The sequence below is a fragment of the Sorangium sp. So ce281 genome (assembly GCF_051527395.1).
Taxonomy (GTDB): Bacteria; Myxococcota_A; Polyangia; order Polyangiales; family Polyangiaceae; genus Sorangium; species Sorangium cellulosum_B.
This window is the reverse complement of the sequence record NZ_CP150322.1, coordinates 8244122-8300116: the sequence shown is the minus strand read 5'-3', so window position 1 is coordinate 8300116 and position 55995 is coordinate 8244122. Positions and strand designations below refer to the sequence as shown.

At 70.3% G+C, this 55995-nt stretch carries 52 protein-coding genes and 1 tRNA gene (2 of these 53 only partly in view); 26 read left to right on the top strand and 27 right to left on the bottom strand.

What is annotated here, in order from left to right:
* Together hrpA and WMF27_RS31550 are read right to left on the bottom strand one after the other, a co-directional pair.
* A protein-coding gene (hrpA, locus tag WMF27_RS31555) for an ATP-dependent RNA helicase HrpA (RefSeq protein ID WP_437943220.1) crosses the window boundary here: on the bottom strand, positions 1-1436 show its beginning. 2344 nt of this gene lie to the left of the window's left edge; only the first 1436 of its 3780 coding nucleotides appear in the window; its start codon is at positions 1434-1436; the stop codon falls past the left edge of the window.
* Between the two features lie 161 nt (positions 1437-1597).
* Positions 1598-2548, bottom strand: a complete 951-nt coding sequence (locus WMF27_RS31550) for a LysR family transcriptional regulator (protein ID WP_437943219.1) — start codon at positions 2546-2548, stop codon at positions 1598-1600.
* Between the two features lie 85 nt (positions 2549-2633).
* Here WMF27_RS31550 and WMF27_RS31545 point away from each other — a divergent pair, with 85 nt between their 5' ends.
* The 6 genes from WMF27_RS31545 (at position 2634) to WMF27_RS31520 (ending at position 10394) form a co-directional block, all read left to right on the top strand.
* Positions 2634-3596: an NAD(P)H-binding protein gene (locus tag WMF27_RS31545; RefSeq protein WP_437765162.1), complete on the top strand. Its 963-nt coding sequence runs from the start codon at positions 2634-2636 to the stop codon at positions 3594-3596.
* A gap of 392 nt (positions 3597-3988) precedes the next feature.
* Complete coding sequence (locus tag WMF27_RS31540; RefSeq protein ID WP_437944548.1) at positions 3989-5122, top strand: DUF1566 domain-containing protein; 1134 nt, start codon at positions 3989-3991, stop codon at positions 5120-5122.
* A 900-nt stretch (positions 5123-6022) separates the two neighbouring features.
* Entirely contained in the window at positions 6023-7591 is a 1569-nt protein-coding gene (locus WMF27_RS31535; RefSeq protein ID WP_437943218.1) for a hypothetical protein, read from the top strand.
* A 174-nt stretch (positions 7592-7765) separates the two neighbouring features.
* On the top strand, positions 7766-8323 hold the full coding sequence (locus WMF27_RS31530) for a hypothetical protein (protein ID WP_437765165.1): 558 nt from the start codon (positions 7766-7768) through the stop codon (positions 8321-8323).
* A 461-nt stretch (positions 8324-8784) separates the two neighbouring features.
* Positions 8785-8964, top strand: a complete 180-nt coding sequence (locus tag WMF27_RS31525; RefSeq protein ID WP_437765166.1) for a hypothetical protein — start codon at positions 8785-8787, stop codon at positions 8962-8964.
* Between the two features lie 662 nt (positions 8965-9626).
* Positions 9627-10394, top strand: a complete 768-nt coding sequence (locus tag WMF27_RS31520; protein WP_437765167.1) for a hypothetical protein — start codon at positions 9627-9629, stop codon at positions 10392-10394.
* A 353-nt stretch (positions 10395-10747) separates the two neighbouring features.
* Here the strand turns inward: WMF27_RS31520 and WMF27_RS31515 are convergent, their stop codons facing one another.
* Entirely contained in the window at positions 10748-12949 is a 2202-nt protein-coding gene (locus tag WMF27_RS31515; RefSeq protein WP_437765168.1) for a hypothetical protein, read from the bottom strand.
* A gap of 177 nt (positions 12950-13126) precedes the next feature.
* On the bottom strand, positions 13127-13486 hold the full coding sequence (locus WMF27_RS31510; RefSeq protein WP_437765169.1) for a hypothetical protein: 360 nt from the start codon (positions 13484-13486) through the stop codon (positions 13127-13129).
* 296 nt (positions 13487-13782) lie between these two features.
* Between WMF27_RS31510 and WMF27_RS31505 the strand changes: the two genes are divergently transcribed.
* The 4 genes from WMF27_RS31505 to WMF27_RS31490 all read left to right on the top strand — a co-directional run bounded on the left by WMF27_RS31505 (position 13783) and on the right by WMF27_RS31490 (position 16163).
* On the top strand, positions 13783-14355 hold the full coding sequence (locus WMF27_RS31505; RefSeq protein WP_437765170.1) for a CAP domain-containing protein: 573 nt from the start codon (positions 13783-13785) through the stop codon (positions 14353-14355).
* Positions 14356-14788: 433 nt separating this feature from the next.
* Positions 14789-15388, top strand: a complete 600-nt coding sequence (locus WMF27_RS31500) for a hypothetical protein (protein WP_437765171.1) — start codon at positions 14789-14791, stop codon at positions 15386-15388.
* A 90-nt stretch (positions 15389-15478) separates the two neighbouring features.
* Positions 15479-15802: a hypothetical protein gene (locus WMF27_RS31495; protein ID WP_437765172.1), complete on the top strand. Its 324-nt coding sequence runs from the start codon at positions 15479-15481 to the stop codon at positions 15800-15802.
* An 82-nt stretch (positions 15803-15884) separates the two neighbouring features.
* Complete coding sequence (locus tag WMF27_RS31490; protein ID WP_437765173.1) at positions 15885-16163, top strand: hypothetical protein; 279 nt, start codon at positions 15885-15887, stop codon at positions 16161-16163.
* A 57-nt stretch (positions 16164-16220) separates the two neighbouring features.
* On the opposite strand, the gene WMF27_RS31485 is transcribed toward WMF27_RS31490, so the two are convergent.
* The 5 genes from WMF27_RS31485 to WMF27_RS31465 form a co-directional block, all read right to left on the bottom strand.
* Entirely contained in the window at positions 16221-16859 is a 639-nt protein-coding gene (locus tag WMF27_RS31485) for a hypothetical protein (RefSeq protein ID WP_437765174.1), read from the bottom strand.
* Entirely contained in the window at positions 16856-17506 is a 651-nt protein-coding gene (locus WMF27_RS31480) for a hypothetical protein (protein WP_437765175.1), read from the bottom strand. Before WMF27_RS31480 ends, WMF27_RS31485 begins: the two co-directional genes overlap by 4 nt.
* Positions 17507-17901: 395 nt before the next feature.
* On the bottom strand, positions 17902-19479 hold the full coding sequence (locus tag WMF27_RS31475; RefSeq protein ID WP_437765176.1) for a hypothetical protein: 1578 nt from the start codon (positions 19477-19479) through the stop codon (positions 17902-17904).
* A 36-nt stretch (positions 19480-19515) separates the two neighbouring features.
* Positions 19516-21099 (bottom strand): hypothetical protein, encoded by a 1584-nt coding sequence (locus WMF27_RS31470; protein ID WP_437765177.1) that lies wholly within the window; start codon positions 21097-21099, stop codon positions 19516-19518.
* A 67-nt stretch (positions 21100-21166) separates the two neighbouring features.
* Entirely contained in the window at positions 21167-22309 is a 1143-nt protein-coding gene (locus tag WMF27_RS31465) for a PEGA domain-containing protein (protein WP_437765178.1), read from the bottom strand.
* A 215-nt stretch (positions 22310-22524) separates the two neighbouring features.
* On the opposite strand from WMF27_RS31465, the gene WMF27_RS31460 reads away from it, so the two are divergent.
* From WMF27_RS31460 to WMF27_RS31440, 5 genes are all read left to right on the top strand, one after another.
* Entirely contained in the window at positions 22525-23637 is a 1113-nt protein-coding gene (locus WMF27_RS31460; protein ID WP_437765179.1) for an RNA polymerase sigma factor, read from the top strand.
* 273 nt (positions 23638-23910) lie between these two features.
* Entirely contained in the window at positions 23911-24249 is a 339-nt protein-coding gene (locus tag WMF27_RS31455; RefSeq protein ID WP_272096141.1) for a helix-turn-helix domain-containing protein, read from the top strand.
* On the top strand, positions 24246-24809 hold the full coding sequence (locus WMF27_RS31450; protein ID WP_437765180.1) for a sigma-70 family RNA polymerase sigma factor: 564 nt from the start codon (positions 24246-24248) through the stop codon (positions 24807-24809). The genes WMF27_RS31455 and WMF27_RS31450 overlap by 4 nt, the downstream gene beginning before the upstream one ends.
* A gap of 385 nt (positions 24810-25194) precedes the next feature.
* The gene (locus WMF27_RS31445; protein WP_437765181.1) at positions 25195-25998 is read left to right on the top strand and encodes a hypothetical protein; all 804 of its coding nucleotides are present in this window, start codon (positions 25195-25197) and stop codon (positions 25996-25998) included.
* Positions 25995-26432 (top strand): type II toxin-antitoxin system death-on-curing family toxin, encoded by a 438-nt coding sequence (locus tag WMF27_RS31440; protein WP_437765182.1) that lies wholly within the window; start codon positions 25995-25997, stop codon positions 26430-26432. Before WMF27_RS31445 ends, WMF27_RS31440 begins: the two co-directional genes overlap by 4 nt.
* A gap of 541 nt (positions 26433-26973) precedes the next feature.
* Here the strand turns inward: WMF27_RS31440 and WMF27_RS31435 are convergent.
* Positions 26974-27372 carry a hypothetical protein gene (locus tag WMF27_RS31435; RefSeq protein ID WP_437765183.1) on the bottom strand — a complete coding sequence of 133 codons (399 nt, stop codon included), beginning with the start codon at positions 27370-27372 and terminating at the stop codon, positions 26974-26976.
* An 893-nt stretch (positions 27373-28265) separates the two neighbouring features.
* Here WMF27_RS31435 and WMF27_RS31430 point away from each other — a divergent pair.
* Complete coding sequence (locus WMF27_RS31430; protein ID WP_437765184.1) at positions 28266-29210, top strand: hypothetical protein; 945 nt, start codon at positions 28266-28268, stop codon at positions 29208-29210.
* Between the two features lie 124 nt (positions 29211-29334).
* Here WMF27_RS31430 and WMF27_RS31425 read toward each other — a convergent pair whose 3' ends face one another.
* From WMF27_RS31425 to WMF27_RS31415, 3 genes are read right to left on the bottom strand one after another with little or no spacing between them, the layout of a single operon-like run.
* A complete protein-coding gene (locus tag WMF27_RS31425; RefSeq protein WP_437765185.1) occupies positions 29335-30006 on the bottom strand; it encodes a hypothetical protein in 672 nt (223 codons plus the stop codon).
* Positions 30003-30938: a PEGA domain-containing protein gene (locus tag WMF27_RS31420; protein ID WP_437765186.1), complete on the bottom strand. Its 936-nt coding sequence runs from the start codon at positions 30936-30938 to the stop codon at positions 30003-30005. The genes WMF27_RS31425 and WMF27_RS31420 overlap by 4 nt, the downstream gene beginning before the upstream one ends.
* 15 nt (positions 30939-30953) lie before the next feature.
* The gene (locus WMF27_RS31415) at positions 30954-32393 is read right to left on the bottom strand and encodes a serine/threonine-protein kinase (RefSeq protein WP_437765187.1); all 1440 of its coding nucleotides are present in this window, start codon (positions 32391-32393) and stop codon (positions 30954-30956) included.
* A 465-nt stretch (positions 32394-32858) separates the two neighbouring features.
* On the opposite strand from WMF27_RS31415, the gene WMF27_RS31410 reads away from it, so the two are divergent.
* The 4 genes from WMF27_RS31410 (at position 32859) to WMF27_RS31395 (ending at position 37375) form a co-directional block, all read left to right on the top strand.
* Positions 32859-33509, top strand: a complete 651-nt coding sequence (locus tag WMF27_RS31410; protein WP_437943217.1) for an Isoquinoline 1-oxidoreductase subunit — start codon at positions 32859-32861, stop codon at positions 33507-33509.
* Positions 33506-33964 carry a (2Fe-2S)-binding protein gene (locus WMF27_RS31405; RefSeq protein ID WP_437765188.1) on the top strand — a complete coding sequence of 153 codons (459 nt, stop codon included), beginning with the start codon at positions 33506-33508 and terminating at the stop codon, positions 33962-33964. The genes WMF27_RS31410 and WMF27_RS31405 overlap by 4 nt, the downstream gene beginning before the upstream one ends.
* 2 nt (positions 33965-33966) lie before the next feature.
* Positions 33967-36237, top strand: coding sequence for a molybdopterin cofactor-binding domain-containing protein (locus tag WMF27_RS31400; RefSeq protein WP_437765189.1), 2271 nt, complete (start codon positions 33967-33969; stop codon positions 36235-36237).
* Between the two features lie 118 nt (positions 36238-36355).
* On the top strand, positions 36356-37375 hold the full coding sequence (locus tag WMF27_RS31395) for a DUF2891 domain-containing protein (protein WP_437765190.1): 1020 nt from the start codon (positions 36356-36358) through the stop codon (positions 37373-37375).
* Between the two features lie 59 nt (positions 37376-37434).
* On the opposite strand, the gene WMF27_RS31390 is transcribed toward WMF27_RS31395, so the two are convergent.
* Together WMF27_RS31390 and WMF27_RS31385 are read right to left on the bottom strand one after the other, a co-directional pair.
* A tRNA-Gly gene (locus WMF27_RS31390) sits at positions 37435-37509 on the bottom strand.
* Positions 37510-37760: 251 nt separating this feature from the next.
* The gene (locus WMF27_RS31385; RefSeq protein ID WP_437765191.1) at positions 37761-39398 is read right to left on the bottom strand and encodes a sigma 54-interacting transcriptional regulator; all 1638 of its coding nucleotides are present in this window, start codon (positions 39396-39398) and stop codon (positions 37761-37763) included.
* Between the two features lie 150 nt (positions 39399-39548).
* Here WMF27_RS31385 and WMF27_RS31380 point away from each other — a divergent pair, with 150 nt between their 5' ends.
* The 3 genes from WMF27_RS31380 to WMF27_RS31370 all read left to right on the top strand — a co-directional run bounded on the left by WMF27_RS31380 (position 39549) and on the right by WMF27_RS31370 (position 43543).
* A complete protein-coding gene (locus WMF27_RS31380) occupies positions 39549-40721 on the top strand; it encodes a cytochrome P450 (protein ID WP_437765192.1) in 1173 nt (390 codons plus the stop codon).
* Between the two features lie 215 nt (positions 40722-40936).
* Positions 40937-42187 carry a hypothetical protein gene (locus tag WMF27_RS31375; RefSeq protein WP_437765193.1) on the top strand — a complete coding sequence of 417 codons (1251 nt, stop codon included), beginning with the start codon at positions 40937-40939 and terminating at the stop codon, positions 42185-42187.
* A gap of 372 nt (positions 42188-42559) precedes the next feature.
* Positions 42560-43543 carry an STAS domain-containing protein gene (locus WMF27_RS31370; RefSeq protein ID WP_437765194.1) on the top strand — a complete coding sequence of 328 codons (984 nt, stop codon included), beginning with the start codon at positions 42560-42562 and terminating at the stop codon, positions 43541-43543.
* Positions 43544-43672: 129 nt separating this feature from the next.
* Here the strand turns inward: WMF27_RS31370 and WMF27_RS31365 are convergent, their stop codons facing one another.
* The 10 genes from WMF27_RS31365 to WMF27_RS31320 all read right to left on the bottom strand — a co-directional run bounded on the left by WMF27_RS31365 (position 43673) and on the right by WMF27_RS31320 (position 51355).
* Positions 43673-44725 (bottom strand): peptidase dimerization domain-containing protein, encoded by a 1053-nt coding sequence (locus WMF27_RS31365; RefSeq protein ID WP_437765195.1) that lies wholly within the window; start codon positions 44723-44725, stop codon positions 43673-43675.
* A gap of 89 nt (positions 44726-44814) precedes the next feature.
* The gene (locus tag WMF27_RS31360; RefSeq protein WP_437765196.1) at positions 44815-45204 is read right to left on the bottom strand and encodes a hypothetical protein; all 390 of its coding nucleotides are present in this window, start codon (positions 45202-45204) and stop codon (positions 44815-44817) included.
* 346 nt (positions 45205-45550) lie between these two features.
* Positions 45551-46195: a hypothetical protein gene (locus WMF27_RS31355; RefSeq protein ID WP_437765197.1), complete on the bottom strand. Its 645-nt coding sequence runs from the start codon at positions 46193-46195 to the stop codon at positions 45551-45553.
* Between the two features lie 3 nt (positions 46196-46198).
* On the bottom strand, positions 46199-46681 hold the full coding sequence (locus WMF27_RS31350; protein ID WP_437765198.1) for a hypothetical protein: 483 nt from the start codon (positions 46679-46681) through the stop codon (positions 46199-46201).
* Positions 46682-46728: 47 nt separating this feature from the next.
* Positions 46729-49146: an ATP-binding cassette domain-containing protein gene (locus WMF27_RS31345; protein ID WP_437765199.1), complete on the bottom strand. Its 2418-nt coding sequence runs from the start codon at positions 49144-49146 to the stop codon at positions 46729-46731.
* Positions 49147-49154: 8 nt separating this feature from the next.
* Positions 49155-49574 carry a DoxX family protein gene (locus WMF27_RS31340; RefSeq protein WP_437765200.1) on the bottom strand — a complete coding sequence of 140 codons (420 nt, stop codon included), beginning with the start codon at positions 49572-49574 and terminating at the stop codon, positions 49155-49157.
* On the bottom strand, positions 49571-50011 hold the full coding sequence (locus tag WMF27_RS31335; RefSeq protein ID WP_437765201.1) for an SRPBCC family protein: 441 nt from the start codon (positions 50009-50011) through the stop codon (positions 49571-49573). The genes WMF27_RS31340 and WMF27_RS31335 overlap by 4 nt, the downstream gene beginning before the upstream one ends.
* Positions 50008-50337: an ArsR/SmtB family transcription factor gene (locus WMF27_RS31330; protein ID WP_437765202.1), complete on the bottom strand. Its 330-nt coding sequence runs from the start codon at positions 50335-50337 to the stop codon at positions 50008-50010. The genes WMF27_RS31335 and WMF27_RS31330 overlap by 4 nt, the downstream gene beginning before the upstream one ends.
* 166 nt (positions 50338-50503) lie before the next feature.
* Positions 50504-50905 carry a VOC family protein gene (locus tag WMF27_RS31325; protein WP_437765203.1) on the bottom strand — a complete coding sequence of 134 codons (402 nt, stop codon included), beginning with the start codon at positions 50903-50905 and terminating at the stop codon, positions 50504-50506.
* Between the two features lie 288 nt (positions 50906-51193).
* Entirely contained in the window at positions 51194-51355 is a 162-nt protein-coding gene (locus tag WMF27_RS31320) for a hypothetical protein (protein WP_437765204.1), read from the bottom strand.
* Between the two features lie 281 nt (positions 51356-51636).
* On the opposite strand from WMF27_RS31320, the gene WMF27_RS31315 reads away from it, so the two are divergent.
* A complete protein-coding gene (locus WMF27_RS31315) occupies positions 51637-52041 on the top strand; it encodes a RidA family protein (RefSeq protein WP_437765205.1) in 405 nt (134 codons plus the stop codon).
* A gap of 456 nt (positions 52042-52497) precedes the next feature.
* Here WMF27_RS31315 and WMF27_RS31310 read toward each other — a convergent pair whose 3' ends face one another.
* Together WMF27_RS31310 and WMF27_RS31305 are read right to left on the bottom strand one after the other, a co-directional pair.
* The gene (locus tag WMF27_RS31310) at positions 52498-53313 is read right to left on the bottom strand and encodes an SDR family NAD(P)-dependent oxidoreductase (protein WP_437765206.1); all 816 of its coding nucleotides are present in this window, start codon (positions 53311-53313) and stop codon (positions 52498-52500) included.
* Between the two features lies 1 nt (position 53314).
* Positions 53315-53968 (bottom strand): NAD(P)-dependent oxidoreductase, encoded by a 654-nt coding sequence (locus WMF27_RS31305; protein WP_437765207.1) that lies wholly within the window; start codon positions 53966-53968, stop codon positions 53315-53317.
* Positions 53969-54222: 254 nt separating this feature from the next.
* On the opposite strand from WMF27_RS31305, the gene WMF27_RS31300 reads away from it, so the two are divergent.
* Positions 54223-55197 (top strand): GlxA family transcriptional regulator, encoded by a 975-nt coding sequence (locus tag WMF27_RS31300; protein ID WP_437765208.1) that lies wholly within the window; start codon positions 54223-54225, stop codon positions 55195-55197.
* 560 nt (positions 55198-55757) lie between these two features.
* A protein-coding gene (locus WMF27_RS31295) for a TetR/AcrR family transcriptional regulator (protein ID WP_437765209.1) crosses the window boundary here: on the top strand, positions 55758-55995 show its 5' portion. It continues 365 nt past the right edge of the window; the window shows 238 of its 603 coding nt (coding positions 1-238); it begins with the start codon at positions 55758-55760; its stop codon lies off the right edge, out of view.

Here is a 55995-nt window from a genome sequence, read left to right as displayed (position 1 = left end):
TGCACGCCGAGCGCCGCGGCGATGATCAGCACCTCGGCGAGCGCCCCCTCGCTCTCGCCGCCCAGGACCATCCGGCCGAGCCGCGGGTCGAGCGGCAGCCGCGCGAGCTTCCTGCCGGTGTCCGTGAGCTCACCCGCGCCGTCGAGCGCGCCGAGCTCCTCGAGGACCCGGTAGCCCTCGTCCACGGCGCGCTTCGACGGCGCGTCGAGGAAGGGGAAATCCTCGATGGCGCCGAGCCCGAGCGCCTTCATCTGGAGGATGACGCCCGAGAGGCCGACGCGCAGGATCTCCGGATCGGTGTACGCGGGCCGCCCCCTGTCGTCCTGCTCGTCGTAGAGCCGGAAGCACACGCCGCTCTGCACGCGGCCCGCGCGCCCCTTGCGCTGATCGGCGCTCGCGCGCGAGATGGGCTCGATCTGGAGCTGGGTGACGCCCGTGCGCGGGCTGTAGCGGTTGACGCGGGCGAGCCCGGAGTCGATGACGTACACGATGCCCGGGATGGTGAGCGACGTCTCCGCGACGTTGGTCGCGAGCACGATCCGCCGCCCCGGCAGGGACTGGAACACGCGCTGCTGGTCGCCCTGGGGGAGCCGCCCGTAGAGCGGCAGCAGCGTGGTGTGCGGCAGGCCGTGGCGCGTGAGCTCGGCCATGGTGTCGTGGATCTCGCGCTCTCCGGGGAGGAAGACGAGGATGTCCCCGCGCGGATCGATCGAGGTGATCTCCTCGACCGTGGCGGCGACGGCGTCGGCGACCTCGGCCTCTCCGCTCTCCGGGCGGCGGTGGATGACCTCCACGGGGTACGTGCGGCCGGAGACCTCGATCACCGGGGCGCCGTCGAAGTAGGCCGCGAACCGGTCGGTCTCGAGCGTCGCGGAGCTGACGATGACGCGGAGATCCGGGCGCCTCGGCAGGAGGCGCTTGAGGTAGCCGAGCAGGAAATCGATGTTGAGGCTGCGCTCGTGGGCCTCGTCGATGATGAGCGTGTCGTAGCCCGAGAGCCGCGGATCGCCCTGGATCTCGGCGAGGACGATGCCGTCGGTCATGTACTTGACGTAGGTGGCCGCGCTCGTCCTGTCCGAGAAGCGGATCTTGTAGCCGACCTCCTTGCCGAGCTCGACGCCGAGCTCCTTGGCGACGCGGGCCGCGACGCTGGCGGCGGCGATGCGGCGCGGCTGCGTGACGCCGATCCGGGCGGAGAGGCCGCGGCCCATGGCCAGGCAGATCTTGGGGAGCTGCGTGGTCTTGCCCGAGCCGGTCTCGCCCGCGACGATCACGACCTGGTGCGCCTCGATGGCCCGGGCGATGTCGCGCACCCGCGCCGAGATGGGCAGCTCCTCGGGAAAGCGGATCGGGCCCCCCGACGCGGGCGGGGACGAGGTCCGGCCGCCGGGGGCGGGCGGAGCGGGGGGCTGCTCTTGCGGAACGCGGGGACTCACGGTGCGCGAGGGGGTAGCACCTCCCGCCGCGGGATGCCGTCCGAAGCGGCGCGCCCGCCACCCCGCGCCCTGTCGAGGGCCCCCTGCGGACGACGAGGGATGGATGTGCGCAGTACGACAGCGCGACGCACGAGCGCGCGGCGCGGAATCGTCGGCATCCTCTATCCGACCGCGGGCACGGTGGCCGGCTCGCTGCGCCGCGCGCGCCCGGGAAAGCCGCGGCCGAGCTCGCGCACCACCTCGCTCACCAGCTCGCGCAGCCAGCGGTGACGCGCGTCCTGGTTGAAGCGCCGGGCCCAGGCCACGCATATGGGCAGCTCGGGCGTGCTCACGGGACAGGCCTGACGGTGCAGACCGGGAGCGAGCACGCGCACGATGTCGTCGGGCAGCGTGGCGACCAGATCCAACTCACGCACGAGCGTGATGGCTGCCTGAAAGCTCGGCACCGTCACCGCCACGCGCCGGCGCTTGCCCAGGGCGCGCAGCGCGTCGTCGACGTAGCCGCCCTCTTCGCCGCCTGGCGACACCAGCGCGTGCTCGGCCGCGAGGAACGCTTCGAGTGTGAGCTTCTTGCGCTTGCGTGTGACCGTGACGAAGCGGCGCGTGTACTGCACGCTCATCACCAGCTCGTCGAGCATGGGAATGCGAACCTGCCCCCGCAGGTCGGGCAGCACCGCCAGATCGACCACGCCGCGCACGGCCTCGTGCGCGCTCTCGAGCACCAGCGGACGCACGCGGATGTCGAGCCCGGGCGCCGCCGCGCGCATGCGCTCGAGCAAATGGCTCGTCAAGACGGCCTGCATGTCGTCGCCGAACGCGAGCGTGACCAAGCCTCGGGCCGTGCGCGGAACGAACGCGCTGGGTGGACCGAGCACGCGCTGGGCGCCTGCCAGGAGCGAACGCACCTCGGGCAAGATCTCGTTGGCCCGCTGGGTGCGCACGAGCTTTCTGCCCGTGCGCACGAGCAGCTCGTCGCCCGTGGCCTGGCGCAGCTTTTCGAGCGTGCGACTCATGGCGGGCTGGCCCACGCGCATGCGGCGAGCGGCCAGCGTGACGCTCTCGGTCTCGAGCAGGGCGAGCAGGGCAGGCAAGAGGTCGACGGGTGCATCCATGCTTTGTAAGCATACATGATAGTCCGAGAATCGATTTTCGGCATGGTCGAGAGCGGGGCATGTTGAGGACCGAGGAGAGGTTCCCATGTCGAAGCGCAGCGAAACGGAGAGCCCCAAGCACATCGTGGTCGTCGGCGCTGGCCAGATCGGCACGCCCCTGGTGGAGCAACTGGCCGCAGACGGCCACCGGGTCACGTGGTGCAGCCGCACGAAGCCCGCTTCGATGCCCATGGGCGTGGAGCACCGTTCGGTCGACGCTCGCGACGGCGAGGCGCTCGCGGAGATCGCGCGTGGTGCGCACGCCATGATCGCCGCGGTCAATCCCGCCACCTACGACGCCAACGTCTGGGCCGAGACCTTGCCTCCGCTCCATCGTGGCCTGATCGAGGGTGCAAGCCGTGCCGGTGTGCGCCTGGTGCTGCTCGACGCGCTCTACCTGTACACCTTGCGCGAGGGCCCGCTCTCGCCCGACACGCGCCATGCGGCCGAGACCGAGAAAGGTAAGATCCGCATGCAGATCGCCGACCTGTACACGGCAGCGCAGCGCGCGGGCATCTTGCGTGCGGTGATCTTCCGCGCCAGCGACTTCTGGGGGCCCGATCTCACCAGCGCCCTGCTCACGCGCGATGGCCTGCGCGGGCTCAAGAACGGGAAGCGCCCGATGCTGATCGGCAACCCCGACGCACCGCACGCCTTCACGCACCGCGACGACGTGGTGAACGGTCTCATCGAGCTGGCGTTCGCGGGCGACGACGTGGAGGGCGGGGTGTTTCATGCGCCGGTCATCCACGTGAGCCAGCGCGAGCTCGTGCAAGCGGTGGCCCATGCCATGCACGTGGCGGTGCGCCCGATCGTGGCCAAACGCTGGCTCTTGCGCGTGGCAGGCCTGTTCTCCAAGTCGGCGGGCGGCGTCGTGGAGATGCTGCCACAATGGGAACAACCTTACCTTGTGGACGACTCGAGTTACACCGGACGCTTCGGCACGCGGGCGATCACGCTCCAGGAGGGCGTTGCACAGCTGGCCAAGCTCACCCCGGCCCTGAGCTGACCCACGCGACCCCAGCCGAGGTGGCTGGACTCAGCGAACCGAGAAGAGCTCGAAGTCAGCCCACGCTCCGCCTGTGATCTTCAGCTCTCTGTGCTTCAGCGGATGGTTGTCTCGCGACAGGAGGCGCTCGCCCACCGTACACGCCAATCGATTGGAAATTGCCTCCTGCTCGTCGGACGTCAATTCTTCGAAAATCCGATCGAAGCGCAGCCATCACTCGTTTCTACCAGCCGCGCGCAATTTCGTCGATGAGCTCGTACAGTCGTACTGCACGAGTCAGGGACGGCTCCGGGAGTCTTGACTTTGCGGAACGCGTTTGCTCTTGCTATCCGCCAGAGAAATCGGCGTCGATTTCTACTTGAATGCGCCTTGCAATGGTTCAATCTACCTTGATGCCATCCGTTGATGAGAAGAAGAGAAGGCGAGGGCAGGGGCGGTTAATTTCCGCCCCTTTCCTTTTCTTGGGGTTCACACTCCTGGGCTGTGACAACTCGTTGGAGGCGAGTTCACCGAAAACCTGCGGGGAGAGTTGCAGTACCGATCAGGAACCGACCTCACCCGAGAGCCCTGACGGCACCGAGAACGACGGCACCGAGAACGACGGCACCGAGAACGACGGCACCGAGAACGACGGCACCGAGAACGACGGCACCGAGAACGACGGCACCGAGAACTGCTCCTCCTCCGATCCTGCTCTCTTCCAAATGGCGCGGTGGCCGATGCCCGGCTCGACCGGGGAAGACCATTCCGTTCAATATCGGGTGGACGAGGAGGTCACCCACGACCAGATCACCGGACTCGACTGGCAGCGGCAACTAGCGTCGGTTTCACTCACAGATGAGGATGCGGCGGAATATTGCGCTGAACTCAGCCTGGGCGGGCACTGTGATTGGCGACTGCCCACCCGAGTTGAAGGGGTCAGTTTGCTCGATCTACAGAGAAAGCCTCCTTCCTTCGACCCAGGGGCCTTTCCGGATATAGACGGTGAACTTGTACTTTGGTCGGGAAACCCTGAGCGGCTCTTTCGCCTTGGCAGTGATGGAAGCCTTCGTGTGCGATCGCCCACCATCGCGGGCCCGGACAGGGTGCGGTGCGTTCGCGGGGGAGGGGTCCCCGACAGCGACGGCAGTCGCTACGAGCTCACACCTGACTTGGCGCGGGACTTGGGCACCGGCCTCACTTGGACGCGAGCAACGAGCAAGCAAACTTACGCTGATGCCGCTTCGATGTGTGCAGGGTTGCAATTGGATGGGGGTGGTTTTCGAGTTCCCAGTTTGAAGGAGCTGCATACTCTCATCTTCGACTCAAAGCCAAATGGTCCATGGATCGACCAAAGCGCCTTTCCCAGCTTTCCAGCAGCGGTATCCGGGCATATCATTTTCTGGACCTCGTCGCTCGAGGCCACCGACTCGAATTCGGCTTGGATGCTCGACTTTGCCACCGGTACCGTCGAGGCGACCGCGGCCACGGCAAATTTTACCCTGAAGAGCACGCTGCACGTCCTCTGCGTCCGCTCGCGGCCGTAGCGCATAACGCAGGCGGCGACCCCGTGGTTGGGGCAACCTGACCCTGGTTCGCCTGTGGAAGGTAGATGAAACGATGGACCCGCTCGCGCGTGAGCTGAAACTCCGTCTCAGGGCAACAGACAGCTGTGACGCTGCATGGGAAGTCATTGCGGGAGCGTCTGATCCTGGGCAGCAAGGAGAAGCGATGGGCAGCCTTCTGCCCGACAACCAGCGTCTTGCTCTGGCTGCTGGATGCAGCCGTAGAGCAAGACGTGGATCTGATCGTGGGCTTGTTATCGGCCGCCGATCGGCAGGTGGTCAAGGCGCTGGCAGGCGCTCACCTCAAGAGCTGCGCCACCTGCGCCTTCGAGGCCGCCGCGGGAGGTAGAACCTGCTCACCGGGACGCGGCGAGGGCAGAGAGGGGTGTGCGCTGCTCGGACGTCGGCTCGAGCCGAGCCACGAGCGCGGTGGTCTCCAGCGCGCCGGGTCGCCTCCGGCGCCCTGCGCCCCGAACCCCAGTACGGCGGCCGCCGCGTCGGCGCTGGGTGAGCGGCCTGGAACGTCACCTGGCTCGTCGTCTGCCGGAAACCCTCGCCCTGGCGCCCTCCGCTCATGGCAGCGGCGGCAAAGCGTCCGGCGCCGCCAGGTTCAACCTGTCTGTCGCTCCCGGGCTGTTCCTGGTACAGGGTCATCCGCGGGTGAGGGAGGGTCCTGTGGTAGAACACGTCGGCCAGCCGAAATCTGTGCTCCGCAGGCCAACGGCACGTAGTATTCGCCTCGAATGAAGGCTTTCATGTCCACGTGCGCCCGAACCCCGCGCGCGGTTCCATCTTCCGCCTGCCGCGCGTGGATCGGTGTGCCCGATCGCGAGGGGCGTCCGGCGGGATCCGGCGCGATGCGCCGTGTCCTGGCGAAGGGCCATGCTCCCCGCTGAGCCGCTCGACGAGGCGCCCCTCACCGCCGGCGAGGCTCCCATCGGACAGCGGTCGACGCTGTTCCTCATCGTCTCCTACCGGCACCCCGACAGCGAGCAGGGCGCCTTCGATCTCGAGGCGTTCGAGCGCCGACTCCTCGCAGAAGGCAACTTTCGCCCGAAGCGCATCGACGATCCCACGCTGCTCCCGCACCTGAACGTCCAGGTGCAGGCCGGTCGCCTCCTCCGCGCTTACGAGCCCACGGCCACGCTCGGCAACCTGTTCGACCCGCGCGCGCGCTGGGTCTTCGAGCGCCCGCCGAAGCCGCAGCGGGCCGCCGCGCCTGCCTCGGCGGACGAAGCGGACGGGGACGAATCGAGGGCTCCGGTCCAGAAGAAGCCGTCCGAGAGGGGCAGAGATCCGGGCATGCCGTTCAAGGTCGTGGTCCCACCGCGGCTCTACGTGATCGAGACAGGCCACGTCTTCGTGGTGCTCGGCGTGCGCCCGACGACGCTCACGCTGGGCGCGTTCCAGGACTTCTACACGGCGGTCGTGCGGCGGGGGTACAACCACCTCTTGCCGGAGCGCATGCCCCGGCGGAAGGCGGGGCGAGACGGCGAGACGCGGCCGCACCCGCTCGTCGCCATGGCGGAGAAGGCCGCGATCAAGGGCACGACGCTGCGGGACTGGCTCACGCTGCTCGTGCCAGGCCTGCCCGTCGAGGCGCCGATCGGCAGCTGGCCAAACCCCATGGCGGTGAACGTCCTCTTCACGGAGGCGATGCCGGGCCCGGCGGATCGCTACCGCCTGCGGCTCTCGCACGGCAGCGATCAGCCGATCGAGCCCTCGCAGGAGGACTGCCGCATCGAGGGGCACAAGGCGATGTGGGAGCCCTCCGCGCGGGAGCTCTGCCTGTTCTCGCCCATCGGGGTGACATGGCTGCTCTGGCCGCTCGACCCGCCGGGACAGCTCGGGCAGTTCGACATGGCCGTGCTCGAACGGTATGTGTACAAATGGATCCTGGTCGAGCACGAGCGGCTCTTCCTCTTGAACCTGTCGAGCCAGTGCGCCCGCCTCTCGAGCCGTCCCGACGCGCGCGTCTTCGGTCGGATGCGGCTGTCGCTGCTCCAGTACACCGCGAGGTTCAGCGTCGGCCACATCAGCTCGGAGGAGCGGCACGATCGGTTCTACTGCGGCCTGCGCGCGGCGCTCGACATCGGGGGTCTCTTCGACGAGGTGAAGGCGGAGATCACCGAGATCGACGAGTACCTCTCGGACCGGCGGGCGGATCTCCTGAACCAGGTGCTCGCGTTCTTGACGCTGGTCCTCACGCCGGTCGGCCTGGTGATCGGGATCTTTCAGCGGGAGACGCTGCCCGCCTTCGATTTCGAGCTCGCGCGGCTCGCGATGCCGGGGGCATGGCCACTCTGGAGAGCGTGCCTCTTCCATGGGCCGCTGTGGCTCCTCGTCCTCTCGGCGGTGGCCGGGACGCTCGGCTTCGTCCGCCTCCTCGGGATAGGGACGCTGCGATCGCTCGTCGCCCGCGTGCTGCGCGGCAGGGGCGCGGACGACTGAGCGTCGCGCCGCCGGCGCATGGCTGGAATCGGGGACGAAACGAGAAAGTAGGATCTACCCATGGTTGAACGAGATGGTAATGGGCAGCTCTCAGAGGCGCTCGACAGCTCCGCTCAGGCTCAGGCGCTGGCGCGTGAGGTCCACGAGGATCGGCAGCTCACCATCGAGCCCTCCGTGCAGGCGCCGCTGCAGCGGCTCGAAGGCTCTGGCCCGCCGGGGATCGAGCCGCAGGACGATCCGATCGAGGCCGCGTTTCGTCGGGAGGTCGCTGAGCTGACTACGAAGTGTACGGGACAGACGTACTGGGACAGCGTGTTTGGCTTGCGCAGCGTGGAGGAGCTCTGGGCTCGTCATCTGGTGGGCATCGATGCTGGCGCCGACGACTTGACGCGGGAGGTGCAGCGCCGCGTACGGCAGGGGATCGAGCGGGCGCGCCTCGAGCAGGCCATCATCCATCTGGGTCGGGCCGAGGAGTGGCAATGGCAGCTCGGGTCCTGCGCGACGGGGAGCGGCGAGGGGCTCGCGTCGATGGCGCAGGTCAGGATGCTGCAGGCCAGTCGCGCGTGGCTGCACGGCGGCATCGCCCATCACCTCGGGCCAGGGGCTGAGGCGGCGAGCGCGGAGGCCCGGCGCCTCATCAGCGAGGTTCGGGCCGATCGAAACCAGATGGGGCGCCGGGAAGAACAGGCATTGCGCGACCTGGAAGCGTTCCTCGCCCGATCGGCGAAGTGAGACACGACGTCGCGGCGGCCACCTCGACTGCGCTGCTGGGATCGATTGACGGGGTTCGTTCATGGGGAATGAATAACTTACACGTAAAGTGCTCCATGCCCGGATGCGCAGCCGCACCCGGAGCTTGTCGAGGGGGGCCTTCATCTCGGCGTCCCGGTCGCTGCCGACCCCGATGCACCCGGTTTGCCAGATGCTGGAGAGTCCGTACATCGAAGAGGGCTGGCCCCGGCCCCGGACGGCCCGTGCGACCAATTGGCCGAGGGTTGGAAGGAGAATTCAATCTTGTTCGTGGTAGGTTCACGCATTGCGCGAGATCGCCCCTACGGGCACGACGGTCCTTCGGCGTGCCCATGGATGGGTCGAAACAGCGAGCCCCGTGCGGCGCAGAGCGCGCCATGGGGCGCATCGGGGTGCCGGAGGCACGCCACGGCGGCGGTCACCGCTGCTCGCGAAAGAACTCGATGCTTTGCCTCATCGCCTCCGGGACGGAGGTGAAATCCTGCGACATGGAGGCGATCGGGTTGCACATGGGGCAGCTTGGCCAGGGCGTCGGCGGCGGCGAGCACGTCGTCGACCTCGTGCGGTGGGCCCGCGAGCTCCTGGGGCAGCGCGCGGCACCTCCCGGCAGGCGAGCGCCGTGAGCGCCGTGAGCGCCGTGATGGGTCGAAGCCGAGGGCGCGTGATGAAGGGACATGTCCAAGCCATGATCTATATCAACCATGGTAGTTCGTGGCAGCCCCTCAGATGGGGCGCCATGTGGCGCACTTGTGCCCACATGCGCGGCGCCGTCCCGGGCGCTCGAAGGCCTCGTGATGGCGCATAGGAGATGAATGCGTCAATCGGGACAGCCGCAGGAACCACGAGGATAGCGTAACAGAAAGGAGCCAGGCGGACGGGCGGAGCGGGCTTTCATCAAAGCCTTTCCTTGTCATCCAGATGCTGGCGAGTCTGTACATCGAAGAGGGTTGGCGCCGAGGTGCAAGGCTTGCCCTCCGGTATCCGTCCTGTACGAGGACCAGCTGCATCCACGCCGGTCGAATGGCATGGAGCGCTGGAGACGCCATTGCGTCGTCCCAGACCGAACGCCTCGACGAGGCGCCCGTCCCCGCCGGCCCTGGCGTGCCAGTGCGACCAATTTGCGGAGGGGGGAAGGAGAATCCAATCCTGTTTGTGGTAGGTTCACGCATTGCGCGCCTGCCCGATCGACGATGCAGCTCCGCTCGCATCCTTCGGCGGAGCCGTCCTCGAGCGCCGCGTGGACACGCAGGTGAACATTCTCGTTGATGGGGGCCCGATGATACGGATGAAGATTTTTGGATTGTTGATGGCCGGCCTCTCGCTCTCGCTCGTGGCATGCGGCGATGGCGAGGGGAGCAATGGGGGCAAAGCCGACGACAACACCGGCGGCGGAAGCGACAGCGGCGGCGGAAGTGACACCGGCGGCCGGACCGATACCGGCGGCGGAAGCGACAGCGGCGGCGGAAGCGACACCGGTGGCGGGACCGATACCGGCGGCGGAAGCGACAGCGGCGGCGGAAGCGACAGCGGCGGCGGAAGCGATACCGGCGGCGGAAGCGACAGCGGCGGCGGAAGCGACAGCGGCGGCGGAAGCGATACCGGCGGCGGAAGCGATACCGGCGGTGGAAGCGACACCGGGGGCGGGACCGACACCGGCGGCGGGGATGCTCTCGACGGGGAGCAGCTCGGCGAGTTGACAGCCGCAGAGGCCCAGCAGGTGTGCGACGACGTCGCCGGGTCACTCGAGCTCTCGAAGGAGGACCTGTGCGACCTCGCCGGGGTGCTCGCCAGCGTCGTGGATGGAACGGACTGCGAGACCGCCAGGGCGGATTGCATCAGCGCTCCGGAGGCGCCCGAGTCGGCCGGTTCGTGTGACACGGCCGGCTTCGCGGGGTGCACCGCCACGGTCGCGGAGCTCAAGGCCTGCATGATCGCCACGGGCGACGCCTTCGAGGCGATCACGTGTGCGTCGTCCATCGACGACTTCTCGCCGCAACCCGCGGCGTGTGCGGCCGTCAACGTGAAATGCCCGGGGCTCCTCGTAGGCGCCTGAGCGCTCGTGAGATCGCCCCTGCGGGGACGGCGGTCCTTCGGCGTGCCCATGGACGCGCTGACCGGTCGCGTGATCTCGGCGCGCGATCTGCTTCCCAGGGAGCACGCGCAAGGACGGTGCTCTTCAACGCTCGGGGCTCCGGGTCGCCTGCGGCGCCCTGCGCCCCGAACCCCCAGGTCGGCGGCCGCCGCGTCGGCGCTGGGTGAGCGGCCTGGAACGTCGGTCCGCGGCGGTCCTGCCGGCGCGCGCGTCCGGGATCTACGCCGCGGCGATGCTGGGTTCGCTGGCGACCGCGATCCTGCCGTGGCGGCGCGAGTCCGCGCCCCGCGCCGCCCAGGCGTCTCACGATCGCGTCAAAGGGTCGTGATCGTCACGTCGTCGAAGCGCACGTCGCTCATCGCCCACGAGAACAGGGCGACCGAACCCCACGCGTACGTCACCTCGCTCGGCACCGCCAGCACCACCTGATCATTGACCTTGATCCGGTGCGTCGTCCCCTCGCGCTCGACCCGCACCGTCATCCATGCGTTCTGCGGCGGCACATAGCTCGTGTTGACCGCGAGCTCGGTGAAGACGCCGTTGTCCACCCGGACCAGGCGCGCGACGCTCAAGCTCGCGTCGAACATCACCCGATAATAACTCGAGCCGGTGTCGTTGATGGCGTACATGAGGCCGAAGCCGTCGGGGTCGCCCGCGTAGATCTTCGCCGAGAGCGCTCCCTGCCCGAAGGCCGTGTGGGGCGCGACGAGGTAGGTCCCGCGCATGTCGACAGCTCCGTCGGCCGCGGTCTGGGGGTAATCGAACGCGCTGCCCGTCTCGGTCGCCGCTCCGCCTGCCCCCCTCCAGCTCGGCGAGCTGTCGGTGATGCCCTCGTTGATCACGGTCCAGACGCTCGGCGCGACGCCTTGATCGAACGTCTCTCTGAAGGGGATGGTGCCCAGCTTGGCCACGTTGACCGAGCTCAGGTCCACGGTGACGACGGAGGCGGCCGCCTTCCCGCATGAGGTGGTCTTGATCTCCTCCCAGAGGACGTAATCGTGGGAGACCCAGGTGTGCCGCACCGACTGCAGGTTGACGTTCTCCACCGGGTAAAGCGACTGATCCTGGAGGTCCGCCGCGTAGATACCCTCGTATTCCTCCGTGAGCGTGCTCTTGGCGAGGTTGGGCAGGCCGTAGAGGCCGCCCCACGTGTCGTTGTGGAGGTCCTCCCATTTCTTGTAAGAATGCCCGCTCACCGAGGCCAGCTTGTATTGCCAGCCGAAGATCGACCCCGAGGAGAAATCGATCACGTCGAAGTCGTTCAAGGACTGAGAGGCCTGCTCGCTCACATCGAATCTGAAGCTCGTGGACGGCCCCTCGACGCCCACGCCCGCGCCGACCGAGAACCCGTTCGACGTGGTGAACGTCGAGGACTCGTTGGCCGAGTGGGGCCTGTGGGCGTAGGGCGAGAGCCCCCCCGACAGGGGACGAATCGAGTGCTGGAGGGTCTCCTGGAAGTAGCCGCGGTTGTTCCCCGAGTTCCACTTGAGCCCGCCGGGGTTGTACTGGGTGCCATTGCCCGCGAAGACGACGTATTTGCCCTCCGGCGCGTTGGAGGCGAGGAGCGTCACCGTGAAGTTGCGGTCGATGACGGAGCGCTGGCCGTCGTCGCCGCACTCCCAGTGGATGGAGGTGGGCGTCACGTTGTACGAGCGGTAGGTGCCCTCGGGCAGAGGCTCGGTCACGACCTGGGCGAGCGCGTAGGCCTTGTGGTCCGCGAGCAGGCCCTTGATCTCGGCGAGGAGCTCGCCCCGGGCAGGTAACGCCGTCTGCGCGACCTCGGACCTCGAGGCGAGCCGGGGCTTTGCGTCGATGGTGATGGGCTCGGCCTCGGGCGCCGTGTCGAACAGCGCGTCGAGCTCGGCCTCGCTCCTTTCGAGCTTCTTTCCGAGCTCGGCCCGCTCGTCCGCGGTCATCCGGGCGTACCTCGCCTTCGCGGAGGCCGGCAAGCGCACCGAGCTGTGCTCCTCGGTCTCCTCGCCGGTGACGTCGCCGAAGACGCGCACGTCGAAGCGCTGGCCGCCCGGGCTGGGCGCCGCGTAGACGACTTGCGCGGACATCCCGATGCCCAGCGCCAGCGCGACCTTCTCGGCGTCGCGCGCGTTCTCGAGGATCACAGGCACCCCCGCGAGGCGCGCTGCCCGGAGCACGGACGCGTAGGAGCGGATGTCGTCGGCGCTCGCGGCCTCGGCGTCGATGAGCACGGCGGACGCCTCTGCGAGGCGGCTCGCGGGGCTCGGATCCGCGATGAGGTCCGCCCGGAACCTCGACGGGGCGCCGTCCATGAGCTCCGCGAGCAGAGGGGCCTTTTCGCGTTGAATGGACGTGAGAGCGACGACAGGGCCCGTCGTGCCAGCGGCGGGCTTCGCGGCCGGGTCGCTCGGCTCCTCGGCGCCCGGCTCAGGGTCAAGGAAAGGATCCGCCTGGGTCTCTGGGGCAAGGCCCCCGCAGCCCGCGACGGCGAGGAGGGTGAGGGCCAGGGGAGAGAGGCGAGCCAGAAAGGTGAATCGTCGCATGGGGGTCCTCCCAGAACATTCGTTGCAGGGTGAGGTCGGACGCGCGGGCGGTGGGGGCGCCGATGCCCCTCGCTCCACGCGCCTCAAACCTTTTCCGTAAACGGAGAGGAAGACCCGACACGGGCTCCGTCGATTTCTGGATCGACCGAGCCCGCGCTCTCCGAGCCCCGCGGCGCGCTACGGAGGCTCGATCGCGATGGCATCCTGGGTGATGACATCCCGGACGCCGGCGTCCTGGTGGTGCGAGTTCTCCTGGAGGTTCGGAGGGCAGACTCCGTTCGAGCACGCGCAGACGGTCGGCGACGAGGCGCCGTCCGCGCTCGGGTCGAACCCGGCGGCCTCCTCGACGCCCGGCTCATCCTCGGGCGGGTCATGCGCGTAGGTGAAAGAAGCCGGATCGCTGCGCGAAGAAGTGTGGCGCGGCGAACCGAAGTGGCGGGACCGCGCGCGTCGCGACGCCTCGTTCCTGGGTCGAAAGAGCGGGCCCCGCGCGGCGCAGAGCGCGCCAAGGGGCGCATCGGGGTGCCGCAGGCACACGTCACCCTCCGGGCGTTGGTCTGGCCCGGGATGTTCTGGCGGCGATGGGGCGTCCCCGAGCGCCTTTCGGCGCAGCCGTGTGAAACCGCGGCGGGGTGGTGGGGGCATTTGCCCAGAGAGATGTCACATGAAGGCGGGAAGTCGGGAAAATCATTGATGATTTTCTTCCCGCCTTCCCGCCTTCATGTTCAAATGACCCCACCATCCGCGGCGGCGGGACGCTGGCCGCGAGCCGACACAGGAGCGAGAGCGGGTCCATGTTGCGGCGCGCGGCCGAGCTGTAGGACAATCGTTCCGTGAATGCGCTCGGCTCACGTCTCCACGGGTTCGCGCTGTTCTCCCTGATGCTCGCCCTCGCTGCCGGGTGCGGCAGCTCGCCCGACGACGCCGACGCCCCGGCGAGCGGCCCGGGCGACGACGAGCCGCCCCGGATGGTCGGGATGACGGCGGCCCACAACGCGGCGCGCGCCGCGGTCGACCCGCCCGCCGATCCGCCGCTGCCCCCGCTCTCGTGGTCGTCCGAGCTCGCCGCGGTGGCTCAGGCCCATGCCGATAAGTGTGTGTTCCGCCACAGCGCGAACGGCTACGGAGAGAACCTCTTCGCGACGTCGAGCGGCGCCTCACCCGCCCCCGAGAATGTCGTCGGCTCGTGGATCAGCGAGGCGGTCAGCTACGACCTCGCGAGCAACGCCTGCGGCGGCGCGACGTGCGGCCATTACACCCAGGTGGTCTGGGCCGACTCCCTGCGGCTCGGCTGCGGGATCGCCAGCTGTGAGGACGGCTCACCGTTCGAAGGGGTCAGCGCCTGGCAGTTCTGGGTGTGCACTTACGATCCTCCCGGCAACTTCGTCGGCCAGCGCCCCTACTGACCCGAGCGCGCAGCGCGCCCTGAGCCGCCCGCGTCGCGCCCGCGCGTAAGGTGTTCTATGTCAACCAGCGCGTGAGCATGGCTTGCCAATGAAGAGTCGCGGCATCTTCTTCGCGCCGATCGCGACAGGCGCGAACCGCCCATGGGTGAGCTCCGGGTCACGGGGAACGTGAACGGGCCCAAGGAGATTCCGGGTGATCAACGGAAATCCATGGAGCTCCGGAATCAACATATAGAAGAGGCAGTGACGGCGGCGGGCGCCGAGGGCATGGTCATCACGCCCTTCGGCGGAGCGGGGCGCTTGCGTATCGACGGTCATCCGATCGCTGGTTGATCACCCGAAGCGCGCCCCCTTGACCTGGCGTGCGCCGCCGCGTAACCATCGCCTCCGGTGGCTCCCGAGTGGAGCGTGGGTTCTCTAGGAGAAGATGGTTATGCAGATGTATTACTTGCTCCCACTCGTGTTGATGGCGGCCGCTTTCGCGTACTCGATGCACGTCCGCAAGAAGGCCATGGCCGAGGCCGCCAACATGACCCCGGAGCAGATCGAGCAAAAATTCAGCGACTTCTACGCCCCGTATTACGAGCTCCAGCCCGGCGAGCGCATCATCGGCAACTGGAGCGGCGTCGAGTACCAGGCGCCCGCCGGCACGGCCCGCCGCATCGCCGGCGGAGTCCTCAACGCCGCATCTGCCGCCGTGATCGGCGTCTCCAGCTACGTTCCCAACGTTCACGTCGGCCTCACCAACAGCGGCCGCGTCCTCGTCTCTCGCGAGTACAGCGACTTCGGCAAACGCGGCAACTACAAGCACCTCGTCGCCTTCGAACAGGGCACCCGCGCCTTCAACCAGGACGCGACGTATCCCGGCCAAGACATCGGCCCCCGCCCCGGCAACCCTTTCAACCCTCTCGTGAGCCTCGAGTTCATCCAGCTCCGTTCGCCGAGCGGCGAGACATACGAAGCGTGGCTGTCCCCGCAGGGCAGCCGCCACGGCCAGCACGGATTCAGCTCGATCTTGCAGTCGCTCGGTTGAGCGCAGCGAGCGGGGCGACGCTGACCAAACCACTCATCCCTGCCAGTTTGCCGCCTCATGGGGCCACCTGACGGCCTTTTTTGCAGGGTCATGGGGCCACCCCAAACGCAGGAGGATGGGGCCACCCGCGCGGGGGCGCTGCGGCGGCTCGTGCGGCCGGGCGGCGAGCTCATCGCGCTCCTCAACCAGAGCGTCTTCGACGACCGGCCGTATGCGGCGCGGCTCGAGCTCCCCGAGCTGTCGGACGCGCGGAGCGAGGACGCGCTGCGCCCGGCCTACCACGCCGCGGGGGTCGAGCTCCGGGAGAGCGCGCTCGTGGAGGGGGACATGCCGCACCGGACGAGCTGGGGCCAGCACCTCACGCTCGCGTCGGGCCGGCGGACCCGCCTGCTCACGGCCGAGGCGATCGGCTGAGGGGAGCATTCCTCTGCACGCCGGGGGCATCTTCTGGTACGGCGACCTGCTCTACGTCGCCGACACCAACAACGGCTTTCGCGTGTTCCGCCTCGACGACATCATGCAGGTCTCGACGGCGGCCGCGTGCGCCGCGACCGCCTCGGCCGCCTTCCTCGGGGGGCCCGCCGTCGCCGCCCTGCCCGGCCTCGGATGTCTCGATCTCGCTATCGCGCACGGTCAGCTTGGCATGAAGCGCGATGATGCCGATCGACGGATAGCCGTTCTCGCCACCTCGGCCGCCTCGATCGGATCGCCTCCGCCGCCGAGCCCCCCAGCGCCGGTTTCTCCGGAGGTCCAGGTAGCGCTCTCCGTGAGGTGAACGCTGCTGTTCACGCGCGCGACGGCGACGCCTGCGCGCGACACCTGGCCCTTAGAGTCAGTTTCCGGCCGGCTCATCAACATTTCCGCCGAGCATGCGCGTCACCCAGGGCGGAGGAGGCTTTCCACGCACTGAGATCTTTCCATCTGGCTCAAGCTCGATGGAGGTCCCCCGGAAGATTGGGGGAAGGGGTTGCCCGAATGCGGCAGCGTCCGAACGCGGCCCGGCAACTGGTCTGGAGTACCATCCGATCTGTCGATCAGGAAACTTTCGCCCGATAATCAGTCCGTCGCCGTCGGCCGGCCATTCGTCGGGTTCATAGATGCCGATCGTTCCATCCGTGCGCCGGACGATCACGGCCTCGGCATCGCTCTCCAACAGCTCACGATTGCGTCTGACCTCTGGAGACTCAAATTCTTGAGGATTGGGGGTAGACGCGTCAGGGACGTCATCCGGCGCGGGCGCGGGAGCCCGCATGCTGGTGGCCATGCAGATAGCCAGTTGCACCTTCGTGGAGGCAAGCTCAGTGCGTTCAGCGTTGCAGTCATGGACGGCGGGCGCCGTGTCAGGCGCGGGTGATGCGCTCGCGACCGTTTGGGCTCTAGGTGCATTGCGCGGCACTGCGCGTCCGATGAAGGCGCCGGCGATGCCGGCAATAAGTGCGAGCGCAAGGGCGATGTGGCGAGGAATCGTCATGGTGCATCTCCCCGCTTCGGCTTCACCCTTCCGCCAACCATGCGCTGCACGACAGGATCAGCAGGCTCGCCATTGACCATGACCGTTCCGTCAGGCGCAGTCTCGATGATGGGCTCGATGAAATCGGACGACGCGGAGAAGGTGTGGAATGCGGCAGGATCCGAGCGTGGTCCGGCATCGGGCCCAGAATACCATCCGATGTCTCCGCTTGGTGACTTTCTCGCGACGATTATTCCGTCACCGTCGATAGGCCACTCGTCGGCTCGATAGACACCGGTCCTCCCGTCATGATGTTGCACGATCACGGCCTCGGGATAGGTCTTCAAGAGCTTGCGATTTCGCTGGATCTCGTCGGCTCTCGACCTGCGTTGCGGGTCTGTGGGTTCGGACGGCTCGGGAACGCCGGACGGTTCAGTCTCGGAAAAGCGCGTGTCGAATGCCATGCAGATAGCCAGTTGCGCTTTGGTCGACACGAGCTCGGCGCGTTCGGCCTTGCAGTTATGGCCGGCAGGCGTCGCGACCGAAGGCGCGGATGACGTGCTCGGCGCCGCTTGGGCGTCGGGCGCATCGTGCGGCATGGCGCGTCCGATGAAGGCGCCGACAACGCCGGCAATGAGTATGAGTGCAACCGAGCTGCGAATTGTCATGGCGCATCTCACGGCTACATCGGACAGCCTGGGGGCACAGGCTGGCAAGCTTCATGGTCCTGATTTGGCCACTCCTGGGGAATGATGCCAATCTGGCACGGCGTCAAGAACGTGAATGGATCGGCTTGTGCATTCCGAACTTGGCTATGGTTTTCTCGCTGAAGCGCGGCGTCAATGGTGATCTGGGGCACGCAAATGTCCTTGCGTTGCCTTCCCGCCCCGTGCCCGTGCTCCCAAGGTAGGTTTGCGCTCCTGGGCGGAGTACGCGCGGCGCGCGCTCGACGGAGTGCGTCGACGTCACCAGGGCCGCGGCGTCCGCGCTGGCGGTCGTCTGGACGGATCTCGGCGTCGCTGTCGAGGTGGCGGCGGCAGCGCGCCTGGACGCAGGTGGATCGCTATGGCGAGAAGCGCATTGTCTCGGCGGAGAAGCCGTCGCTGCCTCGGTTCGCCTTGTCGCGCGTCTCGTCGAACACATCCGCGATGCCGCCCGGCCCCCCATCGCCGATCTCGAACGTGACGCGATCCAGGGCGAGCTGCTCGTCGTCGGCATAGGCGATGCCGATCGAGGGCCCGCCGGAGCCCCCGCCGCCGTAGCCGCCCGTGCCGCCCCGGCCGCCGTAGCCGCCTCGGCAGGCGTGTTCGCCGAGCATGGGCGGACCCAGCCCCGGCGGGCCTCCTTGCACGCCTTGCCCGCCCCTCTGCCCTTCGCCCCCCCGGCCTCCGGCGCCGCCCCGGCCCGTGATGACGCGCGTTTCCCGCAGGGTCAGCTTGCTGCCCGCGTGGACGAAGATCGCGATGCTCGCGCCGCCCGCGCCGCCGCCGCGGCCGCCCGTGCCGCCGCAGCCGCCGCCGCCGCCCGAGCCGCCCGACGCGCCGCCCAGCGCCGCGCTGCCGCAGGCGCTCCGGCCACCCGGCGCGCCGCCGCCGCCGCCGCCCCCCTGGCCGGGCGCTCCCGTGCCGCCCTGGCGGCCGGGCACACCTTCCCACCCGGCCTCGGTGAGGCGTCCACCCTGGCCGGCTGCGCCGGGCTCGCCCGGCGCGCCGTCTCCTCCACGGCGGCCGTCCGCGCACGGGGTGCTGTCCTTCGCGCCCGCGCCGCCCAGGCCCGCGTCGCTGGGGTTCGGGGCCGTCAGCGGCTTGCCGTCCTGGGCATCGCCGCCGCGGTCAGGGAAGCCGTCGCCCCCTTTGCCGCCCGTCGAGACCAGATCGCCGCAAACGGTCCTCACTGCGGGCGCGCCGGCCACCGTGGCGGCCGAGCACGCGTCCCTGCCGATCGCTCCGATCTCGCCGTACGATCCCGCTGGGGCGAAGTACACCGCGTCCTCGCCGTCTTCGCCTTGCTGCGCGCCGGTCGCCTGGATCACGCTCCGAAGCACCTCCACGACCGCGCCCGGCTGGAGCCTCATCGCGACGGCAGAGAGGGCCGGCGCCCGCTCCAATCCGAGCGTGCCCGCCACAAGCACGTCCGCGATCGTGGATACGCCGTCGGTGGCCACTTCGCCGTCGCCCTGCGCTGCCACCACGGTGAGCGGGGCGGCCTCGGCCAACTGTGGCCGGATCGATGCTATCAACTGGGGGCTCAACGTGTTCAAGGTGTGCTTCCATCCCGCCCAGCAATCGAAGCCACCCCACAAATCGATGCCGGAGGGCAACGTGACGGCATCGAGGAAAGGCTCGGTGCAGGCGAACACCCGCCCCCGTGCACGCGGCGCGAGCGCGATCGCGCGGGCGAGCGTCTTCACCGGCTTCTCCATCGTGCCGGGATTGCCGTCGTCCCCTTGTGTCGTGCTCGCGAACACCCCGCAGCCGTCTTCCACGCGCAGCGCGGCGAGGCCCTCGAGACACGCCTCCTCCGAGGGCTCGGCGCCGCAGGTACCCCCCTCCGCGCACGGTGGGGCGGACGTCTCCGCACCGCACCCCAGGGCGGCCGGAGAGGACAGCAGAAGAACCCATGCGGCGGCTGTGATCTTCATGATCCTCTCTCCCTGGTCATCCCCGTGCGAAATCCGTCATCGGGGTGGCACGACCAGCTCGGGAAAATCCCAGAGGCGGGCAAACATGCCGCTTTCCCCCCTGGCTTCTTGCCCGCTCGGATCGCCTCCGAAGCCACCGGCACCGGGCGCTCCGAAGCCCCACGTAGCACTTTCCGTGAAGTGAATGCTGCTGTTCACGCGTCCAACAGCGACGGAAACGCCTCCGAGCCCTCCGCCGCCATGGCCGCCTTTACCTCCGGCGCCACCCCGACCCCCTTCGCATGCATAGTAGGCTTCGGGTGCGATAGCGCCACGGGGGCCCTCAGGCCCACCCTTGCCACCGTCTTGCCCCGTCCCTCCGTTGCCGCCGCGACCCCCATCGCCCGTGACGATGTCGGTCTTGTCCACCATGACGTGCGCATGCAGCGCGATGATCCCGAAGCTGCCACCCCCGTAGCCACCGCCTCGGCCGCCGCGCCCCCCGCAGCCGCCGCCCCCGCCCGAGCCGCCGGACGGTCCGCCCTGCGGATCCATGGCGCGGCACTTCCCGTTCGGTCCGACGCCGCCCCCGCCGCCGCCCCCCTGGCCGATCTCCCCGTTCTTGCCGTCCCGCCCCGAGAAGCCCTGCCAGCCGTGGGCGCTGATACTTCCGTACTTGAGCGGCTCGTCCACGCCCGTCCCTCCTCCGACCCCGTGCGCGCCGGACGCCCCAGCGCCGCCGTTCTCGCCGGGCGTGCAGGTCACCGGTCCGCCCTTTCCCCCTTCGCCGTTGTCGACTGAGTCAGGCTCCGGCGCCGGTCCGCCCTGCTCGCCGTCGCCGCCCGCAGCGACGTCGCCGTCGCCGCCTTCGCCGCCGATGGACGTCGTCCCGTCCTCGCACACGGTCATCGCCAGCGGAGCGCCCTCGGTCCGGTCCGCCAAGCACCCGCCCGCGCCTGGATGGCCATGCGCCCCATCCGGCGCCCGCCATGCTTGGGGCGCGCTCTCCCCGTCCGCCCCATCCGCGCCGTTCCCCGCCAGGATCTCGCTCGACACCACCTCCACCGCGGCGCCCTCGCGCACGATCATCCCGATGGCCGACCCGCTCGGCCGCACCGCGTCCGCCGCCACGAGCCGCACGCCGAACACAGCCGACGTCATGCTCGCCTCGCGCGCCTCCACGACGAGCGGCACCCGCTCCGGCGCCGGCGCGATCCCGGTGAAGCGGCCCTTGCCGCCCCAGGCCCACGCCGCCGTGGCGCAGTCCCGGCCACCCCAGAGCTCGACGCCCGACGGCAGCGTGACCGCCTCCGCGAAGTCCTCCGCGCACGCGTACACCCGCCGCGTCCCCCCGGGCACCGACGCCTTCTCCACCGCGCGCTGCAGCGTCCTGACGGGCGCTCCCCTCGTCCCGTCGCTCGCGTCGTTTCCACCCCGCGAGACGAACACCCCGCACCCGTTCTTCGCCGGGCTCGTCGCGGGATCGCCGTCGCATGGCGAGGCCGGGGACGACGGCTCCGGGGGCGGCGGCTCATCGCACGTCTGCTCTTCCCAGCAATGGTCCCCCCCGTACATGCTGCACCCCGCGACGGCGCTGGCGCCGCACGCGCACAGCGCGGCGACCGCGAGCGAAACCGACACCCTCCGCGCCGCCCGAGCCCACCTCATCGCCGCCTCCAAGCCCTCCATCCGGCCCCCGCAAGCCCTTTCACCACGCCCCGAACGCCACCACGCCGACCTGCTGCGCCGTCGTCACCGGGACGAGACGCAGCCCGCTCCGCGCCGGCGTCGATCGCAGGAACGAGAGGTCCACGAAGAAGGACGCGGCGGTCACGGCGCCGACCACGGCCCCCGTCGCGACCAGGGCGGTCCCGACGACGCCGGACCGATCGCGCTGCTCGCGCATCCAGCGTAGCTCCGGGCACGCCGAGGGCTGCGGCGCTTCGCGGCACGCGCCCGAGGTCCACGCCGGATCGCGGTGGAGGCCGTCGATGCGCTCGCGGAGATCCCCGTCGAGGCGGTTCGCCCGGAGCATGAAGACCGCCCCCGCCGACACGGCGGCCGTCGTGACCGCGATGCCCGTGATCCGCAGCGTCCCCGGCCATGACGCCCAGGGCCCCGGCGCCGCCTCAGGGGCGGCCGAGGCCGCCGCCGGCGTGATCGGCTCGCTCCGCGCCGCGCCCGGATCCGGCGCGCGCGCGGGCGCGTCGGCCGCGCGCGCGGGCGCGTCGGCCGCGCGCGCGGGCGCGTCGGCCGCGCGCACGAGCTGCAGCGCTGCGCTGACCGTCTCCCCCGCATCGACCTCGACCCGCTGCGAGCCCTCCCCGTGCCCGGACAGCCGGGCCCGGAGCGTGTACGTCCCCGGCGCGACGAACAGCTCGTGGACCGTGGCGCCCGTGCCGACGGGCTCCCCGTCGAGGAGGATCTCGGCGTCGGGCGGGGAGGCCGCCACGTAGATCCTGCCGACGTGCTCGATCGCCCTGTTGAACGCACGCGTGAACCTGTCGAGGAGCGCGCGACTCAGCGCGGCGTCCTGCTCGAGGCTCTTCCCCAGGTGCTCGGCGGCCTCCCGGTGCTTGCCCTGCTCCAGCTCGCAAAGCCCGAGATAGCCGAGCACCTCGGCCCGCTGCACCGCGGTCATTCCGGCGTCGGGCGCCGCCAGGACGGCTTCGAAGCTCGCTTCCGCCTCGGTCCACTTCCGTGCGCCGAAGGCAATCCGGGCCTTCTGGCGCGCCTTCATCGCTGCCGCGCTCTCGGTCGCCAGCGCAGGTGCAGCGCGCGCGAGCCCGATGCCGCTGCCCAGCACGCCGAGAAGGCAAATCCCGGACAGGGCCGAGCGCAAGAGCGTCACGCGGCCCACGTTATCAACGAGCCTGTCAGCCCAGCAAGCGCGCTTGGATACCGAGCGCGGCTTTTTTGCATGATAAATCAGACGTCGCCTGCGCAATGATTCCACGGAGCCGTGGCCTTCTCGTTATCCCTCTGCGAACGCACCTTCGCGCACCGTTCTTCGTCGCACCGGTCGATTGGGTCACCTCTTTTCGCGCCTGAAGCATCTGGACGTGCATGGATGTGAGCACCTCGGCGAGCCCGGCCGTCGCAGCCCCTGGCCCGCTTGCTTCCGACCGCTTCCGCCGGCTCGCGCGCGCCATGCGCGTGCCGGCTCAGGACGTCGACGACGTACTCCAGGACGCGTGGCTTCGCATCCTGGAGAACCGCGCGCGCATCGGCCTGGTGAGGGACGCCGCGGCGTATGTGGACCAGCTCGTCAGAAACGTGGTGCGCAGCAGCCGGCGGCGATCGCGCCGCCGGCACGAGGTGATCGCACCCCTCCAGGACGAGGATCCTTCGGACGAGCGGCCGGGCCCGGAAGCCTCCTTGATCGCCCGCCAGCGGGCTTCCGTCCTCTGGCGCTTCATCGACAAGCTCGACGACGCACGTCGCACGGTCTTCATCGAGCACGAGCTCCTGGGCCGGACGCTCGCCGAGATCGCCGGGGCGCACGCGCTCCCCGAGAACACCGTCAAGTCACGGCTCGCTGCCGCCTGGGACAGGATCGAGCAGGAGGTAGGGCGCTGGCAGGCGGCGCAGCACCGGCGCAGGCAGCCTGCGGTGCCGTGCTTCGTGCCCTTCTTCTCCGGTGCCTGGCTTCACGACGCCTTGCGCGGGCTTCGCCGGTTCAGGCTGCATGGGACGGCGGCAGCGGGGCTCGTGCTCGGGGCGGGCGCTGCCTGGCCCGGCCCAGCGGCTGGCTTCGCCGAAGCGTCGCTGCTCGCGGCCTCGGGGCGCGCGCAGCCCGCGCTCGAGATGCCGGCGGCGCCTGCTGACCAGCGCGGCGTGGGGCCGGGCCGACCCGAGAGCGCGATCCGGCGAGAGGCCGTCACGGCCTCCGCCGTGTCCGCCCATCAGGGCAGCACCACGACGGCTCGCGTGGTCTCCGCCGCGGGCAAGGTGTCGCCCCGGGCGCACTCCGGCGCGGCGCATGCTCGGATCGATCCGATGCTCGCGCGCGCGCGAGCGATGCTCGAGCTCGGGACCACCGAGGGACAGCTCTCGGCGTGCCGTCTCCTGCACGAGCACCGCGAGCGTCGTGGTCGCGGAGAGCACGCCGCGGACCGCGACGCGCTCCTCCGGCGGGTTCGCTGCGAGCGCCACGGGTCGATCGGGGCGCAGAGGTGATCGCGTCGCGCGTGTCTCGAGATCGAAGAGCTGGGCAAGCCGATCGCCGGCCGCTTCAAGAGCCTGTCGATTGGCGGATCGGTCGAGTCTGAGGGGAGGCTGCTGGGCAGCCCTGCCGGCAACGGAAACGGGTGGTGCCCTAATTGGGCTTCCGCTGCCCTAGTTTGACTCCGGACCTCGCATGAGCGGCTAAGTTCTGCCGGAAGTAGTGCAGCCCGCGGTGATTGGCGTCGCCCGGGCAGCGTGGCCGAACCCCGATCCACGAGGTCCGACATGCTGACCGTAGTCCGTTCGCCTTCGGGCGAGCAAGAAGGCGAAGGTGCGCCCAAGCGCCGCCGCCTCTGCGTCACCCGTTCCCTCTCCGACGTCGAGCGCATGCGGCTCCGCGCCGCCCTCCGCAACCTGCGCGGCCTGTACGGCACCTGGGCCTGCTTGGCCGAGGTCATGGGCATGCAGCCCCGCACGCTTCGCGCGATCGCCTCGGGCAAGTACGCCGGGTCGCCCGGCACCGCCATGCGTGCCGCACGTGCGGCTGGAACCACCATCGAGCGGCTCTTGGGCCGCCCCGTGGCCGCCGATCGCTGCCCGAACTGCGGCCGAGGTGCCCCATGACCTGGCGGGGCCCGCACGTTGGCCCCGCTCGCGTCCTGAACATCGCCGAGATCGCCGCGCAGGAGCCGTTCATCCGGAGCGTCCTGCGCGGCCTCGGTGTGCCCGCCGTCGACGTTGGCGACGTGCTCCAGGACGTGATGCTCGGTGCATGGGCGAGCTCCCAGGCCGGGCGCTACAGACCGGACCCTGTGCGCGAGCCCCTGGACGCGCTCAAGCGCTGGCTCTTCGGCGTGTGCAGGTTCCACTGCACCCACTACCACGAGCGGGCGTTCCGACGTCGGGAGGTACCGGTCGCCGACCCGTGGGCGGCCACGGGCGAGGAGCGCGTCGACCCCTGGCACGTCGGCGAACGCATCGACGCTGCCGAGGCGCTCATGGCGATCGCTGCGATGCCGCTCTGGGCCCGCGAAGAGCTCGTCTTGGCCGCGCTCGGCCACGGCGGCACCGAGATCGCGGACATACTGGGCATCCCGCTCGGGACGGCGGGCAGTCGCCTGCGGCTCGCACGGGCCCGCCTCGCTCGCAAGCTCCGAAGGCGCCGAGGAACAAGCCCGCCCTGACCAAAGCGGATCTGACCCACGTCTCGGAGAAGCTGCGCATCTTCGATGCCTGCCGCGGTGGGTGCCCGTGGAACCGCGACCGGCTTTGGGCCGCCGCGCTCGACGCCCAGATGAGCGCGAGAACACGAGCCGAACGCGAGGCCGTTGCAGAGCCCCGCGGCGCCTTGCAGATCCTCGACGCCATCAAGCGGCGCTTCGTCAGCAAGTAGCTGCCGTCCCCGGGCCTCGACGGCCACGGGAAACCATCCAGGCCACGACGAAGATCCCCCGGGCGAAGCATCGCGTAAGATCGCCGCGCAGGCTCAGCAAGAGGACCGCGGGCGCGTCGCTGCGCTCAAAGGCCCCCGGCTTGACGCCGGGTGCCTGCTCGGCCAGCGTGCACCCCATGGGCGTCAAGCTGAAAGTCACCTTCGACGGGGACGAGCCTGGGCTGGCGCAGCACCGCCTGAGCCTCTCGTCCTTCGGGGAGTCCCTCAAGCTCCTGCTGTCCGCGCTTCAGCGGACGGCATCGGGGATCCTTGCGTCCGCGCTGGATGATACGGAATACGGCACCAAAGGGGGCCGGCTAGCCGCCGAGACCAAGCTGCTGGACCTCGAGCTCGCTTCCATCGAGCAAGGATCCGCCGCGCCGACCTTCGTGTGCGTGGCCAGGCCAGGATCTCAGCTGCACCTACAGAGCTTCGACACGTTCGGCGAGCAGACTGTCCAGCGTCTGATCCAGGATCTAGACGCCGAGCGCCAGGGTAGGCCGGCCAACGTCTCCGTGCGTCGATACCTTCGGTCGCTGCCGGCAGGCGTACGCGCTCAGCGCTACACGGCCTGGACCAATGGAACGGTGCTCGCTGATGTACAATTCGGTGAGCTATCGTTGTTAGAGGTTCCAGCCCAAGGCGCTCGTCTGGTCAAACTTCTTGGCCGGATCTTGAGCGTCGGGTTCGACCCTGGCGCAAGCTACATTACCCTGAAGACGAGCAGCCGCACTGTGCGGTGCTCGGCGTCGTCGGAGCAGGTAGAGCGCGCACTTCCGCTGCGTCACAAGGACGTGGCTGCCGCTGTCCTCGACGGGCAGAAGCCATCTCTGGTCTGGATTCTAGATGCGGCAACCCCACCACCCCGCGTACCGATCGAGAGCACGATAGAGCACCTGCGCACAAATTGGGCGGAGACAATGAGGATCCTTGCCCAATGAACGATGATTTGAGCTGGGCCTTCGTGGAGGTCGAAGACGTGCTTCACTTGCACGCGGCCGCTATCCGCCACTATGGCGGGGATCAATCCATTGCACCAAAGGCTGGGTGCGTTGAAGGAAGCATCGGGAGCGCTGTCACCGCTTCGATGTACGTGGCGGAGGACGGAGAGCCCGATCTGCTCGTCGCTGTCGCCTATCTGCTCGTGTACCTCGCCAAGAACCACTGTTTCGTGGACGGGAACAAGCGCGTCGCCTGGAGTGCCCTATTACGTGTCCTAGATGCAAACGGCATCCAGATTATAGCGAAACAGGATGAAGCAGCGGTGTTGGTCAACGACGTGGCAAGCGGCGTCATTGATGCGCATGGTGTTTTGAACTGGCTCTCGTCGCCGAACCGGATTGGAGCCGCCCCTGGATGGGCAGATACCACCTGAATCTCCGTCAGTTGACCATTGCTCTGCTGCTAGAACATCCCGGCAGCGGTTTCCGGCCGAGAAACCGAAACATCACTCGGATTCGCTGAACAAGCTCAGCTGTACCATCCTGCGCGGCCCTGGCGCTGGCGGCGGCTCGGACGGCGGCGGTGGCTCCGGCTCCGGATGGGCCGCCGTGCGCGCCGCGGGTGGCGGCTGCGGTGTGGACGGCGTCGACGGGGTACCACCGCCCGAGACGAGCCGGAGCCACCCTGCCCCCGTCTTGAGCTGCCGGACCCGCCCTGTCTGCGCCGGCAGGGTGAGCGCCTGCGGGACGGGCGGCGCGGCGGCAGGTTCCGCCAGCGCGGCCCGGATCAGATCCTCGACCGACCAGAGCTCCGAGACGACTGCAAGGTAGCACGGAAAGCCTATGTTTCTCGGCGTTTCTACGCAGCTAGGACAGCATCCGTCATAGCCGACGCGCGCGATTACAACCTGTTTAACGGCTCTTTCGCGTCATGGCGCGCGAGCGCTGACGGGCTACGCAACGCGCGTAGCGGCGTCAGCACTGGCCCGTGGCGGTTCGGAGGTCCGCCTCGATCACGGCGTTGTCGCCATCCCGATCCGTGATGCGCACGCGGAGGCAGCTCGCCTTCAGCGCTCGATCGATCCAAGCGTCGAGACTTTCGCCGTCGAGCTTCTCCCCGTCGTACGGTTCGAGGCTGACCGGGCCGATGTAGACCCACCCGAGGAACCTATTCCCGTGCTCGTCCAGAAGCCAGCGGCCGACGAGCTTCGCTTGCATCGTCGGCACGACGGGTGGGCGTGCCGTCCGGTCGATGCGAACGCTGCTGTTGAGTTGGAGGGGGAACTCCTCGCCTTCTCGCGTCGGCGGTCGATGGACTTCCGTCTTGAGAGCTTCGTCGAGCAAGTCGGGATCAGGTGTATCGATGGGTTCCATGGCGCAGGTCTCCGTCGTAGCGCCATGCCGCAGGGGCATGGCGGGGTAGAGCGCTCGCGAGTCAGGGTGGAAGCGCGTCTTCCACCTTGGGCGTAAAGGCGCAGCCGTGCCCTCCAAGAAGCGCGTCGCGAACACGGCGCGTGATCGGGTGCCCCGCGGTGCGAGAACCTCCGGCGCGCCGGGCTCTGGGGAATCATGGATCGCCGCGGATGAAGGTCAAGATCGCGGCCGACAAAAATCAAACGATTTCAGGTAGATACAACTACGATCGTAGAGCTCCGGCAATCCGATGCGTGCAAATGGCCGTCGAATGTGCGTGCAAGCGCTCGAAGCGCCGGCACGCGCGGGCAACGGTGGTGTGGGCGGGGGGGGCGATGGCGCGCGGGCCATGGAGCAGCCGGATCCCCCGCGCTTTCGGCGAGGTGGTCGCAGTTGGATCGGGGTGGTCGCGTTTCAGGCAAACGTGACCACTACCCGGAAACGGTCTTGGGGAGGCTGCCGGCAGCCCTCCCGGCAACGGAAACGGTCGGCCGCGAACCGCCACACGTGGATGGCACGGTGCGTGCCGACATGCGTGCTGACAGCTACCAGACGCCGTGACGAGAGCAGCACACTCCACGCCACCCCGCCGCGCGCCGGGCACATGACACCTTCAGGCGACTTCTCGCGAGTTTCGCGGGGCCCAGTCCATGACGCAAGATCACGACGAGAGGCGGCACGCCGTCGGAAAATCAGCCGGCATGTCGATTGACGGGTGCGCGGGGGTGGTTATCCCTGCCCGGAACGTCCGGCGTGCGCCTGACGTTCTCAACACGTCCAGCGCGCAGGGGTGGAGCGCGTCGTACCTGTTCTCCGCTGCTCCGCGACGACGAACAACGAGAGGTCATCCCCTCATGACGAAGCCTTCTCCGCTCAAGAAGAAGCCCGCTCCCAAGAAGCCCGCGGCCCCGCCCCAGGCGGCGGCGGCGTTCGACAAGATCCTGCCCGAGATCGAGGCGCTGAGCCCGGATCGGCTGATCGCCATCAACCTCGATATTCCCCGGGTCGTCTCCCAGGTGCTGGGCGTGCTGCCCGGCGTCCTCGCGCTGCGCTCCGCCATCGCGGAGCACGTGCCGACGCACGATGTCGCGTTGCTCGACCGGCTCGAGACCTACGCGCTGGCCGCGTGGTACGCGCACCTCGCGTGGCTGTCGAGCGGAGGCGCCGAGAACGCGCTGAAGCCGCTGCTCGCGGAGGCGGCCCCGCTGCGCGAGAACCTGCTGAGCGACGCCGAGGCGCTGGCCCGGCGCGGCCTGCTCGACGCGGACACGGTCGCGGAGATCCGCGCGGGGCTGGGGCACATCGACACGGCGAACGACCTGGTCGCGCTCTCGGCGCTGTTCACCGCGAGCTGGGCGGAGGTCGCCAGCAAGACGGCGGCGACCGAGGAGGAGGTGCGGCGCGCCGGGGAGATCGGGCCGCAGCTGCTCGCGGCCCTCGGCGTGCGGGAGCACGGCAAAGGCCCCGGGCCGACCGAGGCCGCGGACAGGAGGGCGCGGGCGTTCTCGCTGCTCGTCCACGCCTACGACCAGACCCGCCGCGCCGTCGCGTACCTGCGCTGGGACGAGGAGGACGCCGATACGATCGCCCCCTCTCTCTACAAGGGCCGCACCGGCCGCGCGACGGCGCACAGCGACACCGTCGCCGCCCCGGGCGACGAGGCGCCGGCTGAACCGGCGGCGCCCGTCGCTGCGACCCCCGCAGCGCCGAACGGCACGGCGGCGCCTGCTGCGCTGAATGGCGCGGCGGCGCCCGCGGTGCCCGGCGCCGCGTCGAACGGCACGGCGCCTACCGGCTAGACATCGCCGCCCGCCTCCGCGGCGAGCGCTGCCCGCTCCCAAGGATCGGCTGCCCAGGCGAACGCACCGGCGGAGAGCAGGCAGACTCCCCCGCTTGCGGCGCCGTTCGCGAGGCGGGATCGAGCTAGTCGCCGCCCGCGCACGCCGGCTTGGGGCAGCGGCCTTCCAGGATGTCGCGGCACACCTTGTCGCGCGCCTTCTTGTCGACCGCGCCGAGCGCTATGTAGATCTGCTGCGTGCTGCACCCGAGCGAGCCCTCGGCCGCGAGCGGGCCGCACGCGTCGAACACCTGCGGCGCCGGCAAGGCCGCGCAGAGGGCCTCGCAGGCCGCGATGTCCGCGAGCTCGAGCGGGCACACGGCCGCGTAGAGCGTGCACATCGCCTCGCACCGCCCGACGCACTCTGCGTCGCCCTCCGGGCCGAGCGGCCCAGCCGCGGTGCAGCCGGCGGGATCGCCGGTCTCCGCCGCGCGGCACCCGGCATACCCCTCGGGCGACGGCATCGCCTCGCAGACGGTGCAGCACGCCTCGACCGACGGGTACTGGGGCGTGAGCTCGCAGAGATCCATCGACCGGTCGCAGTGCGCCGAGCACGCGGCGATCTCGCACGGGCCGGCCTCCTGCGCGGGCGGAGCCCAGCTCTCCGGGCTCCCGTCGCCGGCGTCGCCCGCGCCGCTGTCGATGCCGTCGCCCTCGGCCGAGGTGGCGCCGTCCTCGCCGTCGGGCAGCGGGGCGACGAGCTGACACCCGGCGAGCCACGCGGCGAACGCGCAGGCGGCAGCGCGGCGCGCCCTCACAGCGTCCCTCGCATGCTGATGTAGCCCGGACCGACCGCCCAGGTGACGCTCGAGGCCGGGGCCTTCGAGCGCTCCAGGCCGAGGGTGATGCCGCCGACGGCCGCGCCGGCGATGGCGAGGCCGAACCCCACGTTCGAGACCCAACCCAGGGCGTTCGCGTCGCCTCGCGCATCGGCGGAGCAACCCGAGGCGCCCTGCCGGCACGCCTCGGCGAGGTCGCTCCTCGCGCTCAGGTAGGCCGCGCCTACGCCGAGCCCCACCGCCAGCCCGGCGCCCGAGGCCACGAACCCGCCGATGGCCCACGGCGAGACGCCGTCCGGGCGGGGCGCCGGGGTGAGGGTGACGTCGAGCGCCGTGATCTCCCGCTCCGGGACGTAGACCCGCTGCCGGGCGCCGGCGTAGCCGTCGGCCTCGACCTCGACCCAGTGGTTGCCGGGATCGATCAAGGTCCCCTCCGAGGAGACCTTCACCTCCTGGCCGTCGATCCTGAGCCTGGCCCCGGCGGGGCTCGGCACGAGCCGCACCTTCAGCCGGGGGATGCGGTCGTCGAGCTCGTCGCGCAGGGCGCCGGCGCGGCGCCGCGCCTGCATGAACGGCCAGGGCTCCCCGGGGAGCGCGCGCGACGAGGCGATCGTGGACGCGAGCTCGCGCGCCTCGCTGAGCCGGCCGATCGCGGCGAGCGCCTTCGCCACCTCGATGGACGTCGAGGGCACGCGGACGAGCTGCTCGGCGCGCTGGTAGGCGCGGAGCGCCTCCGCGTACCTCCTCAGGATGAACAGCTCGTCGCCCAGGTACACGAGCTCCCGGGCGTCGCGCCGCGCCTTCTCGTCCGCGGCGCCGCCGGCGGTGTCCGCCGTGTCGCCGGCGAGCGCCGGCGGCGACGCGAGGATCAGGCTGGTGATCATCAGCAGCGTGCTGGGCCGGGGGCGCATGGGTCTCCTCTCCTGTCAGAAGCCGAGATCGCGGCGCCAGCGCGTGCGCGTCGCGACCGTCTTGACCGGCGTCGCGGCCGGCGCGGCGAGCGCCGCCGGCAGGGCGCTCGGGGCGCCAGACACGGCCGGCACCCTGGCGTCGGCGGCCGCCCGGGTCGCAGGCCGCGCCGTGGCCGCAGCCTGCGCCGTGGCCGCGGCCCGCGCCTCGGCCTGGCGCGGCCCGGCGTCGTCCTGCGCCGTGGCCGCCGCCTGCGCCTCGACCTGCGGCGCCGTGGCCACGGCCCGCGCCTCGGACAGCGGCCCGCTCGTCGCGCACTGGGCCGCGGGCTCGACGGCGGGGGCGGCGCGCCCGGGCGCTCCGCCGGCGACCATCGCGAGCGATGCGGTCTGCGCTGCCGGCGCGGTCCGGGTGACGCCGGAGGCCCCTGCCCATGCCAGGGTGCTGAGGCCCAGGACGGCGCCCGCGGCCAGGGCCCAGGTGCGCGCCCGCGCCCGCTGCCGGGGCGAGCTCGCGCCCAGCGTGCCGAACGGCAGGAGCGTGGTCACGAGGGACGAGAAGCCCTCGCCCGAGCCGAGGGCCTCGCGCGGGGGCATGAGCTCGGTCTGGGCGGGCCGCGCGGCGCGCGGGGCGGCGACGGCGGCGTCCAGCGCCTCGAGGACGGCGCGCGCGCTCCGGGCGCGGCGCGCCGGGTCGGGCTCGAGCAGCGAGAGGACCCAGGCGTCGATCGCGGGCGGCACACCCGGGGCGAGCCGGGACGGCGGCGGGGGCGGCCCGCGGTCGATCGCCACGGCCACCGCGGCGACGGTGGCGCCGCCGAAGGGGATCTGCCCGGTCAAGCAGAAGTAGGCCACGACGCCGAGGGCCCAGAGATCGCTGTGCGGTCCGACCCGCGCGCCGCCCGCCATCTGCTCGGGCGACATGAAGTGCGGCGTCCCCAGGATGGCGCCCGTGACGGTGAGCCGCTCGGCCTCGTCGGCGGTGTTCTTGGCGATGCCGAAGTCGAGCACCTTCACGAAGGGCTCCCCCTCGCCGTCCACGAGGAAGATGTTCTCGGGCTTGATGTCGCGGTGAACGATCCCCGCCTCGTGCGCCCTGGCCAGCGCGGCGCAGAGCTGGCGGAGGATGGACACGGTCTCCTCGAGCGAGAGCCGCCGGCGGCGCTCGACCCGATCTTGCAGCGTCTGCCCTTCCAGGTGCTCCATCACGATGTACGGGACCCCCTGGTCGGTGAAGCTCACATCGAACACGCGCACCACGTGCGGGCTCTGGATGCGGGCCGCGGCCTCGGCCTCCCGGTGGAGGCGCACGACGGCCAGCGGGTGGTCCATGTACATGTCGCGGAGGAACTTCACCGCGACATGGGTCCTGAGCGCGACGTGCTCGGCGAGCCAGACGCTCCCCATCCCTCCCTGGCCGAGCGCGCGGATCAGCCGGAGCTGGGAGCCCACGTGCATCCCCGGCAGCGGCCCGCGCTCCGAGCTCGACGCGGTGTGGCAGCCTGCCTCAGCTGGGGCGATCAGGCAGGGCGATGGCTGGGTGGCCTCGCCTATTCCTAACGTCTTGCTCATGCCGGAGCTGGCTTGCACGCCGCGAGCCATCGCTCCGGCGGAGAGGTTGCGGGGACATGCGCCGGCGTCGGGGTGTCCCGTCGTGGCGTGGAGCCGCGCTGCGCAGCGCCCTCGTGACAGTTCGCTACAGGCGCGGTCGCGGCTGCGGCGCGCGCTGTCGACACCGGCTCACGGACGGTTCACGGCCTCCGTCAGCGCGCGCTCCACGCGGCGCCCTGTCGCCGGAAACCGTGACGTAACACGAACTGCGCTGTCAGTGGACGTCAGTGGACGCGGCGGGGGACGCGCCGAGGGCGCAGGTCGAATCAGGGCTTGTCGTCCGCGCGCCGAGTCACCAGGGTAGGCCCGGCGATGCAGCCTCTCCTCCTCTGTTCCCTGCTGGCTGGCGTCGGCCTCCTCGCCGCGGCGTGCGACTCGCGTCCCGCGGAGGCGCCCAGGCCGGTCATTCTTCCGCCCGTCGCCCCGGGCGAGCTCCGCAGTCCGGAGGCGTTCGCGGCGATCCGGGACGACGACGCGCGCGCGGCCTCGCTCTTCCTCGAGGCGAGCAAGGTGCTGCTCCACCCGCGCTGCGTGAACTGCCACCCTCACGACGGCGTCCCGCGCCAGGGCGACGCCGGCGAGCGCCACAGCCCGCCGGCCGAGCGCGGTCCGAGCGATCGCGGGGTGGCGGCGATGGAGTGCACGTCGTGCCATCAGGCGCAGAACCTCGAGCTCGCCCGCGTCCCCGGGGCGCCGGGCTGGCACCTCGCGCCGGCGGAGATGGCGTGGCTCGGGCGGTCGCCCGCGGCGATCTGCGCGCAGATCAAGGATCCGGCGCGCAACGGCAAGAAGACGCTCGCGCAGATCGTCGAGCACTCCAACCGCGACGAGCTCGTGGCGTGGGGGTGGGCGCCCGGCCACGGCCGCACGAAGGCGCCCGGCTCGCAGGCGGCCTTCGGCGCGCTCGTCGACGCGTGGGTGAAGGCGGGCGCGGCGTGCCCGCCCGAGGAGTCCCGACCATGATCATCCTGAAGGTGAACGGCGCGGAGCAGAAGCTCGACGTGGATCCGGACATGCCGCTCCTCTGGGTGCTGCGCGACGTGCTCGGCCTCACGGGGACGAAGTACGGTTGCGGCCAGGCGCTCTGCGGGGCGTGCGTGGTGCACCTCGACGGCGAGACGGTGCGCGCCTGCGTGACGCCGGTGAAGCGCGCCGCGGGCGGCTCGGTGACGACGATCGAGGGGCTCAGCCCCGCCGGCGATCACCCGCTCCAGCGCGCGTGGGTGGAGCTCGGCGTCCCGCAGTGCGGCTTCTGCCAGGCGGGGCAGATCATGAGCGCGGCCGCGCTCCTGCGGAAGAACCCGCGGCCCTCGAACGACGACATCGACCGATCGCTCGCCGGCAACATCTGCCGGTGCGGCACGTACACGCGCATCCGCGCGGCGGTCCGCAAGGCCGCCGGCCTTCCCACGGAGTGAAGATGGAACAGCAACGGGTCGTCCTCCTCCGCCGCTCCTTCCTCGCGGGGCTCGGGCTCGCGGTGGGCGGGCTCGCGCTCGGGGTCGCCGAGGCCGCGCCGCCCGCGCCGGCTGTGCCGCCTACGCCCAGCGGCGCGCAGGCGCAGCCGGGGCTCCGGACCGGGGTGTTCCTCCACATCGCGCCCGACGGGACGGTGTCGATCGTCTGCCACCGGTCGGAGATGGGGCAGGGGATCCGCAGCTCGCTGCCGGTCCTCGTCGCCGACGAGCTCGGCGCGGACATGGCGCGGGTCAAGATCGTGCAAGCCGACGGCGACAAGGTTTACGGCGATCAGAACACCGACGGCTCGCGCAGCGTGCGCGGCGGCTACGAGCCGATGCGGCGCGTGGGCGCGACAGCGCGCGCGATGCTCGTCGCGGCCGCGGCCCGGAAGTGGCGCGTCCCCGCCGCGGAGTGCGTCGCCCAGCAGCACGCGGTCCACCACGCGAAGTCGAAGCGCTCGCTGGACTTCCGCGAGCTCGTGGCCGACGCGGCGAAGCTCCCGGTGCCCGACGCGGAGTCGGTCGCGCTCCGCCCCGCCTCGGAGCTCAAGCGCGTCGGCGGCCCGCTCCCGCTGCTCGACGGCCCGGCCCTCGTCACGGGCGCGGCCCAGTTCGGCGCGGACGTGCGCCTGCCCGGCATGCTCACCGCGGTCATCGCGCACCCGCCGGTCGTGGGGGGCAAGGTCGTGCGGTACGACGGGGCCCGCGCGCTGGCGGTCCCGGGCGTGAAGAAGCTCGTGGAGCTGCCGGCGCCGAAGGGCGGCGGGGTGGGGTTCCAGCCGCTCGGGGGCGTGGCGGTCGTGGCGGACACGACGTGGGCCGCGATGCGCGGCCGCGCGGCGCTGCAGATCACATGGGATCACGGCGCGAACGCGTCGTACGACTCGGCGAGCTACCGCGAGGCGCTCTCGCGCGCGGTGCGCGCGCCGGGCAAGGTCGTGCGCAAGGTCGGCGATGTCGACGGGGCGCTCAAGGCGGCGGCGCGCACGGTCGAGGCCGAGTACTACGTGCCTCACCTCGCGCATGTGGCCATGGAGCCGCCCGCGGCCGTGGCGAAGGTCGACGCGGGCGGCTGCGAGGTGTGGGCGCCGACGCAGAACCCGCAGGCGGCGCGCACCGAGGTGGCGCGGGCGCTCGGCGTCGACGAGGCCAAGGTCACCGTGCACGTGACGTTCCTCGGCGGCGGCTTCGGCCGGAAGTCCAAGCCGGACTACGTCGCCGAGGCGGCGCTGCTCGCGCGCGAGCTGGGCGCGCCGGTGCGCGTGCAGTGGACCCGCGAGGACGACGTGCAGAGCGGCTACTTCCACAGCGTCAGCGCGCAGCGCCTCACGGCGGGGCTCGACGCGAGCGGCAAGGTGACGGCGTGGCTGCACCGGACGGCGTTCCCGCCGATCCCGTCGACGTTCGACGCGAAGGTGAAGACCCCGAGCGACAACGAGCTCGGCCTCGGCGTGCTCGATCTCGCGCTCGCGGCCCCGAACGTCCGCGCCGAGGCGTGCGACGCGCCGGCGCACGTCCGGATCGGGTGGCTCCGGTCGGTCTGCAACATCTTCCACGCCTTCGCGGTGCAGAGCTTCATCGACGAGATCGCGCACGCGCGGCAGGCGGATCCGCGCGAGGTGCTGCTCGAGGTGCTCGGCCCTGCCCGGAAGGCGACGCCCGCCGAGCTGGGCGTCGACAAGGTCCCGAACTACGGGGCGTCGATCGAGCAGCACCCGGTCGACGTGGGCCGCCTCCGGCACGTCATCGAGCGGGTGACGGAGCTCTCGGGGTGGGACGCCGCGCGCAAGGCGGGCTGCGCGCTGGGCCTCGCCGCGCACCGGAGCTTCCTCACGTACGTGGCGGTCGTCGCCGCGGTCTCGAAGGACGCGCTCGGCAAGGTGAAGGTCGACGAGGTGTGGCTCGTCGCGGACCCCGGCACGGTCATCAACCTGGACCGCGTGCACGCGCAGATGGAAGGCGCGGTGGTCTTCGGGATGAGCATCGCGCTCCACGGCGCCATCACGATGAAGGGCGGCGCGGTCGAGCAGACGAACTTCCGCGACTACCCGGTGGTGCGGAGCCCGGAGGTGCCGGCGCGGATCCACGTGGAGATCGTGAAGAGCGACGCCCCGCCCGGGGGCGTCGGGGAGCCCGGGGTGCCGCCTGTCGCGCCCGCGATCGCGAACGCGGTCTTCGCCTTGACGAAGACGCGCGCCCGGGAGCTCCCGCTGCGGCGCCTGGGGCTGTGACGAGGTTTCGGCCCGGGCAGCGCGCCGCTGCTCACGGTGTCCCCGTTTTGCCCTGCCGTTGATAGATGTCCCTGACGTCATGTACCTGCTCGTCTTCCGGCGCTGAGGTTGCCATCGCATGACGCACGCCCTGACACCGGACATCGCCTCGCGTCTCGCCGCCATCGCGCTCGGGCACGTGACGCGGGAGTATCCGAACAAGCTCGATCACGTCATGGCCGGCCCCGAGGACGTGAAGGGCCCGCGCGACCTTCACCCCATCTTCTACGGCAGCTTCGACTGGCACTCGTGCGTTCACGGCCACTGGCTCCTCGCGCGGATCCACCGCCTCTTCCCCGGCGTGCCCGGCGCCGCGCCGGTCCGCGGGCTGCTCGACGCGCAGCTCACGGGCGAGAAGGTCGCCGGCGAGCTGGCCTATCTGCAGCGGCCGTCGAGCCGCGGCTTCGAGCGGCCTTACGGCTGGGCGTGGCTGCTGATGCTGGCGGCCGAGCTCTCGCGGTACGAGACCGAGGAGGGGCGGCGCTGGGCGGCCGCGCTGGCCCCGCTCGACGACGCGTTCGCCGGGCGGCTCCTCGAGTACCTGCCCAGGGCCACGTATCCCGTTCGCGCCGGCGCGCACACGAACAGCGCCTTCGCGCTCGCGCTCGCGCAGGAGTACGCCGCCGTGAAGGGCGATGAGCGGCTGTCGCTGCGCTGCGCCGAGGCCGCGCGCGCCTGGTACGGCCGCGACGCGGACTGCCAGGCGTGGGAGCCCTCGCAGGACGATTTCCTCTCGCCTGCCCTCATGGAGGCCGAGTGCATGCGCCGGGCCCTGCCCGGACCGGAGTTCCGCGGCTGGCTCGCGCGGTTCCTGCCGCGGGCGGCGCGCGGCGAGCCAGCGACCCTGTTCGAGCCCGCGACGGTCAGCGATCGCAGCGACGGCAAGATCGCCCACCTCGACGGGCTCAACCTGAGCCGCGCCTGGTGCTGGCGCTCGCTCGCCGCGGCGCTGCCCGAAGGGGACGCGGTCCGCGCCCGCGCTCTCGACGCGGCGGAGCGGCACCTCGACGCCAGCCTGCCGCACGTCGCCGGCGACTACATGGGCGAGCACTGGCTGGCGAGCTTCGCCCTCCTCGCGCTGGGCGAGGGCGTCGATTGACGCGTCACGGGGCCGCGGAGCGGTGCTCAGCGGCGTCCGGTGTTGCAGCGTCTATGTCGTGGAGCGGGAGACGGGATTTGAACCCGCGACGTCAACCTTGGCAAGGTTGCACTCTACCACTGAGTTACTCCCGCAAACGGCGATCCCATCGATCAGGAAATCTCATTCCTGTGCGCATGTCAGCGAAGAGGCTGAGCACGCCGGGACATCCTTGGAGGTCGTCTCCGTCGATGGGGGCGGAGGAGTACCAACCGACGTCGCCCTAGTCAAGTACCGATGTGCGTGGTCGTGGCGCTTCTCACGGACGGAGATCCAGGCGCCGTGGTTTTCCGGGTTCGGGCACCGGCGGGGCCCGGTTGTCGTCGAGGGGACACCTCGCCCACCACTATCCCTCGCCGCGGGCGTACCTCCTGAGCTTCCGGTAGAGCGTCGACGCGCCGATCCCGAGCTCCGCGGCGGCGCGGGCCTGGTTGCCGCCGTGCCGCTCGAGCGCCGCGAGGATCGCTCGCCGCTCGACGCCCTCCAGCGTCCGCGCGGCCGGCTGCTCGCCCGTCTCGCCGCCGGCCGGCGCGGCGCCGCGGACGTCGTCAGGAAGGTCCTCCAGATCGGCGGCGCCTCCCTGCGCCAGCGCGACCGCATGCTCCACGGCGTTCTCCAGCTCGCGCACATTGCCGGGCCACCCGTGGCGCTCCAGCGCGCCTTCGGCCTCCGGCGTGAAGCGCGCGACGGGGCGATCGAGCCGTCGCGACGCCGCCCCGAGCAGCGCCCGCGCGAGCGGCAGGATGTCCTCCCGGCGCTCGCGGAGCGGCGGAAGGCGGATCTCGATGACCCGCAGCCGGTAGTAGAGGTCCCGCCGGAAGCGGCCCGCCGCGACGTCGGCCGCGAGATCGCGGTTCGTCGCCGCGAGGATCCGGGCGTCGACGGGGCGGCTCGCGTTCTCGCCGACGCGGCGCACCTGCCGCTCCTGGAGCGCGCGGAGGAGCTTCGCCTGCACCCCGGGCGGGGCCTCGCCGACCTCGTCGAGCAGCAGCGTGCCCCCGCGCGCCGCCTCGAACAGCCCGGCGCGGTCGTGGGTCGCGCCGGTGAACGCGCCGCGCGCGTGCCCGAAGAGCTCGCTCTCCAGCAGCGTCTCGGTGATCGCCGCGCAGTTGACCGCGACGAACGGCCCCGCGGCGCGCGCCGACGCGCCGTGGATGAGCCGCGCCACCCGCTCTTTCCCGGCGCCGCTCTCGCCCGTGAGCAGGATCGTCGAGTCCACCGGCGCGACCCGCCGCGCGCGGTCGAGGGCCCGCTGCATCGCCGGGCTCTCCGCGACGAGCGGGGTCGGCGGCTCGCCCCGCGGCGCGGCGAGGGGCAGGGCGCTCGCCCTCGCGCCGAGCGCGCGCCCTGTCGCCCTCCGCAGCGGCGCGGGCTGCGCGGCCTCGCCGAGCGACGGGTCGAGCGCGCTCTCGCGGAAGAAGTGCAGGTGCTCCTCGAGCGCGCCGCCCCACGCGGCGCGCGTCCGGCCCTGGAAGTGGCAGACGTCGTCGCCCCGGCCGATGCACCGATCCTCGATGACGTAGACCGCCTCGCCCGTCGCCCGGGTCATGTAGCCGCTCGCGATGCCGGCGAGCATCCAGCAGACCGGCTCGTCCGCGCGGCCGAGGCGCAGGAGGTGCTGCTCGGCCTCGTACGACGAGAGCAGCGTGGCGCCGCGCGAGGCGAGGGGCGTCGTGTCCCCGGGGGCGAGCCGGATGAAGCCCTGCAGCGTGTGGAGCAGGGCGCCTGCGCCGTGCAGCTCGGCCTCGCTGTCCCAGGGGAGCCGGGACGTCATCGCCTCCGCCATCCTGGCGCCGTGCTCGACGCCGAAGCGCGTGAGCACGGCGCGCGCCCCCGCGTACCCCGCGAGCCGGACGAGCTCCTCGCGCAGCGCCCCGAGCGCCCCGGCGTCGAGGATGACCGCGCGCTCCCCGGCGAAGCGGACGACACCGCCGCGCGCGTCGACGTCGAGCAGCTTCCGGATGTCGAGATCGGCTGCGCGCATGGGACGACCTTTCAAGGCGACAGGAATGACCGGTCACCCTGACCGGCGGGCTCGCGGGGCGCCACGGACGAGCCGCGGACCCCCGTGGAAAGCGGCCTCTCCCGCGCGGGCCCGGCGTGTGCTCGGGGCCGTCGCGGGAGGTCTCTTCGCATGAGCGAGCGCGTGGACATCATGACACCCGCCTTCCGGGCGGATCCTTATACGCCGTACGCGGCGATGCGCCGCGAGGCGCCGGTCTGCCAGGTGGATCCCGGCGGGATGTGGGCTGTGAGCCGGTACGCCGATGTCGCGACGGTCCTGCGGAGCCCGGAGCGGTTCTCGTCCCAGGGGTTCCGGGCCGCCTGGCAGCCCGCGTGGGTGGGGCACAACCCGCTCGCGAGCTCGATCCTGGCCATGGATGGCCCCGATCACGCGCGGCTCCGCGGCCTGGTGAGCCGGGCGTTCGGGGCGCCGGCGATCGCGCGCATCGAGCAGCGGGCCCGGGATCTGTGCGAGCGGCTCGCGGGCCGCCTCGACGGCGAGGTCGACTTCATCGCCGCGGCCGCGGCGCCGCTGCCGGCGTTCGTGATCAGCGAGCTGCTCGGCCTGGATCACGCGCTCGAGCCGCGCTTCAAGCGGTGGATGGACGACCTCCTCTCCGTGACGCCCGAGCCGGCGAGCGCCGAGCACGCCGCCCGCGTCCGCGCCACGATCGCGGAGCTCGACCGGTACATGGCCGACGTCATCGCGGCCCGCAGGCGCTCGCCCTCCGACGACCTCGTGAGCGAGCTCGCCCGCGCCGGCGAGCTCCTTGGGGACCGCGAGATCATCGATCTGCTCGTCAGCATCCTCGGCGGCGGCCTCGAGACCACGACCCATTTCCTCGGCAGCTCGATGCTCCTGCTCGCGGAGCGCCCCGCGGAGCTCGAGCGGCTGCGCGCCTCGCCGCAGCTCATCCCGAGGTTCATCGAGGAGATGATGCGTTATGACGGCCCGACCCAGTCCGTCCCCCGGCTCACGACGTCGGACGTCGCGCTGGCCGGCGTGACGATCCCCGCGGGCTCGCTCGTGCTGGCGCTGGTCGGCTCGGCGAACCGCGACGAGCTGCGCTTCACGGATCCCGATCGGTTCGATCCGCACCGCGGGCAGCCGAGCCTGACGTTCGGGCACGGCGCGCACTTCTGTCTTGGCGCGGCGCTGGCCCGGATGGAGGCGAAGGTCGCGCTCGAGGTCCTGGTCCCGAGGATCGGCGAGGTGACCCGCGCGCCCGGCGAGATCCCCTACAACCGCACGCTCACCGTGCGTGGCCCCGTGTCGCTGCCGCTCCGCTTCAGGCCGGCCTGAGGACGCGGATCGCTGCCATTCGACCTCGCCGTGGGCGGCCGAATGCGGGCGTCGTCCACGGTCCCTAATTTTTCGAGAAAATTCACAGGGAGTCGGGGAGTCGGGGAGAGAAATCCGATCAATCTCCCTGTCTCCCCGACCCCCTGTTCAATTCCCGCTAAAATGCCAACGAAATGAGGGGATTTGTCGAGTCCTGTTCTGCACAATGGCTGTCCATGCGACATCGAGCGTTCCTCCCGCTGGTCCTCGCTCTGCCGGCGTGCGGCCCTGCGGCCGCGCCCTCGCCTGCCGCGGGCGCCGCGCCCGCCGTGGCCAAGGCGGCCCCCGCGGCGCCGTCTCCGTCGGCGCCCGCCGCGGGCGTCGCGCCTGCGCCTGCCGCGAGCGCCGCGCCGGCGCCGCAGAGCGCCTGCGCGCTGGAGCGCGGCTTCCACGGCACGATCGGGCCGAAGCTCGAGGTCTTCGCGCGGATCGCGCGCGACGGAGGGACCGTGCGGGGCCGTTACTTCTATGCCCACGTCGGCGTCGACATCCCGCTGGCCGGGACGGTCACCGACGCGGGCGACATCGCGCTTGTCGAGGGCAACCCGGCGCGCCCGACGGGTCAGTTCGCGGGCACCTGCCGGGCGGACGGCCACCTCGTCGGGACGTGGACGAGCCCGCGGGGCGCCTCGCTGCCGTTCGACCTCGCCTCGGTGGGCGCCCGCGATGTGCTGCTCGTGGCCACGAAGAAGAGGGCGCGCCGCTTCCCGCCGCAGCCGAACCCCGATGGCCCGTCCGAGGGGATCGGGATCCCCTTCGAGCCTGGCGAGGCGTGCAGCGAGGAGCTCGCGTGGCCCGAGATCTTCGGCGCCGCGACGGCGAAGAGCGAGGCGGCCCTCAACCGCGCGCTCGAGAGCGGCGCGTGGGTGTTCGGGCAGGGGGACGAGGCCAGTCTGCGCGCGTGCACGACGGGCGAGCGAATGGCCGCCTCGCGCACCTTCGAGATCTCCCTCAACGAGAAGGGCCTGCTCGCGGTCCGCTCCCACGATGCGATGCGGTACGAGGGCGGCACGCACCCCTGGGACCCTGGGCCCGAGCGCTGGCAGGTGCTCGACGCGCGCACCGGCGCGCCCGTGACCCAGCTGCTCGACCGGTCCGCCGCGTCGAAGAAGGCGCTACGGCCCTTGCTGGAGCGCTGCCTCGCGCCGCTGGCCGGCGGCGACGCGACCGTGCTCGAGCTGCTGCGGGAGCGCGTGAGCCTCGACAACCCGGATCTGCTCCTCCTGCCGACGCCCGCCGGGCTGAAGCTCGCCGCGACCGGATATCCGCCGCCGCTGCGGGTGCTCGAGGGCGACGGCCCCATCCTGACGTGGGCGGCGCTCGCCGGCGCGGGCGCGGTCGACCCGATGAGCCCTCTCGCTCGCCTTTGGGAGAGCCGCAGCGCGGCCGCGGCGGCGGACCCGTGCGCGAAGCAGGGGTCGCCCTGAGCCGGACCCGATCGGGCCTGTGAACCCGACCCAGGTTGAGCCGACAACCGACAATCCGACCCGGGTTGAGGCGATCATCGGCAATCCCATGGTGAGACGAGCCCGGGGACCTGGCCGGACCTCACCGAGCTGGACAGTCGGATCCGCCGCGCCATCGTGATCAGCGATGCAAGTGAGCGCCTCATCCTTCTGACGTCCGCCGGGTTGAAGCTCGCCGCGACAGGAGATACAACGCTGTGCGCCCCCTGGCGGCGCAGGCCGTCGTAGTATCGTCAATACGCCTGTACCGCGCTCGTTGGAAGCGACCCAGCTCACGCCAAGGTCGTCTTTCCCGGGGAGGATGCTCGTCACGAGCATGCGGATCGAAAGAACATGGAACAGAAGACAACTCCGACGAACACCGAGCTCGAGCGTGAGATCGATACGCTGCGCCGACGCGTCGTCGAGCTGGAGGCCCCCGCGCGCCGTTACAAGGCCCTGCTCGACGGGGGCATCGTGAGCATGATGATCTACGATGGCGAAAGCCGCGTGCTCGAGGTGAATCGTCGTTGGGAGCAGCTCTGGAGCTTGCGCATCGGGGATCTCGCCGGGTGGCGGTTGCTGAAGGACGAGCAGGTATCCGCCAATGGGTCGATGCCCCTCGTCGAGCAGGCGTTCTGGCGGGGTGAGGCCACGGCGTTGCCCACCATTCGCTACGATCCGGTCCAGGCAGACACGCTCCAGAAGGGAGTGGCCCGCTGGGTGGCCTCCTCGCTCCATCCCATCAGCGACGGTGCGGGCAACGTGCGCGAGGTGCTGCAGATCCACGTGGACGTCGGCGAGCTCAAGCGGTCCGAGGACGAGCTGCGGGTCCAGACGGCGCAGCTCGAGGCCGCGGTCGCCGAGCGGACCCAGCGGCTCGCGGAGCAGCTCCGCGTGAGCGAGGAGCAGCAGCGCGCCATCACCGAGCTGTCCACGCCCGTGCTCAGGCTCTGGGACGGCATCCTCGCGCTGCCGCTCATCGGCCAGATCGACGCCAAGCGCGCCGCCCGCATCCTCGAGGTGCTGCTGCAGGCGATCGTGGACACGCAGGCGGAGCATGTGATCATCGACGTCACCGGCGTGCCTTTCGTGGACGCGGAAGGGGCACGTCACCTCAGCGACACGGTGCGCGCTTCCTCGTTGCTCGGGGCGCAGTGCGTCATCGCGGGCGTCTCGCCGGCGATGGCGAGATTGCTGATCGACTGCGATCTCGGCTTCGACGGCGTCCCCATCGTCGCGAGTCTCCAGGACGGGCTCCGGCGCTTGTTGCCCGGCCGCGACGGCGATCGCGCCATGAGCGCTGCTGGCCAGCGCTGCCCTCGGCCCGTCGAATGACGGGCCAGGCGCGTCTTTCGGAGGGCAGCCCGCCGGGCGATGCTGGGCCGCATGCGCCCGGCCATCGTCCTGGAGATTGCCCCTCTCGCGGCGCTCGCCGGGGTCGACGACACCGATGCAACGAACGTGTCACGTCATCTTGGCGAACCACCGATCGAGGATGGTTTGCGCCCGCGCGAGCTCCGAGAGCTCCGTCACCTCGTTGAGAGCGTGCATCGTCCGCTCCGCGCCCGGTCCGAAATTCGCCGCCGGGATCCCGAGCGTCGTGAAGCTTGCCACTTCCGACCAGGTTTGCCGGGCCTCGACGCCTTGAACGCCGCTCTGTTCGAGAGCTGCGATGAGCGCGTGGTTCCGGTTCGGCGGCGCCGGACGGGAGAGCTCCTCGAACCGGACGGCCCCCACGCGGTCCACGAGCGCCATCAGCCGCTCTTGCGAGGTATGGGAGCTCGTGCTGGGGCCGTACGTGTGGTGCACGTTCACTTCCAGGTGGTCTGGCACGACGCTGCCGGCGCGGCCCCCGTGCGCCGAGGTGGCGTTCATCATCTCGTACCAGGTGAGGCCGTCGACGACGTCGGGTACGGGCTCGAACGCGGCCAGTTGAGAGAGCACGCGCGCGAACTTGTGAATCGCGTTCACGCCGGCACCGGGCAGCCCGCTGTGCCCCGTGCGGCCTGCAAACGCCAGCGTCGCGTGCGTGGAGCCTCCCGAGCCGAGCTGAAGCTTGTTGTCCGTGGGCTTGAGCACCAGGGCGAAGTCGGCCCCTCGTAGCTCGGCGTCCTGCTTCATGACCACCCTGAGCTCGCTCGCGTCGAAGCCGCACGCCCCGCGAGCGTGAAACACGAGGGTGAGCTCGGCGTGCACCTGGGGCCGGCGCTCGGCCAGATCGAGCATCAGGCAGAGGCCGCTCTTCTCGGCGGCGCCAGCGCCGAGCACGCGGTTGTTCTCCGTCCGCGCTTCGCCTCGCTGCCCCGGGGTCGCCACGTCGAGCTGCCCGACGAGCAGAATCTTGGGGCCTCCCGACCCGCGCGTCAGCGGTGCGACCAGGGAGTCCCCGTAGCGGCGCGGCGGTGAAGCCAAGGGGAGCGCCGCGAGCCGTTGAGTCAGCTCGTCGGCCAGGTTGCGTTCCTCACCCGTCGGCGAGGGGATCCTGCACAGCCACAGCAAATTCTCGAGTAGCTCCACGTCGACCTCCGATCAGACCCAACGTTGCGCGCTGGCTCCCCCTCAGTCGTACCGGAATTTTCGGTACCAGGACACCAGCCAGAAGGCGACTATCGAAGGAGCGCCTCGCACAGCGCCGGGGAGAAGGTCTTCCGGGCGAATGGGCGGACGACAAGGATCTCCCCCACATGCGCCGGATCGAAGCGGGCGTCGCGCTCCAGGAGCCTGCCGTCGTTCCACCACGCCGGCCGCTCCAGGGGCACGACCCTCGCTTGCCGGTCCTCCTCCGTCTTTGCGAGGGAGCGGTCCATGATGCGGACGCTCTCCGTCATCTGGAGCGCGTTGCGGCCCACGGCGAGCACGCCGACGGGCGGGTAACCGCGACGCGGGCGCCGATAGATGACAGCGACGGCGGCTTCCTCCTCGAGCGAGATCCCGCGGGATGGGATCTCGGCCCGGATCCGGCGCTCGTCAGCGTGAAGGCGGATCACGTGCGGCACGCAGGATCTTTAATCCGGTTGAGCTGCGCAGGCGAGCAAATCCACGCCATCGCCGCTCCGCCGCTCCGTCATGGCCATGCCGCCCACATAGGCACCCCGATGCCATCGTGCGGAGCCCGCGCGTGGATGGGCGCATGGGGGACGTCCTGCGAAGCACGGGTAAATACCCTGGATGCTCAAACGGATGCTTTGCTCGCCTCGCGGCAGGGTGCGCGTCGCACGCCAGTCATAAGACGCCTGGCGGGGGGGCGCATGCGCTCTCGGCGCGGTCAGCCTGATGAGAGCCGTCCTCGCGTCCAGCCCTGCACGGTGCTTCTTCCTCCGGGAGCTTGCGCGGAGGCGCTGGCTAGCTCGCGGGGCGCACTGGCGCAGCAAGATCGAAGTCACCGTATACCCAGATCCCGGCGGCGTCGTAGAGCTTCGTCAATGCTGGTTTGGAAACGCCGTTCTTCCCCCACGGCTGGAGATCCCCGTCGAGCTCGCAGAACGAGAGATCTGTTGCCCCAGCGGCCTTCAGCCTCTCGGCCCGCACCAGCACCGCAGCCAAGATCGCTTGGTCGAACGGCTTGACGAACTCGAGCTCGCCGCCGCTCAGCTCGATCGCGCGCTCCAGCATGGCGTCGTCGAGCGCGAACACATCGAGCCCTGGGTGCTTGCGCAGCGACGCGAGCGTCGTGTCGAGCTGCTTGAGCTCCTCTTTCACTCTGCTCTCGAACATGCTGAGCACCCGTAACGCAGTGGCATCGTCGTCGATTGAGATTTTTCCGTTCGCCTTGCCCCAGCGCAGAAACTGGCGAATGGCATCTGCTTCATGCCGAGGCTTGAGCTCCTGGATTGGACGACGTGCCTCGTTCAGGCAAATGGACGGAAGATAAAGCTTGAGCTCTCCCGCGGCAGCACGGTCGAGAAGATCAACCGCTGCTTTTTTCTTGTGATGCGCAGGCGCAGCATAGTCCACGACCCAATTGGTCTCGACGAAGACGTGCCGCATCGTTCAGGTCCCGGTGCGCCTCAGGCTCGCACGCGGCCCAGCCGCACGCACCTCTCCTTGCTCCAGAGCGGGCACCACGTGATCCTCGACGGCCTCACGCAAGTCTGGCGCTAAGGCGGCCAGATTGGATGGATTCTTGAGCCCTTCCAGCCAGCGCTGGACTTCGTCCTCGAATTGAACCCCGCGCAGTCCTGGCTCTTCAATCGCGCGAATCGTCGACGCAACGCCGGCTTCGAAGATGCCCGCCGTCGAGAACGCCCCGACCAGCTCCACCGATCCTTCCTCGTAGCTCGCAAACGTATCGCGGTAGATGCGCACTGCGTCCGGCGTAACGAGCATCCCGGTAGCGTAGCCATGGCGCACCATGTACGCCTTGAGCTGTTGTTCCGACGCCTGGAGATCGTGGATCGACAGCTTCACCTCGACGACGAGCGAGCGGCTCGTTCCGTCGCGGGAGGTGACCAGAATGTCCGGAGCGAACGACATGCACGCATTGTAGCATGTCGCGCGCCCACGGAAAAACGCCGGCTCGCTCAGCGAGATCGCGCAGCTCGGGCTGCCTTCGGCTGGCCTCCGACGAACGCCGCCAGGTGCTCGCCGGTCAGCGTCGACTTCGCCGCCACCAGGTCGGCCGGGGTGCCTTCGAACACGATCCGCCCGCCGTCGTGGCCCGCGCCTGGCCCGATATCGATGATCCAGTCGGCGTGCGCCATCACCGCCTGGTGGTGCTCGATCACGATGACCGACTTGCCGGAGTCGACCAGCCGGTCCAGCAGCCCGAGCAGCTGCTCGAGGTCGGCCAGGTGCAGCCCGGTTGTCGGCTCGTCGAGCACGTAGACGCCGCCGTCGGCGCCCATGTGTGTCGCGAGCTTGAGCCGCTGCCGTTCGCCACCCGACAGCGTGGTGAGCGGCTGGCCGAGCCGCAGGTAGCCGAGCCCCACGTCGGCCATGCGCTGCAGGATCGCGTGCGCGGCCGGCGTATGCGCCTTGCCAGCGCCGAAGAAGCCGACCGCATCTTTGACCGGCAGATCGAGCACCTCGGCGATGTTGAGCCCGCCGAGCCGGTAATTCAGCACCGACGCCTGGAACCGCCGGCCCTCGCAGTCCTCGCAGACCGTGGTGACGCCGGCCATCATCGCGAGATCGGTGTAGATCACCCCGGCGCCGTTGCAGGTCGGACAGGCACCCTCGGAGTTGGCGCTGAACAGGGCGGGCTTCACGTTGTTCGTCTTCGCGAACGCCTTGCGGATCGGCTCCAGCAGATCGGTGTATGTCGCCGGATTGCTCCTCCGGGAGCCACGGATCGGGGTCTGGTCGACCGACACCACCCCGTCCCGGCCAGACACCGAGCCGTGGATGAGTGAGCTCTTGCCCGACCCCGCCACGCCGGTCACCACCACCAGCACGCCGAGCGGGATGTCGACGTCGACGTTCTTCAGGTTGTGCGTGCGGGCGCCGCGCACCTTCATCACACCCGACGGCTTGCGCACCGACCGCTTCAGGGAGACCCTGTCGCTCAGGTGACGCCCGGTGAGCGTGCCGCTCGCCCGCAGCCCGTCGACGGTGCCCGTGAAGACCACCTCGCCGCCGGCGGTGCCGGCGCCGGGGCCCAGGTCGACGACGTGGTCGGCGATCGCGATCGTCTCCGGCTTGTGCTCGACCACGAGGACGGTATTGCCCTTGTCGCGCAGCCGCAGCAGCAGCTCGTTCATCCGCTGGATGTCGTGGGGGTGCAGCCCCACCGTCGGCTCGTCGAAGACGTAGGTGACGTCGGTGAGCGACGACCCGAGGTGGCCTATCATCTTGGTGCGCTGCGCCTCGCCGCCCGACAGCGTGCCCGACGGCCGGTCGAGGCTGAGGTAGCCCAGCCCGATCTCGACGAACGAGTCGAGCGTGTGCCGCAGCGTCGCCAGCAGCGGCTTGACGGACGGCTCGTTCAGATCGCGCACCCACCTGGCCAGGTCGTTGATCTGCATCGCGCAGGCCTCGGCGATGTTGATCCCCTTGATCTTGGAGGACCGGGCAGCCTCGCTGAGCCGCGTGCCGCCGCACTCGGGACAGGTGGAGAACTTGACCGCGCGCTCCACGAACGCCCGGATGTGCGGCTGCATCGCGTCGACGTCCTTGGACAGCATCGACTTCTGGATCTTCGGGATCAGCCCTTCGTAGGTCAGGTTGATGCCGTCGACCTTGATCTTGGTCGGCTCCTTGTGGAGCAGGTCGTGGAGCTCCTTCTTCGTGAACTTGCGGATCGGCTTGTTCGGGTCGAAGAAGCCGCAGCCGCCGAAGATGCGCCCGTACCAACCATCCATCGAGTAACCGGGGATGGTGAGCGCACCCTCGTTGAGCGACTTGCTGTCATCGTAGAGCTGGGAGAGGTCGAAGTCGGAGACCGATCCCATGCCCTCGCATTTCGGGCACATGCCTCCGTTGACCACGAACTCGCGCTTCTCGGTCTTCTTCCCGCCGGCCTTCTCGATCGAGATCGCCCCGACCCCGCGGACCGACGGGACGTTGAAGGAGAAGGCGTTGGACGAGCCGATGTGCGGCTTGCCGAGGCGGCTCCACAGCACCCGCAGCATCGCGTTGGCGTCGGTCGCGGTGCCGACCGTCGAGCGGGAGTTCGCGCCCATCCGCTCCTGGTCCACGATGATCGCGGTCGTCAGCCCTTCCAGCACGTCGACCTCGGGCCGGGCCAGCGTCGGCATGAACCCCTGCACGAACGCGCTGTACGTCTCGTTGATCAGCCGCTGCGACTCCGCAGCGATGGTGCCGAACACCAGCGACGATTTGCCCGAGCCCGAGACGCCGGTGAACACGGTCAGCCGCCGCTTGGGGATCTCGACGCTGACGTCCTTGAGGTTGTTTTCACGGGCGCCCTGGACGCGGATCCAATCGTGGCTGTCTGCGGCGTGCTGCCTGTCTGCGGCTTGCTGCTTGGAGGAGGCCATGTTCACGATCATGTCATCAACACCGACGGCGTGTGAAGAGGCTCCGGCAACCTGCGCGAGTCCGGCCGCAGCGCCCACGACGTCACCGCCAGCGCGAGGACCACGAGCGGCGCGAGGATGTGGCCAGCGTTGCTCGTGGAGTCGCTGGCGCCGACGGCGGCCCAGGCGAAGGCGGCGCCGGTGAGGTCGAAGGCGAGGCCCGCATACGCCCACTCCTTCAAGCGCGGGAATCTCGGCGCCAGCAGCGCGAGCGCGCCGAGGATCTTCCAGATGCCGAGGAGCGTGACGAAGTGCAGCGGGTAGCCGAGGCGCACGAAGCCGTCGACGCTCGCTGGGGCGTGGAGGACGTGGGCCACGCCGCCCGAGACCATGGACGACGCGACAAGGCCTGTGGTCACCCAGTAGGCCACGAGCCTCGCCCGGCTCATGAGATCCTCTCGAGCAGGTCGACGAGCTTCCCGCCCATCATCTTCCAGCCGTAGCGCGCGCCGCCGAAGTTCTGCTTCTGGTCAGGCTTGAAGCCCGATTGCACGAGGGACAGGCGCGTGCCCGACGCCGTGGGCGTGAGCGTGAAGGTCACGACGGTCTCCAGGAAGGGGACGCTCCACGTGTAGCTGAGCTTCCGATGCGCTTCGATCTCGACGAACCGGCAATTCACGGTGCCGTCCCAGCCGGGGTACGGCTGCGTCTTGAGCGTGAACGCCGCCCCCGGCTCGAGCTGGAGGCCGATGGTGGGCAGGAGCCACTCCGCGAGCAGCGCCGGTTCGGTGAGCGCGCGCCACACCTTCTCCGGCGCATGCTTCAAATCGAACTCGAACGAAATGGATTCGGTTTGCGATTCTGCGGTCGTGTCGGTGGGGTTCATTCGTCCATTTTCTCCAGCAGTTGTTCGAGGCGATCGACGCGCTCCATCCAGAAGGCGCGGTAGTGCGTGATCCAGTCGACGAGCGGTTTCAGCCCGCGCGGCTCCACCCGGTAGTAGACGCAGCGCCCCTCGCGCCGGCCGCTCACGAGGCCGGCGTCCTTCAACGTGGCGAGGTGCTGCGAGATCGCCGGCTGCGAGATGTCGAAGCGCGCCGTGAGGTCCTTCACGGCCGCTTCGCCACGCGTGAGCGACTCGAAGATCGCCCGGCGGCTGGGGTCCGCCAGCGCCTGGAAGATCCTGTCTTCGATCACGGCCGCGCTCTGCATCCACGACGTATAAGCCGCGGCTTATTGATTGTCAAGCGCGCGGATCGGGCTGCCTGGGCGTGTCGGAGCAGCGAGGCATGGTTCTGCGAAGCAGCCCGCTCTCTTGGTACGTGAAGGGGCGCGCGAACGCGGGGAGTGTCTTCTCTTCCGCCGAGAGCCGTGCGGCTTACTGCCCGGCCGTTGGATCCATCCACACCACCTCCCAGTGGTGCCCGTCGAGGTCCTCGAAGCTCCGGCTGTACATGAACCCGTGGTCCTCCGGCGGCCCCGCCTCCTTGCCGCCGCCGGCGAGCGCCTTCGCCACCATCGCGTCCACCTCGGCGCGGCTCGCGCACGAGAGCCCGAAGGCCCCCTCCACGTGCGTCGCGGTGTCGCAGATCTCCTTCTTGGTGAGCGTCTTGAAGAACGGCTCGACGAGCAGCATCGCGTAGGCGTGCTCGCCGATGAGCATGCAGGCGGCCTGGTCGCCCGTGACCTTCGGGTTGAACGTGAGGCCGAGGGCCTTGAAGAACGCCACGGTGCGATCGAGGTTCTTGATGGGCAGGCTGACGAAGAGCTTGTGGGACATGAAATTGTTCTCCTTCGGCTCCATGGACCCCCCGCCCGCGGAGAAATCATCGGTCGCTCGAAAAAAATCTTCGCGCCCTGCTCCGGCAGCTCCGGGGGCGCGGCCTTGCGCCGCTCGCCGAGCTGCGCCTCGTGCAGCCCCTCGCGGCGAAGGAGCTCGCCGAGCTCCCGCCCGGAGAGCGTGGCCGCCTCCGTCACCGCGCGCAGCTCCTGCTGCCCACGAGACCATCGGGCGGCTGCTCGCTGCAGCACGGACAAGGAGGTCGAGCGCTCCGGCGCGTGAGCGGCCTTACGTCTTGCCGCTCGGCCGCGGGGATGCCGTGGGCTCGGCCTTCTTCGGATCGAGCACCACGGCGACGCCCATCCCGAACCCGTGACCGCCCCGGAAGAGCGGCATGCCTCCCACTTCAGCCGTGGCGCGCTGCTGCTCCGTGAGACGGTTGGAGGTCATCAAGGCGAGAGTCTCGGGCCGCAGGATACGCACGCCATCCACGGCGCCTGCTCCCAGGAAAATGCGCGAGCTCGTCACCGCCAGGATCCTGGAGGGCGACAAGCCCTGGTATGCGGAGCGCCTGCCTCTGGTCGAGGCTCGCCTCCGCGCTCGGCTCGGCCAGCTTTCCGTTCGCCTGGGCGACGCCGGCCGGCTCGATGGTGCCTTCAGCGCACCTTCACAGCCAGCAACGCGCACGGACCTTGACATCCTCGAATTGTGTTGCTTTCCCTTCCCCCTCAATGCGCTTGGTCAAGATCAACCCGCCCGACGTCCACCAAACTCCCGGTTATCACCACGTTACAATCGTCGAGGCCGGTCGGCTGGCCTTCCTCGCCGGCCAGTGCCCACTCGACCTCGACGGCAACGTGGTCGGCGCGGGCGACTACCTCGCGCAGGCCGACCAGGTGGCAGCGAACGCGCTGGCCGTCCTGAACGCGGCCGGGGCGCAGCCCGCCGACGTGGTGCGCTCGGTGATTTACGTGGTCAGCGACGACGACCAGGTGCTGGGCGCGGTGTGGCAGCGACTGAACGACTCGGCGCTCGGCCCGGCCTTCGGTGCGGCCAGCACCCTGCTCGGGGTCGCTTCGCTCGGCTTCACCGGTCAGCTGGTCGAGCTGGACCTGACCGCCGCGCTCCCCGGTTGATCCAGCGGCGGCCGGCATCGACGGCCCCACTTGAGGCCCGCAGCCTGGAGCTCCCCGCCGACGTGCGGGAGCGCATCCACGACCTCCGACCTCAGGCGCTCGGGCTGAGCGGCAAACCACACCACGACGTGCGTATCGAGAAGCCACTTCAAGGCCCGTCTCCCTCGAATGCTCGCCGAACGTCGTCAGGAAGAGGGGTGTCGAAGTCGTCTTTGAGCTGGATTTGACCACGCAAGCCACCTGCAACCGGGGCGACGGATGCCTGCGGCTGCGCCTCGCCGAGCGCGATGATCTCGACGCGCTGACCGCGGAGCGGCGAAAGGGCTGGCAGAGCACGAACGACCGTGTCCGGTCCGTCCCGAGTTTCAGGCGCCGCCGCGGATGGTCAGATGATGGTCAAGAGCAATGCGCGTCACGTGCGCGGGCCGGCGTGGCAGGCGCCAGTTGCGTCGGTATCTACCGGCTAGCCAGGCGCTCGGCGAGCGTCCATAGCTCGATCCCCAGGGTGCAGTCGTTCAGCAGGGGAGAGCCCGCCGCGGGCTGGTTGCTCACGAAGTACTTGCCGTGGATGTCACGCTCGGTCATCGCCAGATGCACGAGGCGCTGCGCGCCCTGGGCCGGCGTGTCGAGGAACGGCGCGGCGAGGACCTTCAGGGCGGCGCCAGCGGCGCCCAGGTAGCGGCCGAAGTCGGAGGTGATGATGCCGGGGTGGAAGTCCGCGACCACCACCTGCGGGTGTCGCCGGCCGAATTCGCGCAGGAGGATCCCCGACGCCAGCTTGGCGCGCGCGTAGACATTGTGATGCCCCAGTCCCGCCGTGCTGGTTGAAATGCGGGCGAGGGTGTCGGAGGACAGCGTAGCCCCGGTGTGGGAGCGCGAGGACGTGGCGATGACCCTGCCGCCCGTCAAGCGTGGCGCGAGCAGGCGCATCAGCAGCCACGGGCCGAGGGTGTTTACCTGGAAGATGGGCTCGATACCCGAGCTGGTGGGTTGCCTATCGGCGGGGATCCCGCCGGCGTTGGCGGCGAGCACGTCGATGCGCGGCAACGTGCTGAGGAGGTCGTGGGCGAGGCGCCGCACCTCGTCGAGGCGGGTGAAATCGACCGAGTGGCCGCGCACGCCGAGCTCGGCGCAGAGGGCCGCGGTCTTCTGCGGCGAGCGCCCGACGGGGACGACGCTTGCGCCCCGGCGCCGCAGCTCTCGGGCCGCCGCCGCGCCGATGCCCGAGCTGGCGCCCGTGATCACGACGATCTTGCCATCGAGAGAGCTCATCTCAGGTCCCTCGTCGAGAGGCGCCGCTGAGGACCACCCGGCGGCCAGCGAAGGCGTCGTCTTGCGCGGCGGAGACCAGAAACTGGGCGACGTCGTCGCGAGCGATCGCGAGCTGGCCGGGAGCGCGGAGCTCCGCGGAGACGCTCCAGCCCGAGGAGGGCGCCGCGTCGGTCAGCCGGCCGAAATACGCCACGGTCCACGCCAGGCCCGAGCGCGCGAGGATCTCCTCGGCAGCGTCGAAGTCGCGGTAGTCGCGGCGGATCAAGATGCGAATGGCCGCGCGGACGAGGGGCGATGCGTGCGCATTGCTCTGGCCGGTGCCCCAGGCCAGCGGCATGACGATCCGCGATATGCCCTGCTCGCGCATGGCGGCGACCAGGTTGCCGGCCGCGGCCGCGACGATCGCCGGGCCGCGCTTGCCCTTGAGCCACAGCGGGTTACCCAGCGCCGAGAGCACCGCGTCGTGCCCGGCGATGGCCTCGCGAACCCGCGCTGGCTCGTCGGCGACCGCGCCGATTCGAACGGACAGCCCGGGTCGCTCGACGATCGCCCCTGGATCTCGCACGAACGCGGTGATCTCGTGGCCGCGTCGTAGCGCCTCCGCGACGACCCGCTGCCCCAGGCGTCCGTTGGCTCCGACAACGAAGATCCGCATACCTATCTCCTCGACCCGGGGCGATGCTCGCATCCATCCAGGTGAAACCTAGAGATGCCAGTGGCATCAAGCCGTCATCGCGCGGCATATGGCACAGCCGGGATATGGCACAGCCGGGGTATGGCACAGCCGGGACGGTCCCGCGAGGGGCGTTCGTGCCAATCTTCGACGACTTCTGGCCAGCCCAACGTCCCGAACCCGCGCCGGATCATAAAACCGTTGGCATGAAGTGGAACATCAAGCATCTTTCAGCCATGCACGTCGTGGCTGTGGTCGCGATGGACGGGGTCGTCCCCTTCGACCTGTCGACGCCCTGCGAGGTGTTCGGGTGTGTCCGGCTGCCCGGGGGTCGGGCCGGGTATCAAGTCCGTGTTTGCGGGGTGACGCGCGAGGTGAGCGCCCGAGCGTTCGACCTCCGGGTGCGCTGCGGCCTCGACGAGCTGACGCGAGCGGACACCATCATCCTTCCGGGCGTCGCCGACGCGAGCGTTCCGGTCCCGGAGGCGCTCTTGCACGCGGTCCGCGCCGCGGCGGCCTCGGGCGCCCGCGTCGCCTCCATGTGCACCGGGGCGTTCCTCCTCGCCGCGACCGGGCTGCTCGACGGGCGCCGCGCCACGACCCACTGGCTCGCGACGGACGAGCTCGCGCGCCGCCACCCGGCCATTCGCGTCGACCCGAAGGTGCTCTACGTGGATGAGGGGCAGTTTCTGACGTCGGCGGGCGCCGCGGCGGCGCTCGACCTCTGCCTCCACATGGTGCGGCTCGACTACGGCTCGGCCGTGGCCGCGGACACGGCGCGGCTCTCGGTGATGCCGCTCGAGCGCGACGGGGGGCAGTCGCAGTTCATCCTCCACGAGCCGCCCGCGCCGGACGGCTCGTCGCTCGAGCCGCTGCTGCGGTGGATCGAGGAGAGCCTCGACAAGCCGCTCACGCTCGAGGACATCGCGCGGCGCGCGGCCCTCAGCGTGCGCACGCTGAGCCGCCGCTTCCGCGAGCAGACCGGCACCACGCCGCTCCAATGGCTGCTCCGGGCCCGCGTGCGCCGCGCGCAGCAGCTGCTCGAAACGACGGGGCACTCGGTGGAGTCGATCGCGACGAGGGTCGGGTTCGGCTCGCCGACCGCCTTTCGCGAGCACTTCCAGCGGCTCGTGACCACGAGCCCGCAGGCGTACCGCCGCGCCTTCCGCGCCGCGCCATCGAGGCGAACGGACGCCGGGGGGCGAGCGTGAAGTCGAGCGCTCCTTGAGCGCTGGATCGGGCGAGGCGCCCCGCGCCCTCCCGGTCAGGCGCCCTTCCACCCGAGCCGCTGCAGCCGCTCTCTCGGTGACCACCGCCCCGACGAAGTTGGATCTCGAGCCAGCGGATGTCGGCCAGCGACTCTCGACCCTTTACGAGCTCCCAGCCGTTGCCGCCGCCGAGCGGCACCTCGAGGTAGATCCACTCGGTCGGCTTCCGGGGCAGGAGGTTGACCACCGGCTCGTAGCGCAGTGAGCCGGTCGCGCCGCCGAGGACGACAGAGGGGGTGGACGACGGGGTGTTCATCCGGCGCTCGGTCACGTGTCGCGTGTCGCGTGTCGCGTGTCGCGTGGGATGGCGCACGAGCTCTGTCGGGGCAAATGCGACCACCACCCGGGAAGGCGGGGCGAGCTCGGGGTGGCCGGAAGCCGCCAGCGAAGGAGCGCTCCCGATCCCCCCGGACGCACCGTCGAGCAGAAGACGAGCGGCGGGCTCCGGCGGCGCGGCGCAGGGGCGCTTGACTGGAGTTATGCTCTAGAGTATCACTCTATCAGTGAGCGCGTCCCCCACCGGTGAGACCACACGCGAGAAGGTGCTTGAGGCCGCCACGCGGGTGTTCCTTCAGCACGGCTTCGGCGCCGCCTCCATGGATCTCGTGCGGCAGGAGGCCGGGGTGAGCAACGGCAGCCTCTACCATCACTTCCCGACCAAGGCGTGGCTGGCCGACGCTCTGTATGCCCACACGCTGAGCGGCTTCCACGCGGCGTTGCTGGAGCCCATCCGCGGGCGGG

Coding starts and splice junctions, on each gene's coding strand:
- WMF27_RS31550 (WP_437943219.1), bottom strand. CDS start 2,548: ATGGATGCACCCGTCGACCTCTTGCCTGCCCTGCTCGCCCTGCTCGAG.
- WMF27_RS31545 (WP_437765162.1), top strand. CDS start 2,634: ATGTCGAAGCGCAGCGAAACGGAGAGCCCCAAGCACATCGTGGTCGTC.
- WMF27_RS31540 (WP_437944548.1), top strand. CDS start 3,989: ATGCCATCCGTTGATGAGAAGAAGAGAAGGCGAGGGCAGGGGCGGTTA.
- WMF27_RS31535 (WP_437943218.1), top strand. CDS start 6,023: ATGCTCCCCGCTGAGCCGCTCGACGAGGCGCCCCTCACCGCCGGCGAG.
- WMF27_RS31525 (WP_437765166.1), top strand. CDS start 8,785: ATGCTTTGCCTCATCGCCTCCGGGACGGAGGTGAAATCCTGCGACATG.
- WMF27_RS31520 (WP_437765167.1), top strand. CDS start 9,627: ATGAAGATTTTTGGATTGTTGATGGCCGGCCTCTCGCTCTCGCTCGTG.
- WMF27_RS31515 (WP_437765168.1), bottom strand. CDS start 12,949: ATGCGACGATTCACCTTTCTGGCTCGCCTCTCTCCCCTGGCCCTCACC.
- WMF27_RS31500 (WP_437765171.1), top strand. CDS start 14,789: ATGCAGATGTATTACTTGCTCCCACTCGTGTTGATGGCGGCCGCTTTC.
- WMF27_RS31495 (WP_437765172.1), top strand. CDS start 15,479: ATGGGGCCACCCCAAACGCAGGAGGATGGGGCCACCCGCGCGGGGGCG.
- WMF27_RS31485 (WP_437765174.1), bottom strand. CDS start 16,859: ATGACGATTCCTCGCCACATCGCCCTTGCGCTCGCACTTATTGCCGGC.
- WMF27_RS31480 (WP_437765175.1), bottom strand. CDS start 17,506: ATGACAATTCGCAGCTCGGTTGCACTCATACTCATTGCCGGCGTTGTC.
- WMF27_RS31475 (WP_437765176.1), bottom strand. CDS start 19,479: ATGAAGATCACAGCCGCCGCATGGGTTCTTCTGCTGTCCTCTCCGGCC.
- WMF27_RS31460 (WP_437765179.1), top strand. CDS start 22,525: ATGGATGTGAGCACCTCGGCGAGCCCGGCCGTCGCAGCCCCTGGCCCG.
- WMF27_RS31455 (WP_272096141.1), top strand. CDS start 23,911: ATGCTGACCGTAGTCCGTTCGCCTTCGGGCGAGCAAGAAGGCGAAGGT.
- WMF27_RS31450 (WP_437765180.1), top strand. CDS start 24,246: ATGACCTGGCGGGGCCCGCACGTTGGCCCCGCTCGCGTCCTGAACATC.
- WMF27_RS31445 (WP_437765181.1), top strand. CDS start 25,195: ATGGGCGTCAAGCTGAAAGTCACCTTCGACGGGGACGAGCCTGGGCTG.
- WMF27_RS31440 (WP_437765182.1), top strand. CDS start 25,995: ATGAACGATGATTTGAGCTGGGCCTTCGTGGAGGTCGAAGACGTGCTT.
- WMF27_RS31435 (WP_437765183.1), bottom strand. CDS start 27,372: ATGGAACCCATCGATACACCTGATCCCGACTTGCTCGACGAAGCTCTC.
- WMF27_RS31430 (WP_437765184.1), top strand. CDS start 28,266: ATGACGAAGCCTTCTCCGCTCAAGAAGAAGCCCGCTCCCAAGAAGCCC.
- WMF27_RS31420 (WP_437765186.1), bottom strand. CDS start 30,938: ATGCGCCCCCGGCCCAGCACGCTGCTGATGATCACCAGCCTGATCCTC.
- WMF27_RS31415 (WP_437765187.1), bottom strand. CDS start 32,393: ATGCACGTGGGCTCCCAGCTCCGGCTGATCCGCGCGCTCGGCCAGGGA.
- WMF27_RS31410 (WP_437943217.1), top strand. CDS start 32,859: ATGCAGCCTCTCCTCCTCTGTTCCCTGCTGGCTGGCGTCGGCCTCCTC.
- WMF27_RS31405 (WP_437765188.1), top strand. CDS start 33,506: ATGATCATCCTGAAGGTGAACGGCGCGGAGCAGAAGCTCGACGTGGAT.
- WMF27_RS31400 (WP_437765189.1), top strand. CDS start 33,967: ATGGAACAGCAACGGGTCGTCCTCCTCCGCCGCTCCTTCCTCGCGGGG.
- WMF27_RS31395 (WP_437765190.1), top strand. CDS start 36,356: ATGACGCACGCCCTGACACCGGACATCGCCTCGCGTCTCGCCGCCATC.
- WMF27_RS31385 (WP_437765191.1), bottom strand. CDS start 39,398: ATGCGCGCAGCCGATCTCGACATCCGGAAGCTGCTCGACGTCGACGCG.
- WMF27_RS31380 (WP_437765192.1), top strand. CDS start 39,549: ATGAGCGAGCGCGTGGACATCATGACACCCGCCTTCCGGGCGGATCCT.
- WMF27_RS31375 (WP_437765193.1), top strand. CDS start 40,937: ATGCGACATCGAGCGTTCCTCCCGCTGGTCCTCGCTCTGCCGGCGTGC.
- WMF27_RS31370 (WP_437765194.1), top strand. CDS start 42,560: ATGGAACAGAAGACAACTCCGACGAACACCGAGCTCGAGCGTGAGATC.
- WMF27_RS31355 (WP_437765197.1), bottom strand. CDS start 46,195: ATGCGGCACGTCTTCGTCGAGACCAATTGGGTCGTGGACTATGCTGCG.
- WMF27_RS31350 (WP_437765198.1), bottom strand. CDS start 46,681: ATGTCGTTCGCTCCGGACATTCTGGTCACCTCCCGCGACGGAACGAGC.
- WMF27_RS31345 (WP_437765199.1), bottom strand. CDS start 49,146: ATGGCCTCCTCCAAGCAGCAAGCCGCAGACAGGCAGCACGCCGCAGAC.
- WMF27_RS31340 (WP_437765200.1), bottom strand. CDS start 49,574: ATGAGCCGGGCGAGGCTCGTGGCCTACTGGGTGACCACAGGCCTTGTC.
- WMF27_RS31335 (WP_437765201.1), bottom strand. CDS start 50,011: ATGAACCCCACCGACACGACCGCAGAATCGCAAACCGAATCCATTTCG.
- WMF27_RS31330 (WP_437765202.1), bottom strand. CDS start 50,337: ATGCAGAGCGCGGCCGTGATCGAAGACAGGATCTTCCAGGCGCTGGCG.
- WMF27_RS31325 (WP_437765203.1), bottom strand. CDS start 50,905: ATGTCCCACAAGCTCTTCGTCAGCCTGCCCATCAAGAACCTCGATCGC.
- WMF27_RS31320 (WP_437765204.1), bottom strand. CDS start 51,355: ATGACCTCCAACCGTCTCACGGAGCAGCAGCGCGCCACGGCTGAAGTG.
- WMF27_RS31315 (WP_437765205.1), top strand. CDS start 51,637: ATGCGCTTGGTCAAGATCAACCCGCCCGACGTCCACCAAACTCCCGGT.
- WMF27_RS31310 (WP_437765206.1), bottom strand. CDS start 53,313: ATGAGCTCTCTCGATGGCAAGATCGTCGTGATCACGGGCGCCAGCTCG.
- WMF27_RS31305 (WP_437765207.1), bottom strand. CDS start 53,968: ATGCGGATCTTCGTTGTCGGAGCCAACGGACGCCTGGGGCAGCGGGTC.
- WMF27_RS31300 (WP_437765208.1), top strand. CDS start 54,223: ATGCACGTCGTGGCTGTGGTCGCGATGGACGGGGTCGTCCCCTTCGAC.